The organism is Paenibacillus sp. FSL H8-0332 (assembly GCF_037963835.1).
GTDB lineage: Bacteria > Bacillota > Bacilli > Paenibacillales > Paenibacillaceae > Paenibacillus_AQ > Paenibacillus_AQ rhizoplanae.
Genome location: NZ_CP150145.1, coordinates 2190205 through 2247170 on the forward strand (window position 1 = coordinate 2190205; position 56966 = coordinate 2247170).

General features: G+C 53.5%; 59 protein-coding genes, 1 tRNA gene and 1 other RNA gene (2 of these 61 only partly in view). 40 read left to right on the plus strand and 21 right to left on the minus strand.

The annotated features are described in order from the left end of the window. Positions 1-411, plus strand: the 3' portion of a protein-coding gene (locus tag NST43_RS09410) for an ABC-F family ATP-binding cassette domain-containing protein (protein ID WP_339224006.1). The gene continues 1542 nt to the left of window position 1, outside the view; the window shows 411 of its 1953 coding nt (coding positions 1543-1953); the start codon falls outside the window, past its left edge; it ends in the stop codon at positions 409-411. A 22-nt stretch (positions 412-433) separates the two neighbouring features. After that, entirely contained in the window at positions 434-928 is a 495-nt protein-coding gene (locus NST43_RS09415; protein WP_339224007.1) for a tetratricopeptide repeat protein, read from the plus strand. Between the two features lie 405 nt (positions 929-1333). On the opposite strand, the gene NST43_RS09420 is transcribed toward NST43_RS09415, so the two are convergent. The 5 genes from NST43_RS09420 to NST43_RS09440 all read right to left on the minus strand — a co-directional run bounded on the left by NST43_RS09420 (position 1334) and on the right by NST43_RS09440 (position 5227). Further along, on the minus strand, positions 1334-2377 hold the full coding sequence (locus tag NST43_RS09420) for a M42 family metallopeptidase (RefSeq protein ID WP_339224009.1): 1044 nt from the start codon (positions 2375-2377) through the stop codon (positions 1334-1336). A 27-nt stretch (positions 2378-2404) separates the two neighbouring features. Next, the gene (locus NST43_RS09425; RefSeq protein ID WP_209990986.1) at positions 2405-2728 is read right to left on the minus strand and encodes a lipopolysaccharide assembly protein LapA domain-containing protein; all 324 of its coding nucleotides are present in this window, start codon (positions 2726-2728) and stop codon (positions 2405-2407) included. Between the two features lie 85 nt (positions 2729-2813). Next, a complete protein-coding gene (pepF, locus tag NST43_RS09430) occupies positions 2814-4604 on the minus strand; it encodes an oligoendopeptidase F (RefSeq protein ID WP_209991218.1) in 1791 nt (596 codons plus the stop codon). A 212-nt stretch (positions 4605-4816) separates the two neighbouring features. Continuing rightward, positions 4817-4987 carry a hypothetical protein gene (locus NST43_RS09435; protein ID WP_209990984.1) on the minus strand — a complete coding sequence of 57 codons (171 nt, stop codon included), beginning with the start codon at positions 4985-4987 and terminating at the stop codon, positions 4817-4819. A 6-nt stretch (positions 4988-4993) separates the two neighbouring features. Then, positions 4994-5227 (minus strand): hypothetical protein, encoded by a 234-nt coding sequence (locus tag NST43_RS09440; protein WP_036702226.1) that lies wholly within the window; start codon positions 5225-5227, stop codon positions 4994-4996. A 172-nt stretch (positions 5228-5399) separates the two neighbouring features. On the opposite strand from NST43_RS09440, the gene NST43_RS09445 reads away from it, so the two are divergent. After that, on the plus strand, positions 5400-5597 hold the full coding sequence (locus NST43_RS09445; RefSeq protein WP_036725228.1) for a cold shock domain-containing protein: 198 nt from the start codon (positions 5400-5402) through the stop codon (positions 5595-5597). Positions 5598-5765: 168 nt separating this feature from the next. Here the strand turns inward: NST43_RS09445 and NST43_RS09450 are convergent, their stop codons facing one another. After that, positions 5766-7004: an MFS transporter gene (locus NST43_RS09450; RefSeq protein WP_339224015.1), complete on the minus strand. Its 1239-nt coding sequence runs from the start codon at positions 7002-7004 to the stop codon at positions 5766-5768. 193 nt (positions 7005-7197) lie between these two features. Between NST43_RS09450 and NST43_RS09455 the strand changes: the two genes are divergently transcribed. The 4 genes from NST43_RS09455 (at position 7198) to NST43_RS09470 (ending at position 12235) form a co-directional block, all read left to right on the plus strand. Next, entirely contained in the window at positions 7198-8280 is a 1083-nt protein-coding gene (locus tag NST43_RS09455) for a tetraprenyl-beta-curcumene synthase family protein (RefSeq protein WP_339224017.1), read from the plus strand. 69 nt (positions 8281-8349) lie between these two features. Next, complete coding sequence (gene pfkA, locus NST43_RS09460) at positions 8350-9321, plus strand: 6-phosphofructokinase (RefSeq protein WP_209990978.1); 972 nt, start codon at positions 8350-8352, stop codon at positions 9319-9321. 150 nt (positions 9322-9471) lie between these two features. Continuing rightward, positions 9472-11958 carry a CoA-disulfide reductase gene (locus NST43_RS09465; protein WP_339224019.1) on the plus strand — a complete coding sequence of 829 codons (2487 nt, stop codon included), beginning with the start codon at positions 9472-9474 and terminating at the stop codon, positions 11956-11958. A 16-nt stretch (positions 11959-11974) separates the two neighbouring features. Further along, complete coding sequence (locus NST43_RS09470; RefSeq protein ID WP_209990974.1) at positions 11975-12235, plus strand: metal-sensitive transcriptional regulator; 261 nt, start codon at positions 11975-11977, stop codon at positions 12233-12235. A gap of 87 nt (positions 12236-12322) precedes the next feature. On the opposite strand, the gene NST43_RS09475 is transcribed toward NST43_RS09470, so the two are convergent. From NST43_RS09475 to NST43_RS09490, 4 genes are all read right to left on the minus strand, one after another. Then, complete coding sequence (locus tag NST43_RS09475) at positions 12323-13678, minus strand: MATE family efflux transporter (protein ID WP_339224020.1); 1356 nt, start codon at positions 13676-13678, stop codon at positions 12323-12325. 103 nt (positions 13679-13781) lie between these two features. Continuing rightward, positions 13782-15008 carry a putative glycoside hydrolase gene (locus NST43_RS09480; protein WP_339224022.1) on the minus strand — a complete coding sequence of 409 codons (1227 nt, stop codon included), beginning with the start codon at positions 15006-15008 and terminating at the stop codon, positions 13782-13784. A 241-nt stretch (positions 15009-15249) separates the two neighbouring features. Beyond that, complete coding sequence (locus NST43_RS09485; RefSeq protein WP_171718441.1) at positions 15250-15438, minus strand: hypothetical protein; 189 nt, start codon at positions 15436-15438, stop codon at positions 15250-15252. Between the two features lie 174 nt (positions 15439-15612). Then, on the minus strand, positions 15613-16440 hold the full coding sequence (locus NST43_RS09490; protein ID WP_339224025.1) for a YitT family protein: 828 nt from the start codon (positions 16438-16440) through the stop codon (positions 15613-15615). Positions 16441-16756: 316 nt separating this feature from the next. Here NST43_RS09490 and NST43_RS09495 point away from each other — a divergent pair, with 316 nt between their 5' ends. Then, a complete protein-coding gene (locus tag NST43_RS09495) occupies positions 16757-18436 on the plus strand; it encodes a DEAD/DEAH box helicase (RefSeq protein WP_339224026.1) in 1680 nt (559 codons plus the stop codon). A 69-nt stretch (positions 18437-18505) separates the two neighbouring features. Here the strand turns inward: NST43_RS09495 and NST43_RS09500 are convergent, their stop codons facing one another. Beyond that, a complete protein-coding gene (locus tag NST43_RS09500; RefSeq protein WP_036702210.1) occupies positions 18506-18601 on the minus strand; it encodes a hypothetical protein in 96 nt (31 codons plus the stop codon). Positions 18602-18780: 179 nt separating this feature from the next. Here NST43_RS09500 and NST43_RS09505 point away from each other — a divergent pair, with 179 nt between their 5' ends. The 3 genes from NST43_RS09505 (at position 18781) to NST43_RS09515 (ending at position 20459) form a co-directional block, all read left to right on the plus strand. Beyond that, a complete protein-coding gene (locus tag NST43_RS09505; RefSeq protein WP_339224028.1) occupies positions 18781-19623 on the plus strand; it encodes a DUF624 domain-containing protein in 843 nt (280 codons plus the stop codon). Positions 19624-19727: 104 nt separating this feature from the next. Beyond that, positions 19728-19919, plus strand: a non-coding RNA gene (gene ssrS / locus NST43_RS09510) — 6S RNA. A gap of 150 nt (positions 19920-20069) precedes the next feature. Next, positions 20070-20459 (plus strand): DUF1499 domain-containing protein, encoded by a 390-nt coding sequence (locus NST43_RS09515; RefSeq protein ID WP_209990964.1) that lies wholly within the window; start codon positions 20070-20072, stop codon positions 20457-20459. A 198-nt stretch (positions 20460-20657) separates the two neighbouring features. Here the strand turns inward: NST43_RS09515 and tpx are convergent, their stop codons facing one another. Then, a complete protein-coding gene (gene tpx, locus NST43_RS09520) occupies positions 20658-21176 on the minus strand; it encodes a thiol peroxidase (protein WP_036725207.1) in 519 nt (172 codons plus the stop codon). A 112-nt stretch (positions 21177-21288) separates the two neighbouring features. Between tpx and NST43_RS09525 the strand changes: the two genes are divergently transcribed. Both NST43_RS09525 and NST43_RS09530 read left to right on the plus strand, forming a co-directional pair. Then, positions 21289-21915, plus strand: coding sequence for a rhomboid family intramembrane serine protease (locus NST43_RS09525; protein ID WP_339224029.1), 627 nt, complete (start codon positions 21289-21291; stop codon positions 21913-21915). A 12-nt stretch (positions 21916-21927) separates the two neighbouring features. After that, positions 21928-22845: a LysR family transcriptional regulator gene (locus tag NST43_RS09530; RefSeq protein ID WP_209990959.1), complete on the plus strand. Its 918-nt coding sequence runs from the start codon at positions 21928-21930 to the stop codon at positions 22843-22845. A 35-nt stretch (positions 22846-22880) separates the two neighbouring features. On the opposite strand, the gene NST43_RS09535 is transcribed toward NST43_RS09530, so the two are convergent. Together NST43_RS09535 and NST43_RS09540 are read right to left on the minus strand one after the other, a co-directional pair. Next, positions 22881-23555 carry a zinc metallopeptidase gene (locus NST43_RS09535; protein WP_209991214.1) on the minus strand — a complete coding sequence of 225 codons (675 nt, stop codon included), beginning with the start codon at positions 23553-23555 and terminating at the stop codon, positions 22881-22883. 37 nt (positions 23556-23592) lie between these two features. Next, positions 23593-24024: a MerR family transcriptional regulator gene (locus tag NST43_RS09540; protein ID WP_339224030.1), complete on the minus strand. Its 432-nt coding sequence runs from the start codon at positions 24022-24024 to the stop codon at positions 23593-23595. Between the two features lie 560 nt (positions 24025-24584). Between NST43_RS09540 and NST43_RS09545 the strand changes: the two genes are divergently transcribed. The 4 genes from NST43_RS09545 to NST43_RS09560 all read left to right on the plus strand — a co-directional run bounded on the left by NST43_RS09545 (position 24585) and on the right by NST43_RS09560 (position 28772). Then, the gene (locus tag NST43_RS09545; RefSeq protein ID WP_209990956.1) at positions 24585-25979 is read left to right on the plus strand and encodes an ammonium transporter; all 1395 of its coding nucleotides are present in this window, start codon (positions 24585-24587) and stop codon (positions 25977-25979) included. Between the two features lie 39 nt (positions 25980-26018). After that, positions 26019-27092 (plus strand): DUF294 nucleotidyltransferase-like domain-containing protein, encoded by a 1074-nt coding sequence (locus tag NST43_RS09550; protein ID WP_339225381.1) that lies wholly within the window; start codon positions 26019-26021, stop codon positions 27090-27092. Further along, a complete protein-coding gene (locus NST43_RS09555) occupies positions 27089-27838 on the plus strand; it encodes an exonuclease domain-containing protein (protein ID WP_209990954.1) in 750 nt (249 codons plus the stop codon). The genes NST43_RS09550 and NST43_RS09555 overlap by 4 nt, the downstream gene beginning before the upstream one ends. 373 nt (positions 27839-28211) lie before the next feature. After that, a complete protein-coding gene (locus tag NST43_RS09560; protein ID WP_209990952.1) occupies positions 28212-28772 on the plus strand; it encodes a TlpA disulfide reductase family protein in 561 nt (186 codons plus the stop codon). A gap of 96 nt (positions 28773-28868) precedes the next feature. Here the strand turns inward: NST43_RS09560 and cimA are convergent, their stop codons facing one another. Continuing rightward, positions 28869-30488, minus strand: coding sequence for a citramalate synthase (cimA, locus tag NST43_RS09565; RefSeq protein ID WP_339224033.1), 1620 nt, complete (start codon positions 30486-30488; stop codon positions 28869-28871). A 194-nt stretch (positions 30489-30682) separates the two neighbouring features. On the opposite strand from cimA, the gene NST43_RS09570 reads away from it, so the two are divergent. The 3 genes from NST43_RS09570 to NST43_RS09580 all read left to right on the plus strand — a co-directional run bounded on the left by NST43_RS09570 (position 30683) and on the right by NST43_RS09580 (position 34032). Then, a complete protein-coding gene (locus NST43_RS09570) occupies positions 30683-31975 on the plus strand; it encodes a DNA polymerase IV (RefSeq protein WP_339224035.1) in 1293 nt (430 codons plus the stop codon). Positions 31976-32134: 159 nt separating this feature from the next. Next, positions 32135-32377: a ferredoxin gene (locus NST43_RS09575; RefSeq protein ID WP_036702186.1), complete on the plus strand. Its 243-nt coding sequence runs from the start codon at positions 32135-32137 to the stop codon at positions 32375-32377. A gap of 197 nt (positions 32378-32574) precedes the next feature. Then, positions 32575-34032 carry a L,D-transpeptidase family protein gene (locus tag NST43_RS09580; protein ID WP_339224036.1) on the plus strand — a complete coding sequence of 486 codons (1458 nt, stop codon included), beginning with the start codon at positions 32575-32577 and terminating at the stop codon, positions 34030-34032. Here the strand turns inward: NST43_RS09580 and NST43_RS09585 are convergent. Beyond that, on the minus strand, positions 34029-34166 hold the full coding sequence (locus NST43_RS09585) for a hypothetical protein (protein ID WP_209990946.1): 138 nt from the start codon (positions 34164-34166) through the stop codon (positions 34029-34031). The two genes, NST43_RS09580 and NST43_RS09585, sit on opposite strands and share 4 nt — an antisense overlap. Before the next feature lie 213 nt (positions 34167-34379). Here NST43_RS09585 and NST43_RS09590 point away from each other — a divergent pair, with 213 nt between their 5' ends. From NST43_RS09590 to NST43_RS09620, 7 genes are all read left to right on the plus strand, one after another. Then, a complete protein-coding gene (locus tag NST43_RS09590) occupies positions 34380-34517 on the plus strand; it encodes a hypothetical protein (RefSeq protein ID WP_339224039.1) in 138 nt (45 codons plus the stop codon). Between the two features lie 69 nt (positions 34518-34586). Next, positions 34587-35681 (plus strand): quinone-dependent dihydroorotate dehydrogenase, encoded by a 1095-nt coding sequence (locus tag NST43_RS09595; RefSeq protein ID WP_209990942.1) that lies wholly within the window; start codon positions 34587-34589, stop codon positions 35679-35681. 27 nt (positions 35682-35708) lie between these two features. Next, entirely contained in the window at positions 35709-36521 is an 813-nt protein-coding gene (locus NST43_RS09600) for a GTP pyrophosphokinase family protein (protein ID WP_209991205.1), read from the plus strand. Then, positions 36487-36975: a DUF309 domain-containing protein gene (locus NST43_RS09605; RefSeq protein WP_339224041.1), complete on the plus strand. Its 489-nt coding sequence runs from the start codon at positions 36487-36489 to the stop codon at positions 36973-36975. Before NST43_RS09600 ends, NST43_RS09605 begins: the two co-directional genes overlap by 35 nt. 68 nt (positions 36976-37043) lie before the next feature. Beyond that, positions 37044-38615 (plus strand): RsmB/NOP family class I SAM-dependent RNA methyltransferase, encoded by a 1572-nt coding sequence (locus NST43_RS09610; protein ID WP_339224042.1) that lies wholly within the window; start codon positions 37044-37046, stop codon positions 38613-38615. 3 nt (positions 38616-38618) lie between these two features. Further along, complete coding sequence (locus NST43_RS09615) at positions 38619-39368, plus strand: pseudouridine synthase (protein ID WP_339224044.1); 750 nt, start codon at positions 38619-38621, stop codon at positions 39366-39368. 513 nt (positions 39369-39881) lie between these two features. After that, the gene (locus tag NST43_RS09620) at positions 39882-40682 is read left to right on the plus strand and encodes a Cof-type HAD-IIB family hydrolase (RefSeq protein ID WP_339224046.1); all 801 of its coding nucleotides are present in this window, start codon (positions 39882-39884) and stop codon (positions 40680-40682) included. A gap of 86 nt (positions 40683-40768) precedes the next feature. On the opposite strand, the gene NST43_RS09625 is transcribed toward NST43_RS09620, so the two are convergent. Both NST43_RS09625 and NST43_RS09630 read right to left on the minus strand, forming a co-directional pair. Then, complete coding sequence (locus NST43_RS09625) at positions 40769-40858, minus strand: sporulation protein YjcZ (protein WP_173137744.1); 90 nt, start codon at positions 40856-40858, stop codon at positions 40769-40771. 114 nt (positions 40859-40972) lie between these two features. Further along, positions 40973-42379 (minus strand): RsmB/NOP family class I SAM-dependent RNA methyltransferase, encoded by a 1407-nt coding sequence (locus tag NST43_RS09630; RefSeq protein ID WP_339224049.1) that lies wholly within the window; start codon positions 42377-42379, stop codon positions 40973-40975. Positions 42380-42576: 197 nt separating this feature from the next. Between NST43_RS09630 and NST43_RS09635 the strand changes: the two genes are divergently transcribed. The 3 genes from NST43_RS09635 to NST43_RS09645 are packed head-to-tail and all read left to right on the plus strand — an operon-like array spanning position 42577 to position 48444. Continuing rightward, entirely contained in the window at positions 42577-43713 is a 1137-nt protein-coding gene (locus tag NST43_RS09635; RefSeq protein ID WP_209990933.1) for a glycosyltransferase family 4 protein, read from the plus strand. Positions 43714-43717: 4 nt separating this feature from the next. Continuing rightward, positions 43718-45109, plus strand: coding sequence for a DNA repair exonuclease (locus NST43_RS09640; protein ID WP_339224051.1), 1392 nt, complete (start codon positions 43718-43720; stop codon positions 45107-45109). Continuing rightward, positions 45106-48444 (plus strand): AAA family ATPase, encoded by a 3339-nt coding sequence (locus NST43_RS09645; RefSeq protein WP_339224053.1) that lies wholly within the window; start codon positions 45106-45108, stop codon positions 48442-48444. The genes NST43_RS09640 and NST43_RS09645 overlap by 4 nt, the downstream gene beginning before the upstream one ends. Here NST43_RS09645 and NST43_RS09650 read toward each other — a convergent pair. Then, a complete protein-coding gene (locus NST43_RS09650) occupies positions 48431-49564 on the minus strand; it encodes a hypothetical protein (RefSeq protein ID WP_339224055.1) in 1134 nt (377 codons plus the stop codon). The two genes, NST43_RS09645 and NST43_RS09650, sit on opposite strands and share 14 nt — an antisense overlap. 176 nt (positions 49565-49740) lie before the next feature. Here NST43_RS09650 and NST43_RS09655 point away from each other — a divergent pair, with 176 nt between their 5' ends. The 5 genes from NST43_RS09655 to NST43_RS09675 all read left to right on the plus strand — a co-directional run bounded on the left by NST43_RS09655 (position 49741) and on the right by NST43_RS09675 (position 52572). Next, positions 49741-50310 (plus strand): xanthine phosphoribosyltransferase, encoded by a 570-nt coding sequence (locus tag NST43_RS09655; protein ID WP_036695682.1) that lies wholly within the window; start codon positions 49741-49743, stop codon positions 50308-50310. 107 nt (positions 50311-50417) lie between these two features. Then, positions 50418-50735, plus strand: coding sequence for a hypothetical protein (locus NST43_RS09660; RefSeq protein ID WP_209990925.1), 318 nt, complete (start codon positions 50418-50420; stop codon positions 50733-50735). 131 nt (positions 50736-50866) lie between these two features. After that, on the plus strand, positions 50867-51088 hold the full coding sequence (locus NST43_RS09665; RefSeq protein ID WP_209990923.1) for a hypothetical protein: 222 nt from the start codon (positions 50867-50869) through the stop codon (positions 51086-51088). An 18-nt stretch (positions 51089-51106) separates the two neighbouring features. Next, positions 51107-51898: an SDR family oxidoreductase gene (locus NST43_RS09670; protein ID WP_339224057.1), complete on the plus strand. Its 792-nt coding sequence runs from the start codon at positions 51107-51109 to the stop codon at positions 51896-51898. Then, positions 51895-52572 carry a hypothetical protein gene (locus tag NST43_RS09675; RefSeq protein WP_339224059.1) on the plus strand — a complete coding sequence of 226 codons (678 nt, stop codon included), beginning with the start codon at positions 51895-51897 and terminating at the stop codon, positions 52570-52572. The genes NST43_RS09670 and NST43_RS09675 overlap by 4 nt, the downstream gene beginning before the upstream one ends. 205 nt (positions 52573-52777) lie before the next feature. On the opposite strand, the gene NST43_RS09680 is transcribed toward NST43_RS09675, so the two are convergent. Further along, positions 52778-53236 carry a hypothetical protein gene (locus NST43_RS09680; RefSeq protein ID WP_209990913.1) on the minus strand — a complete coding sequence of 153 codons (459 nt, stop codon included), beginning with the start codon at positions 53234-53236 and terminating at the stop codon, positions 52778-52780. 180 nt (positions 53237-53416) lie between these two features. Between NST43_RS09680 and NST43_RS09685 the strand changes: the two genes are divergently transcribed. Further along, positions 53417-53500 (plus strand) — tRNA-Leu (locus tag NST43_RS09685). 94 nt (positions 53501-53594) lie between these two features. Here NST43_RS09685 and NST43_RS09690 read toward each other — a convergent pair. Further along, a complete protein-coding gene (locus tag NST43_RS09690) occupies positions 53595-54143 on the minus strand; it encodes a TetR/AcrR family transcriptional regulator (RefSeq protein ID WP_339224060.1) in 549 nt (182 codons plus the stop codon). A gap of 147 nt (positions 54144-54290) precedes the next feature. Here NST43_RS09690 and NST43_RS09695 point away from each other — a divergent pair, with 147 nt between their 5' ends. From NST43_RS09695 to NST43_RS09710, 4 genes are all read left to right on the plus strand, one after another. Next, positions 54291-55193 carry a 2-dehydropantoate 2-reductase N-terminal domain-containing protein gene (locus tag NST43_RS09695; RefSeq protein WP_339224062.1) on the plus strand — a complete coding sequence of 301 codons (903 nt, stop codon included), beginning with the start codon at positions 54291-54293 and terminating at the stop codon, positions 55191-55193. A 94-nt stretch (positions 55194-55287) separates the two neighbouring features. Next, positions 55288-55491 (plus strand): hypothetical protein, encoded by a 204-nt coding sequence (locus NST43_RS09700; protein ID WP_209990906.1) that lies wholly within the window; start codon positions 55288-55290, stop codon positions 55489-55491. Positions 55492-55665: 174 nt separating this feature from the next. After that, entirely contained in the window at positions 55666-56073 is a 408-nt protein-coding gene (locus NST43_RS09705) for a hypothetical protein (protein WP_339224065.1), read from the plus strand. Between the two features lie 209 nt (positions 56074-56282). Continuing rightward, positions 56283-56966, plus strand: partial view of a citrate transporter gene (locus NST43_RS09710; protein ID WP_339224067.1) — the 5' portion only. Its footprint extends 663 nt past the window's final position; the window shows 684 of its 1347 coding nt (coding positions 1-684); it begins with the start codon at positions 56283-56285; the stop codon falls past the right edge of the window.

Below are 56966 nucleotides of genomic sequence, written 5' to 3' on the forward strand. Positions count from 1 at the left end.
ATCCGCCTGCATGTCGGGGACTATAGCGAATATGAAGAGTGGCTGGCGAAGAACGTCCCATCCGGCAACGGGAACTCCGGTAAGGCAGAAGGCGGCTCCGGCCGCAGCGCCAGCGGGGCTAATTCTGCGGCTGCTGAGCAGAGCGGGAATACACAGGCTGGGTCAGCGCCGCGTGAGAAGCTGAAATTCACCTTCAAGGAGCAGCGTGAGTACGAGGGCATAGACGAGGCGATTGAACAGGCGGAGCAGCAACTGACAGACCTCTCGGCCCAGATGGAAGCAGCCTTCGCCGACTCCGGCAGACTCCAGGAGCTGGTGGAGAAGCAGCGGCAGGCCGAGGCAGAGCTGGAGCGTCTGATGGAGCGTTGGACGTATCTCAATGAGCTGGCGGAGAAGATCGCTGGGAAGTAACACCGCGTAGGAGGAGGGGACAGTGGCTGTGACTCATACGATAGAAGAAGCCGTCCAGCTGCGCTCCTCTGGCCAAGCTGAAGAAGCGAGGGACATGCTGCTACAGCTACTCTCAGAGGGCGACAGTAACGCTGAGCTGCATTATCAGCTGGCATGGACGCATGATGTGCTGGGCTTGGAGAGTGAGGCGGTAGCTTATTACGAGCAGAGTCTTGCCCTGGGGCTTCCAGATGCGGACCAGAAGGCAGGCGCGATGCTGGGCCTGGGCAGCACGTACCGGACGCTGGGGCAGTATGCGGAATCCCGTGTGGTGCTGGAGCAGGGTGCGCTTGAATTCCCGCAGCGTGCGGAATTTAAGGCTTTTCTGGCCATGACGCTGCATAATCTCGGCGCGCATACCGAAGCCATGGAGCTGCTGCTCACCCTGCTTGCGGACACATCCTCTGATCCCGGTATCCAGGATTACCGCAAGGCGATTAAGTACTATGCGGACAAGCTGGAGCAGGTATGGCCTTAACCGGGGGATGCAACATCTCACGCGTGAACACAGCCCTAATCCTCAAAGTCAGAGGGTTATGCGGAAATCCTGCCCAAAATGCAGCATCTCACTCGTTATCCCAGCTCTAATCCGCAAATGTTGCACAAAATGCAGGATAACTCCTCACCGGAGCCGGTGGGTAGGGGAATTGTTGCAATTTATACAGGAATCCATGCAAATGTCCAATTATGGGCGGGCCAGGTTGCAATAGTTGCAACATTTTGGCCGTGTAAAGTAATATTTGTCTAATTACTATATCACCATGGTCAACTAAAAAGGCAGCACCAGCTATTGAAATGAGCTGGTGCTGCCTTTTTGTACTTGTTTACTAAATATCCAGGTCGTGTTGTTATAGAAAGTGACCCGCCGTGGCGAGCAGCCTGATCAGTTCGCCCCAACATAAGCCGCCAGCAGCTTAGCCGTATTCAGCACAGCCTGCTTGTGGGTACGCTCCATGGAGTGCGAGGCGTGTACGCCAGGTCCAATCAGTGCGGCCCGGATATTATTGCCGCCGCGCAGCGCAGCAGAGGCGTCGGAGCCGTATTGCGGATAGATATCGACCGCGAATGGAATAGCGAGACCGTTCGCCAGCTCGATCATGCGGCTGGTCATGGCATAGTCGTACGGGCCGGAGGAGTCCTTGGCACAGATGGAGACATCCGTCTCCTTGCAGCTGAGGTCATCGCCCATCGCGCCCATGTCCACAGCGATCATCTCATTGATCTCCCCTGGAATCCAGGCAGCGCCGTGACCTACCTCTTCATAGTTGGAGATGAGCATGCACAGGTTATGCAGCGGCTTCCAGCCTTCGCGATGGATACTCTCCAGCAGCCCGAATAAGGCGGCTACGCTGGCTTTGTCGTCCAGATGGCGGGATTTGATATATCCGCTGGGGGTAAGCACGGCCCTTGCATCAAACGAAATAAAGTCCCCGACTGAAATCCCCAGCTTCAGCACATCATCCTTGGTGGAGACCAGCTCATCAATCCGGATCTCCATATTCTCTTCCGCACGCTTGAAATCACGGGCATCGGCATACACATGCACAGAAGGATGACTGGTCAGGATCGTACCGGTATAGGTTAAGCCGCTGCGGGTATGGATGATGCAATATTCATTCTCAATACTGTTCATGCTGAATCCGCCCACAGAGGTTAAGCGGAGGGTACCATTAGACTTAATGGAGCGGACCATGGCACCGAGCGTATCCACATGGGCGCTGATGCCGATCGTGCGCGAAGGGTCAAGTCCGGGTACGGTGAGCATCGCACCGCCTTTTTCATTCCAGGTAAGCGGAATATTGAGCGCTGCCGCTTCTTCGGCCACCAGAGACATCACCTGGGCGGTGAAGCCGCTGGGGCTTGGGGTATCGAGCAGTTTTTTGAGCAGATTCAGAATATATTCTTCATTGGGCTGTATGTTAAGCAAGGATAATTCCTCCTATTCGTCTATGGGTTACAGCTGGGATGATCCTTCTGGAGTAAAAAGGTCACTCTCACCAGGGATAGGTTCCATGTTGACACTACCCGCGTCACGGAGCTTGGCAAGCTCAGCGTTCAGGTTCTTGATCTGCTTCTGCAGCTTATACTGGCGGAAAATTCCGTACGAACCGACTACAACCCCGCCGATCAGCGCACAGCCAAGAATAACGAGGATAAGCGGAATGCTGACAAAGTCGAACCCGAAATTAACGGGCACCGTATCCACATTCATTACTGCGAAAACTGCAGTCAGCAGAGCGAAAAATAAGCCTAATATAAGTGACCATTGAAATTTCATATAGCTTCCTCCTCAGGATGATCTGACAATACAAATCCCCTGCCCGCAAAGGGCAAGGGATTACTGTAATACTAAGCCTTCTGTGTTACTTGGTCAACTGCTCCATCTGTTCGATCACGCTCTCGAATACGCTCATAGCTTCGCGGATCGGCTCAGGCGAGGACATATCCACTCCGGCTTTGGATAGAATGTTGATGGAATAATCACTGCCGCCGCTCTTCAGGAAGCCGAGGTAACGGTCTACCGCCGGTGTGCCTTCCTCCAGAATCTGTTTGGCGAAGCTCGTCGCCGCCGAGAAGCCGGTAGCATATTTATAGACGTAGAAGCTGTTATAGAAATGCGGAATCCGCGCCCACTCCATCTCAATATCCTGATCAATTACCATATCCTTGCCGTAATACTTGACATTCAGATCGTAGTAGATCGCAGAGAGATCCTGCGGTGTAAGCGATTCGCCTTCTTCAGCACGCTGGTGAATGATCTTCTCGAATTCAGCGAACATCGTTTGCCGGAATACCGTCGTGCGGAACTGGTCGGCATAATAGGTGAGCAGGTACATTTTTTCCTTCGGGTCCGTGGACTTGTTCAGCAGGTAATCCATCAGCAGCGCCTCATTGGTAGTAGAAGCAACCTCCGCCAGGAAAATAGTGTACTGTGCGTCCCGGTATTTCAGCGCCGTGTCCGAATAGTAGGAATGCAGGGCGTGACCCATCTCATGTGCCAGTGTGAACATGCTGTTCAGATTGTCATTATGGTTCAGCAGCACGTAAGGATGGGTGCCGTAAGCCCCCCAGCTGTATGCGCCGGAGCGTTTATTCTCGTTCTCGTATACATCGATCCAGCTCTTGTCATAGCCTTCCTGCAGAACACTCAGGTAGTCCTCGCCAAGCGGCTTCAGGCCTTCCTTGGTAATCTTCTTGGCCTCGTCAAACGTAATATCCAGCTTATATTCGTCCACGAGCGGAGCGAACAAGTCATACATATGTAGCTCATCTACTCCAAGCAGCTTCTGGCGCAGCTTCATATAACGGTGCATCAGCGGCAGGCTCTCATGAATAGTGTCGATCAGATTCGTGTAGACTTCCTTCGGAATATTGTCACCGTACAGGGACATTTCCAGTACAGAAGGATATTTGCGCACACGGGAGTAAAATACATTCTTATTCACATTCGCGCTCAGCGTGGCGGCAATCGTGTTCTTTTGCTTGCCGTAAGTTTCATAGACCGCTTTGAAGGCGTTCTTGCGTACCTCGCGGTCCGGGCTTTCGAGGAATTGAATATAGCTTCCGTGCGTCAGTTCGACTTCCTTGCCTTCTTCGTTCTTAATCTTCGGGAACTTCAGATCTGCATTATTCAGCATGCTGAATACGGTTTGGGGGGCCTGGGCAATAGTGCTGACCTGAGCCAGCAGGGCCTCTTCCGCCTTGGAGAGGACATGAGCCTTCTCGCGCTTCATTTCAGTCAAGGTGAAGGTGTAGTCGGAGAGCGAAGGGTCGGCGATGAACTGGTCCAGCGTCGTGTCAGGCAGGGCCAGAATCTCAGGTGTCACAAAAGAAAGGGCTTCACCCGCTTCAACACCCAGCTTCTTGGCCTTGGAGGAGAGAGCCTGATATTTCGGAGCCGCCGTATCCTCGTCCTGGCGCATATGCGCATAGACATAGAGGCGTTCAGTCAGCAGCGACAGCTTGTCGTCCAGCTCAAAGCACTCCTTGAGGGCATCCGGTGAATCCAGCTTCCCTTGGAAGGAGGCAGCGCTTGTGATCAGTTCCTTGACTTCCTTATATTCGGCATCCCATTGCTCCTCTGAAGCAAACATATCTTCAAGCTTCCAGCGGTTCTCGGCGGGCACTTCACTTCTCTTAGGTAATTGTTCCATAGAAATCCTCCTCGGTAGATGGGATGCGGCTGAGCTGCTCTCCGCCTGCGGGAGCGCTGAGGACAGATTTCCTTGCAGCAGGCTGAGCGCAAGCAAGAGCGGGAGTGACTTGGCGGTAACGGACATGACGGCAGCCTCCTGATTCTCAAAGTCTGCTTAGTATGCCCTGCCAATTCATGTTTATTAATTCATAAGTGTGCTTACAGATGAAGTTATGTGAGCAGGCTATAAATAATGAAGACAAAAGCCAACGCAATCATAATGACTGCGGTTAATGCCATCCCGCGCTTCATGCGCGGGGGCATTTTGTCCTTGCTCATAATCAGTACGGCACCCAGACACAGGACGACAATTACATAAATGACAAGACTCTCATTTTCCATGCCGGGCTACACCTGTTTGAAGGCGGCGATGATATTCTTGTACTCTTCTTCATTATCCTTGTAAGACTCTTTGTTGAAGCGGTTGTTCACCCACTGCATCATAGCCGGACGGCTCATGAAGGTATGCGTTTCTTCTCCCCATTGGTCGGAGATTTCACGAAGGATAATATAACGTCCCTGAACTTCCACCGTCATCATGTTCCACTTGTCTGTTTTGTATATTTCATGTTTTTTGATCATTATCATTACCACCCTGGCGATTTTTGGCTTTTGGGTCAATGATAACGCACCGGAGAAGGGAAAAGCAAATTAAATCACGAAATCAGGGAAAAGATGGATTGCTTTACAAGTTTAGAAAGCGTATAATGTAAGCATACGCCATATATGGCGGTATTTTTAGGAGGTTGTTCATTTGAAAGGTACAGTAAAATGGTTTAACGCAGAAAAGGGTTATGGTTTCCTTCAAGTTGAAGGCGGCGAAGATGTATTCGTTCACTTCTCAGCGATTCAAGGCGACGGATTTAAGACTTTGGACGAAGGCCAAGCGGTAGAATTCGATGTTACTGACGGTAACCGTGGTCCACAGGCAGCGAACGTAGTTAAACTATAAAATACGGCCAAGGCAGAGCTTCTGTCAGCCGCAATATATATATTTGATCTAGCACGCACTGGCATAAGTAGCATTAGGCAGCTTGAGCAGCACAGTTCCTTCGGGGGCTGTGTTTTTTTATGCTGCAGCGTGCCGGGTGGCGCTATAAACTTCCCCGCCCTTAATTACTCAGAGCGGGGTCTTGCTCTTTAGCCGACGGTCTGCGCCGCCCCCGAGGTCCATCAGATGCTTGGACAGGAAGCCGATGAAGGCCAGGATCGAGAAGCCGGTAGCGACCAGATAGAAGACAATCCGGCCCGCATCCTGGTAGATCAGCCCACCGAAGGTGCCGCTTAGCAGACCTGCGCCGCTGGACCATACGACAGTGAACAGCGCCATTCCGGTGGCCCGCAAGTGATCAGGGATGATCCGAGTGATGTAGCGGACCGCAGTTACATAATAAATACCGAATGAAATGCTGTGCATGGCCTGAATGGCAACTACGGTACCCGGTTCCTGCGCAAGCGACATGAACAGAAAGCGCAGCGTGAACATCAGGCTGGCAAAAGCGAGCAGCGGCAGCTCCTTGAACTTGTCGCCATATCTGCTGAGCAGGAAGAAGATGGGGATCTCACTGAGGGCAGAAGCCAGCAGCGCCCAGCCGACGACTTCATCTCCTGCATTCATGCCCTTGAGGCTGATGGTCAGGAAGGCTTCGTTCATCCGGTAGCCGATGGCGAGCAGGAAGACAGAGCCGAAGAACCACAGCACTTCCTTTTGCAGCAGAATCTCCCGTAGTCCGGAGGCCTTCAGCAGTTTGTCCGTAGACTCCATGTCTACAGAGAGCGGAGCCGCTTCGGTTCGCTTCACATCCTTCAGCCCAATCGTAATCAGCAGCGCGGTTACGACAATCACAATACAAATCGCTACACTGTACTGGGGTCCCAGCGCCCTAAGCAGATAGCCAATTGTAAGAGCGAAGAAGGAGTATCCCAGAGAGCCGAATACACGGATGGCAATGAAGTTCCGCCCGTGACGCTGGGCAATTTTGATGGCCATGGTATCTGCCAGTGGAAAAACTGGGTAATAGAAGAAATAGAAAAAGGACAAAATAAGCATGACACTTGAGAAATCAGTGGCTCTCGCCAGAATAATGGCGGTAATCAGCTGGCCTCCAAGCAGGAGGGCCATAATCTTACGGACGGTACCCAGCCGGTCGCTCATCATGCTCCAGAACAGATTGGAGAGAATCGAGATCAGCGGGCCTACGGAGTAGAGCAGACCCATTTGCGGACTGCTGAAGCCTAAGTGGGCATAAAATAACGGGAAATAAGAAACAACCAGCACACTGGTGCCGTATAGCGTAAACATAAAGGATCGCAGCCAGTTTTGGTCACTGTATTGGCCGCCGCTCCGCCTCGCATTCATGATTGTGCACTCCTTCTGGATATAGAAAAGTATAGTATAGCATAAAGCGGAGAGGCCGGGGGTTTCGTAAAATATCGATTTTCTGAATCTTTCAAGAGTTTGCGAAAGTGATTTTGTTGTTTGTACAAATCCGCTCTGCATATTATAATAATCATGATTTGGATAAGGAGACAACAATGTGGAGGCACTGTCATTGAATGAATTTGAGCAAGGCCGTTACCTAAGTCCGCGCGGTCCTATTGGAATGATGAACAGGGTCTATAAGTACGTGCTGCCGGAAGTACGATCATGTCTCGATTTCTGGCGCCAGGATGCAGAAGGAATTCCCGATCCCGAGCTCCGTAAGCAAGCGCTTGCCAGCATTGAAACGAAGCAGTTTCATTGCCAAGGCGGCGGTATCTATGCCGCCGGTAATTTGTCGATGAGACATATACTGATTCCGCTAATTGTTGCTTATCAGACAATCAGTGATTATTTGGACAACCTATGTGATCGCAGTACTTCGCTTGACCCTGACGATTTTCGGCTGCTGCACCAGTCGATGCTTGATGCGGTTACCCCCGGCGCAGAGCCAGTGAACTATTATGCGCTGCGTACCGAACAGAATGATGGCGGATATTTGAACAGGCTGGTCCGCAAATGCCAGGAGATGACCTCCCAGCTTCAGGGATACGGTGCTGCCGCTGAAGAGATTTATCAGTTGGCGGTATTATACACCGATCTTCAGGTCTACAAGCACATTCATCCTGATCTCAGGGAAGCTGCCCTGAAGGAGTGGTGGGAGAAGGAGGGGCATCGTGCACCTCATCTCCAGTGGAATGAGTTTGCAGCCGCAACCGGTTCAACTCTGGGTGTGTTTATGCTTTTTCTGGCTTCCTGTGATCCCAAGCTGAGCACCGCTGCATCGGCTTCCATTCGTGCTGCGTACTTTCCGCATGTGTGCGGGCTGCACATTATGCTGGATTATCTGATTGACCAGGACGAAGACCGGGCCGGCGGTGATCTCAATTTCTGCAATTATTATGAGAATACGGATATGATGCTGGATCGGATCGCTTCGATCGTAGAGTGGGCCCGCAGGGATGTCCAGAATCTTCCCGAGACCTCCATGCATCGTATGGTCATCGAAGGACTTCTGGCACTTTATTTGTCCGATCCCAAAGTCAGCGAACAGCGGGAGGTTCGCCTGGTATCCAAACGGCTGATGAGAAAAAGTCCGCTGACCCGGCTTTTCTTCTTCGTCAACAGCCGCTGGATACGCAAACGTATGTATTAATGCATTAGATGCTGCTGGGCCTTCGTCCGATTAGGAGATCCGGCGCAATTTTAAGGAGGAACTAACAGGATGTCAAACGTAAAAAAAATCGCAGTATTAACCAGTGGTGGAGACTCTCAGGGCATGAATGCCGCTGTGCGTGCGGTCGTCCGCAGCGCAATCTACTTCGGAATTGAGGTATTTGGCATTCAGCGCGGATATCAGGGTCTGCTGAACCGTGACATTTTCCCGATGGATCTGCGGAGTGTAGGGGATATCATCCAGCGCGGAGGTACTGTTCTGCAATCTGCACGCTGCCTGGATTTCATGAAGCCGGAAGGACAGCAGAAGGGTGCGGACATTCTCAATGAGTTCGGTATCGACGGTCTGGTTGTCATCGGCGGAGACGGCTCCTACCACGGTGCCAACAAACTCAGTAAGCTGGGCATTAACACCATGGCGTTGCCGGGAACGATTGATAATGATATCTCATTCACGGACTACACCATCGGATTCGATACAGCCGTTGGCGTTGTAGTAGATGCGATCAATAAATTGCGCGACACTATGTCTTCCCATGAACGTTCCTCTATCGTAGAAGTTATGGGACGCCACTGCGGAGACATCGCTCTGCATGCCGGCCTTGCTTCGGGAGCGGAGACTATTCTGGTGCCGGAAATGCCTTATGATCTTAATGAAGTAGCTGACCGGATGAAGGATAACTTCGCCCGCGGTAAACGTCATAGTATTGTCATTGTAGCCGAAGGCGTAGGCAAGGGTGAAGATGTTGCCCAGGCGCTCAAAGACCGCCATGCTTCTCTGGATGCCCGTGTAACCGTTCTGGGACATATTCAGCGCGGCGGTACGCCAACCCCGGCAGACCGTAACCTGGCCAGCCGTTTGGCCGATTTCGCAGTCCGCAAGCTGATTGAAGGCGAATCGGACAAGGCCTGCGGACTTATTAAAGGAGAATTGACGCTTACGGATATTGATAAGGTAGTGAACACGAAGAAGGATTTCGATATCGAGCTGTATGAACTGGCTTCCCGGTTATCTCAGTAAGAGCAGCAGGATTTATAGTATCTTCAACCCTCAGCGGAGCAGCGATCCTTCCTTAAGCGGAAGGGAGCTGCTCCGTTATTTGGCTTGACAGTATACCCTCACCCGTATATTATAATACCCATAGGGGTATGCAAATAGGAGGGAATTAGAATGAGCAGAACTATAGTGATTATCGGCGGAGTTGCCGGAGGGGCATCCGCTGCTGCACGCTTAAGAAGATTGAATGAAGAAGACAACATTATGATTATAGAGCGGGGAGAGCATGTTTCTTTTGCCAACTGCGGGCTGCCTTATTATATTGGGGAGACGATTGATTCCCGGGACAAGCTGTTTCTGCAGACACCGGCTGGTATCCGGGCACGCTTCAATATCGATGTGAGAATCTTTACCGAGGCGACAGAGATTGACCGTGAACGTAAGCAGATTCACTGCCGCAGTGTAACAACAGGAGAGACCTGGCAGATTCCATACGATATTGTGATACTCTCACCGGGAGCGAAGCCGATAGTTCCCCCGATTCCGGGCATTTCAGAGGCTGATAACCTGTTTACCTTAAGAAATATTCCCGATACGGACCGTATCAAGGATTATGTGGATACCAATTCGCTCAGACATGCCACAGTGATCGGTGCGGGCTTCATCGGACTTGAAATGGCGGAGAACCTGCGGGAGCGCGGTCTTGCAGTCACTGTAATCGACAGGGGACAACAGATCCTGAACCCGCTCGATCTTGAAATGGTCCGCCCGCTGGAAGCGCATATGCGCCTTCATGGTGTAGAGCTGCGGCTGAACGAGGGAGTGGAGGCTATTGAAGAGCAGGGCCGGCTGCTTCGCCTCTCTTCCGGTGATCAGCTGAAGACAGATATAGTAATTATGGCCATCGGAGTCAGTCCTGAGAATGACCTGGCACGGAGCTGCGGACTTGAGCTGGGCATCCGGGGAGCGGTTAAGGTCAATGCCTCATTGCAGACCAGTGATCCGGCCATCTATGCCGTAGGGGATGTCATTGAAGTGAAGGACCGCGTTCAAGGGTTCGATACCATGGTCTCCCTGGCCTGGGGAGCGAACCGGCAGGGGCGTCTGGCCGCCGATCATATCAACGGGCGGGAAGCCTCTTACACTGGGGCATTAGGTACTGCGATTATCAAGATCTTCGATATGACTGCTGCGCTCACTGGGAACAACGAGAAGACGCTGAAATCACTGGGGGTATCTTATGAAGCGGTGCATATCCACCCCAATTCCCACGCCGGTTACTACCCTGGTGCTGCACCGATAGCGCTCAAGCTGCTCTTTAATCCGCAGACGGGAGATATTTATGGAGCACAAGCGGTCGGAAGTGCCGGTGTCGACAAAAGAATAGATGTCATTGCCACCGCTATCCGCAGCAAGCTTAAGGCTGATGAGCTGGCGGATCTGGAGCTGGCGTATGCGCCGCCGTATTCCTCGGCCAAAGATCCGGTCAATATGGCGGGCTATGTGGCCTCCAATCTGATGGAGGGACTCGTCCGTAATCTGCAATGGCATGAAGTCGATGAATTCACTCGCGGCGGCGGTCTTATCATTGATGTGAGAGACGAAGCAGAGCGTTTAGCTGGCTTCATCCCCGGTTCCATCAATATTCCGTTGTCTGAGCTGAGAGACCGGCTTGCAGAGATTCCGCGGGATCAGGAGATCGCCGTATCCTGCCAGGTAGGGCTGCGAGGCTACATTGCAGCCAGAATGTTAAGCCAATACGGTTATCCGGTGCGGAATGTTGACGGGGGCTACAAGACGTACGCAGCAATCGCCGCGGGGAATAATACTGGAGATTGCGGGAAGACAGGGGCACCGGCTTTGAAAGTGGAGAACCCGGCTCCCGCCCGTATAGTCCATATCCAGGAACAGCTTAGCAGCAAGCCGCCGCTCTTGCTGGATGCTTGCGGTTTACAGTGCCCCGGCCCTATACTCAAAGTATATGAGACTATCAGTTCTATGGAGGAAGGCCAGCGGGTAGAGATCGCTGCAACGGATTTCGGTTTTGCCGCTGACATCAGACAGTGGTGCAGCAAGACGGGGAACACGCTGGAATCGGTGGATGTCTCGGGCGGCAAAGTGAAGGCACTGGTGCGCAAAGGACAGGACCCGGCTGACAGTACTGGGGTTCAGGCAGCACAAGCAGCGGTCCAGGAAGGGACTACGATGGTTGTATTCAGCGGCGATCTGGACAAATCCATTGCCTCGTTCATTATTGCTATAGGCGCAGCATCGATGGGCAAGCAGGTCACTATGTTCTTTACCTTCTGGGGGCTGAATGTTCTACGGCGCGCAGAGTCCCCACAGGTGAAGAAATCGGGTCTTGAGACTATGTTTGGCCTAATGATGCCCAAGGGGACACGCAGGCTTCCTTTATCCAGAATGAATATGGGCGGGCTCGGTGCCAAGATGATCCGGTATACGATGCGCCGCAAGAATGTAGATTCCTTGGAACAGCTTATACAGGCGGCGATGAATGCCGGTGTGAAGCTGATGGCCTGCACGATGAGTATGGACATCATGGGCATTAAGCAGGAGGAATTAATTGAAGGTGTAGACTTCGGCGGTGTTGCCAGCTATCTTGGAGCTGCCGAGGATTCGGGCGTGAACTTATTCATCTAGAGGGGGCCAAGAGACAGTGGAGTATGATAAAGCTATTACCAACCGGTTGAAGCGTATTGAAGGTCAGGTAAGGGGAGTGCTGGGGATGCTGGAGGAAGGCAAGGATTGCCGTGAAATCGTAACTCAGCTGACCGCGATCCGAACAGCCGTAGACCGTTCTATTGGTGCAGTGATCGGAGACAATCTGGAGCACTGTATCCAGGAAGAGCTTGCGAAAGGGAATTCTCCCGAACAAGTGATTAAGGAAGCGGTGGATCTGCTTGTAAAAAGCCGGTAATGAAGAACAGCCACAGACGAGGGAGGAAATCTCCAGAGTGTCTGTGGCTGTTTTTGTTAACTACAAGCGGCACTGTGTGGCGTTGCTTCAGGCCTTCCCTGGGGCGAATCTTCTCTGCACCCTGACAAGCCGGGCCAGTAGCAGAATTGCACCTATTCCAAGGCCGGTAATGAGTCCAATCCAGTAGCCGTAGGCCCCAAGCTCCGTATAGGTGGCGAGCAGGTAACCAACCGGCAGGCCGATCACCCAATAGGCGATGAAGCAAATAATGAATGCAGGGTTGACATCCTTATAGCCCCGCAGCACGCCTTGGGTCGGAGTTGCAATGGCATCGGAGATCTGGAAGAAGATCGCATAGATCAGGAAATGCTGGATCAGCGAGATCACCTCATGGTCATCCGAGTACAACCCGGCGACATGATTCCCGGCGAATAGCAGCACTAATGCTGTGAGCAGGGAGAGCGCAGCAGCCGTGCATATGCCCATAATGCCATACTGGCGCGCATCCCTCAGCCGGCCGGAGCCGCTCTCGAAGCCGACGAGAATTGTCAGGCTCATACAGATGCTCAGCGGAATCATATAAAGGGTGGAGGCGAAGTTAATGGCAGCTTGATGGGCTGCGATTGTGATGGTATCAAAGCGGCTCATCAGCAGGGTTACTGCAGAGAATACGGCCGTCTCGAAAAAGATAGAAAAGCCAATGGGCACACCGATTTTCAGCAATTCCTTGAAGCTTGCCAGGGACATCGCGTGAAATTTGCGGAAAATCTGAAGATCGCGGAAAGGCTCGGCCCGGTAGACGAAGATTAGGGCAATCAGGAAGATGACCCAGTATGTAATGGCAGAGGCTACACCTGCTCCTACTCCGCCAAGGCGGGGGAATCCAAAGTTACCGAAGATCAGCAGATAGTTAAGCCCGACATTGACCGGCAGGGCCATCAGGGTAATGAACATGGAGATACGGGTCTGACCCAGGGCATCAATACAGCTGCGGACAACCGTGTAGCCGAACAGCGGGATAATGCCGAAGGAGATGGCACTAAGGAAGCGGAAGGCGATGTCGTGTACCGCAGGCTCCAGATTCATGAAATTCAGAATCGGTGAGAGGGCGAAGCCGCCAAGAACCAGCACGAGTACCGAGACAATCAGGGAGAGCCACATGCCTTGCATCACCTGGTGAGCCACATCCTTACCCCGTTTGCTGCCGATGAGATGCGACACAATGGGCGTGATCCCCATAAGAATACCGCTGAGGCCTGTCTGGATGGGAATCCATAGACTTGTGCCGATGGCAACCCCGGCGAGATCATTCGTGCCGAATTTGCCGGACATATTAGTATCAAAGAAGGTGATGGCCGACAATGCAATCTGAGTAATCAGGATCGGAAGCAATATATGCAGGAATTGCCCGGCCTTTTGCTTAATGGTGGAAGTCTGTTTCATGATATCAATGCCCCGTAATTTGTATTTTGAATACTTATAATCCCAGTAAAAAGCCCGGCAGCTGCCGGGCTCTGAATATCGTGCAGTTATAATTGCAGAAAACTTATTGTTCGTACTTCACATCGGCGGTATAGCGGTTATTGGCATTCCAAAGCAGGAATTCTTCGATATTCTCGTCCTTCAAGGCACGGATCTGATCTTCAACCTGCTTCTTGCCGTATTTGACATAATGTCCGCTGCCCAGCCAGCTGGCGGTGAAATCCTGAATCCATGGGCGGATGACCGGCTTGTAGCTGCCTAGCGGATTCAGCTTCTTGTGTGTATCGACCATTGAGCCCTTAATGGTAGCATAAGGGTCTTTGTCCGGGTCCTTCACATCGAACCAGCCGGTGGAATAATGGCTCGGATAGACCATAGGGCTGATAACATCGACATTCTTGGAGATCTTCACGAAATCCTGGCCAATGCCCTCTGCGGCAGGTACCGAGGCGGCATAGCCGAAGATATCCACAGAGATCCGAACTCCCAGAGGTGCCAGCTCAGCTTTGGCATACTTAACAAAGTCGGCGATAATTTCCACGCGCGGTCTGTCGCTCTTCGTGTATTTCAGGCTGTCCGCACGCTTCTCGAAGCCTTCAGGGAAGCGTACATAGTCAAACTGGATTTCCTTGAACCCGAGCTTAACGGCCTCCTTGGCAATATCTACGTTATACTTCCACACAGTTTCATTATAAGGATTGACGAAGCTGTCTCCGCCTTTGTTGGCCCAGACCGAGCCGTCTTTGTTCACGAAGGATAATTCCTTGTTCTTTTTGGCGAGCACAGAATCCTTGAATACTACTATCCGCGCAATCGGGTAGACATCATGCTCCTTCAGGCGGGTCATCAGCTTGTTAATATCACCTATGAACGGCTGTGGATGTCCCATTTGCTGAAGCTCAGCATTATCCGTCTTGTACGTGATGTATCCGGCATCATCCTTAATATCGATAACCATGGAGTTGAGCTCAGTCTTGTCCAGCAGGGCAAGCAGGGTCTCCATCCGTGCACCCCCGGCGCTGTAGGCAGTCACGTATATCCCTTTAACCTTGGGTGCATCCGGCTGCGGATCGGCAAGAAGTGCTGTCTCCGGCGACGCGCTTGGTGAAGGAGAGGGACTTGTGCCGCCTCCATTCGGTGAAGCTGCTGCGTCCGGATTGGTTGTGTGTTCTGCGACGATGGGGGGATTCATGGCGCTCTGCAGTACTGCTGCCACATCAGCTTCATGTCCTTGATTCGGGACACCAACGCCTCCCAGGGCCATCATCAGTAAAGCCCAGGTGATATTCATTTCTTATTCGCTCCCTTTATGTACATTCCTTATAAAGTATAAGGTAACGGATGCACCCAAAAAGAACAGACTTGTAACAATACCCGTAATTTTTTGATGTCATAAATCCGCTCTTGTTGTTTATAAACGGGATGTACAGATTTTAAACCGCTGATTATAAAAGTAAATGCCGCCCCGGACTGGCACGAAGGCCAACGACCAGGGCGGCAACTATCACAACTTGCTCTTTAGGGCAGCTTGCTCAATGAAGATACGCAGAATTCTGATGCTCGCAAATGCTGTAATGGATGATATCCATGGCATCTGCCGGTTCCAGAATACTCAGACCGTCACGCAGTACGATTACTGAATTGAGTTCGTCCTGCTTCAGGAACGGTATCATATCCGGATACCACCTCATGACGATTGCTGACAGTTTTACCGTTTCCATTTCCACAACAATCACCCTTTCCTTTTTCGAATCGAACTGAACTAGAATTCAGGGTCCAACCGGAAAAACGAAGTGCCTGGAAAAAAGAGGGTAAATCACAATCTTCATGAAATTGTTAAGGTCCTGCGTAGTAATAATATAACATAATTTGAACGGATAATCATTTCTTATGATTTACCGTTTGCGGAAAGAGCCCATGACTCCGACTGTCTCAACAATATTTACAAAAGCCTGCGGGTCGCTTGTTTTGATGATCCGCTTCAGCTCTGCCAGCTCATACCTTGTGGTCACTGTCATTAGCATGTCCCGTTCTACATGAGAATAAGCGCCTTCTGTCTTAAATTTTGTAACTCCGCGCTGAAGACCCAGCAATTGCTGCAACAGCTCGTCTGTACGGTTGGTGATAATATACACAGTGACTTTGATGTGGCTGATATGAATCAGGTCGACTACCTTGCCGGTGACGTAAATGGAGACCATGGAAGCAAGCGCCAGGTTCCAGTTGTCGTCAAAATAAGCCGCTGCAAGAATTACTAGCCCGTTGAGGCCGACCAGCACACTGCCAACCGGGAAATCCCGGTACCGTGTTATAATGGAGCCCACAATATCGAAGCCGCCCGAGGAGCCGCCTACCCGGAAGGACACACCGGCACCGGCACCCACCAGCACCCCTCCGAAAACAGAGGCGAGCAGCATATCCGAGGATACCTGAAAGACCGGCACCACTGTCATCATCCAGGTTGTTGCCCCTACAGAGACAATGCTCAGGAGGATAAATCTGCGGCCCAGCTGGAACCAACCGGCGGCGAGCAACGGGATATTGAAGAGCAGGTACAGCAGGCTGATATTGAACGGAGTGAAATAACCGGCCAGCATGGCGAGGCCGGATACACCTCCGCTGAGCAGTCTGTGGGGGATCAGGAACAGATTAAAGCCGCTTGCGATCATCGCTGAACCGAAGAGAACGGCAAGAAAGCTCCCGAATAACCTTAGTTTAACCAAGCAAATTCACCTCTGTGTGTAATGTAAGTAATGAAAGTAAGGAATACACTGGTATTCCTTATTGGGTTTGTGATATAATGTATAGGATATTCTTGAGTAGGACGTTACAATGGTATTTTTGCATTGCTTTAGAATGCGAAGCTACAATTGTCAGGTGTATGTAGTGGCCTGATCATAGGACATTTTTTTGTCCCAATACGCGCTAAACCATGCAGAAAATACGGCATGATTGGACAGCCTATAAATGTGTTTACCGCTACTTAAGAATACAGACAAGCATGTGGAATGTCCACTGTATAGAAGGAGCATGAATAATTTGAAAACATTCGCAGAATTTGGCTTGGAGCCAAAAGTACTTCAAGCAATCACAGAGCTGGGATTTGAAGAGGCAACACCTATCCAGGAGCAGGCCATCCCGCTTGCTATGGCCGGAACGGATCTAATCGGCCAGGCACAGACGGGTACAGGTAAGACTGCAGCCTTCGGAATTCCCCTCATTTCCAAGATCGCACGGGAAGACGAAAGAATCCTTGCACTGATTATGACACCGACACGTGAGCTTGCCATTCAGGTTGCTGAAGAAATCGGCAAATTGACCCGCTTCAAGGGACTTCGTTCACTGGCTATCTACGGCGGGCAGGATATCGGCCGCCAGATCCGCGGACTGAAGAGAAAACCACAGATTATCATTGGTACACCAGGACGTCTCCTGGACCACATTAACCGCAAAACCATCCGCCTGGATGATGTTCAGACGATCGTATTGGATGAAGCCGATGAAATGCTCGATATGGGCTTCATGGAGGATATCCAGTCAATCCTCAAGCTCGTTCCTGAAGAACGTCAGACCATGCTCTTCTCGGCTACTATGCCTCCTAACATTCAACGTCTTGCCCAGCAGTTCCTGAAGAACCCACAGCATGTATCCGTAATACCTAAGCAGATTAGCGCACCACTTATCGATCAGGCTTATGTTGAAGTTCCTGAACGCCAGAAATTTGAAGCGCTGAGCCGTTTAATTGACATGGAATCCCCTGATCTGGCTATCGTATTCGGCCGTACCAAACGCCGTGTAGACGAGCTTGCTGAAGGATTGCAGAAGCGCGGATACTCCGCTGACGGCCTGCATGGTGACTTGTCCCAGAACCAGCGCGATGCAGTAATGCGTAAATTCCGCGACGGCAGCATCGATGTATTGGTAGCTACAGACGTAGCAGCACGTGGTCTGGACGTTTCCGGCGTAACGCATGTAATCAACTTCGACCTGCCTCAGGACCCTGAGAGCTATGTACACCGTATCGGCCGTACAGGCCGCGCCGGCAAAGAAGGTACCGCTTGGTCCTTCGTAACTCCGCGCGAAATGGATCACCTGCACCTGATCGAACGCGTAACCCGTCACCGTATTACCCGTAAACCGCTTCCTACAATGGCTGAGGCTATTGAAGGCAAACAACGCATTACAGCAGAACGTCTGCTTGCAATGGTTGAGGATGCTGAACTGAACGAATACAAAGGAATTGCCATTCAATTGCTGGAGCAATATGATTCTGTACAGCTGCTGTCCGCAGCTATGAAGCTTCTTACCGGCGATAACAAGGATGCGCAAATTGAGTTGACTCCGGAAGATCCGATCCGTGCCAAACGTCGCGGCGGCAAGAACGATATCCGCAGCGGACGCAAGCCTAACGGCGGCGGCTATGGCGGTAACCGTACAGGTTCCGGATCTGGCAGTGGTGGCGGCTATCGCGGCAATCGTGACAATGCAAGCAGCGGCGGCGGCTATCGCGGTAACCGTGACAATGCAAGTGGCGGCGGAAGCACCCGTGGCGGCTACAGCAGTGGCTACGGCGGCAACAGCGGAAGCACAAGCGGCAGCAGCTATGGTGGCGGCTACAAAGGCAACCGTGATGGGGCAAGCCGCACAGACGGAAGACCATCCTCGCGTCCGAGCAGCAGCACTAGTACACGCCCGGCCAAGCAGGATTTTGACGCTTAAGCAATAGCTGAGCACCCTGAAGAAGACGAGCAACCGTTACCGGTTCTCGTCTTCTTTTTTTGAATTCGCTTAGATGAAGGTGCGGCTGATAATGACCAGCAGGATGAATAACACGAGAATCGTTCCAGTGGAAGTCCAAGGATTGCAGCAGCCTGGTGCGGACATGAGGTCAACCTCCTTTGAACATGGGGAATTTGTTGTGGTTACAATGTAATATATGGACGGATTAGGGAGCTTGCTTAGACGCTTACCTAGAACTTGTAAACTTGGGCGCTGGAAAAGTCCTGTGCAAACAGGTATAGTTAAGATACGCAGTATGCACAAGATAGACAGGAGGAAGGGAATTGGAGTTTAAAGGAGCAATGGGCGGTATATACCGCATCACGGAATGGATCTCACGTATCGCCTTCAGCAATATTTTATGGGCGTTGTGTTCGATTCCGTTTCTGTTCGCAGGAATTTTGAAGATCCTCATGATGGGTTCAGGGGCAGGCGGACCGAATGAGCAGATTATGCTCAACTGGGTACTTGGTGTATTCGCACCATTCACTGTATTTCCGGCTACGGCGGCATTATTTACAGTGGTGCGCAAATGGGTAATGGGCAATACGGATGTTAGTACATTCCGCACTTTTTTTCAGGGGTACAAAGAGAATTATCTGAAAAGCATGCTAGGAGGGCTTATCTACACCCTGCTGTTTGTCGTTATGTACGTTGATGTGACCGTATACATGACACAAATGGCCAATTTTAAAATTGTCGGTATCCTGATGCTGGTGCTGATGATTATTTTGTTCGTATCCATGTTTAACTTCTTCTCCATCGTGGTTCACTACCAGATGACGTTCAAGGAAGTGGTAACCAATTCTATTCTGCTCACGATCGCCCGGCCGATCCGTGTGTTCTCGACGTTGATTGGTGCAGGGGTTCTTCTCTATATAGGTCTGCGTTATCCGGTACTCTATGTGCTGTGTATTCCTACGCTGATTGCTATGCTTGCCTTCTTTAATTTCTTCGCTACATACAATAAGCTGCAACTACAGGTGGAGAAGAAAAAGCTGGCTGAAGAACAGGCGGCGCTGGAAGCAGCTGAGAATGAAGGTCTCTCCTCCGAAGATGATGATGACGAAGACGAGGATGAAGACGACAGAGACAAGGATACCGGTAAGGATTTCAAGCGGACTTAACCTTCCCTTGATTATCCGGGCAGTAATGTCAACGGTAAATGATCCCGGTGTTAAATAAAGCGCATACAGGTTTACTTTTGGGTCAAGAAGCAATATAATGATTATAAATCCTGCGATGTACGTTATGGCTGCTCGTTGTTTTGAACCAATGATAATGTCTTGGGAGATCTACACGAAGCGCGGCTGAACAGCCCTGTCTATATGACCTGGGGAATTCAAAAACGACTTCTGCGGTCACCCACCTGCTCTAGCAGGTTCAGAAGACACTGCAGCTGGACGGCATAGGCGGGTTTTCTAATGGAATTGACAAGGCATCCTGTTACCTGCTCAACTGCGGGTTAGAGGGTGCCTTTTTCAAGGTTAAAGTGAGCAATACCCTTTTGTTCCGCGGACAAGAGTGTTACACTTAGGGTAGTGAACTTGGGATGTGAAGAGGGGGAAGAATTTTGTCGTTGAAAAGAACCTTGGTCGGTTTATTTCGCAGTCATGACGGAACAAGCGACCGTGCCAAAGATCCGGCATTGAAAACGCGTTATTACAATCTTTCAAGAGACAAGGCGTGGGACGAAGTATCCGCAACGCTGAAGAAAATTCCTGGATTTAAAGTCTTACATGAAGTGCAGTCTGTAGGGGAGATTACCCTGGAGAAAAGAACGGCGTTAGGCCGCTCACTGGATATTACCGTATCTGTGTTAAGCACCACACCCGTACGCTGTGCCGTAGATATATATTCAGCATCCAGAGGGTCGCTTGGTGATCTGGGTGCCAATTACCGTGTCATTCAGCGTTTGTACCAGTCTTTGGATAAGAAGCTGGGCAAATTTAAGGTGGATTAAGGACACCCCGCCGGACATGTATTACAGGGATTGTATGCGGTTTCCGGGAGTGGGACAGCCCGTTCCGCGCACAGATATCCTTATTGATCATCATACGCAAAAAGCGGGAGAAGGATGACCTTCTGCCGCTTTTTTTCAAAAATGTAGACGTCTATAGACTTGGATGTTGTATAACATATCAGCGCTGTCCGTTCAAGCTTACAGTAGTGCCTTAACCGCAGAGATCGCCGCTTCGTAGTCCGGGTGCTCAGCCATTTCACCGAGATACTCGACATAAGCCAAAGTGTCGTTCTTGTCCACAACGAAGATGGACCGCATATCGAGGCGGAACTCCTTGATCAGGACGCCGTAGGCTTGTCCGAAGGAAGTCTCTTTGTGGTCAGACAGGGTAATAACACTGTCAATGCCTGCGGCACCGCACCAGCGGGCTTGGGCGAAGGGGAGGTCTGTACTGATGGTGAGGATGACCACATCATCGCCAAGACCGGCAGCCTCACTGTTGAAGCGGCGGGTCTGCGCATCGCACACACCGGTATCCAGGGAAGGTACAACGCTGATCAGCTTGATTTTGCCAGCGTAATCTGTAAGTGTAACATCTTCCAGGAGATTCTTGCTTACCGTGAATTGCGGTGCGGAATCTCCGGCTTTCAGCTGCGGGCCTACCAGAGTAATGGGGTTGCCCTTAAAAGTGGCTACGCCTGTTCTTTCTTGCGTCATGTCCTTGTTTCCTCCTTGAATTGCATTATTGGCATGTACCTGCCAGAATAAATTATAATCTTTTTAGAAGCTGGATGTCGAGCTGGACAACATACATAAAAGGATGGGTGTTATGATTTTTATAAGGTATGAGAAATGGAGAAGTTATCTCCGGTATTATCCTGTTACTTGTGCGCTGATTCTGGCCAATGTGATTATGTTCATCGTGCTGTCGCTGAATGGCGGCTCCACCAATCTGTATACGCTTGTGAAGTATGGGGCAACGGTTAATGTGGGTCCTGAGAAGGATGAGCTGTGGCGCTACGCGGCGGCGATGTTCCTGCATAACGGCTTCGCCCATTTGTTCTTCAACAGCTTCTCGCTGCTTGTGTTTGCCCCGCCGCTGGAGCGGCTGATGGGCTGGTGGCGGTATGCGCTGCTGTATCTGGGCGGAGGCTTCATTGCGAATCTACTGGGGGTTGTGATAAGCAGCCGCGGGACCGTGGAGATTGGAATTGTCTCTGTAGGGGCCTCCGGAGCGATCTACGCCGTCTATGGCGCGTTCCTCTATATCGCAGTGTTCCAGAGGGCAATGATGGATGAGGGCTCACGCAAGACGCTCTACGGACTTCTGGTGATGGGGATTATCATGTCCTTTGCTGCTCCGAATATTAATTATATGGCTCATATTGGCGGCCTGATCGCCGGATTCTTCATCTATGGGCTAATCATCCGTGTATTCAAAAGAAAACGACGATAAGGAAGTGTAGTTTTGGAGCTTAGACAGCTGCAGTATTTTCTGAAGGTTGCGCAGAAGGAACATGTCACCAGAGCAGCGGAGGAGCTGCATGTAGCACAATCTGCGGTAAGCCGCCAGATTCATCAGCTGGAGCAGGAGCTGGGGGTCGATCTGTTCATGCAGAAGGGGAGAAATCTGCAGCTTACGCCTGTCGGGCAGCTCTTTTGCAAAAGAGTGGAGTCGTTGCTGAATGAGCTGGACCGGTCGGTGGCGGAGGTGCATGAATTCCTCGATCCGGAGCGGGGAGAGATCCGCATTGGCTTCCCGCACAGCCTCGGAACCCATCTCATTCCTTCGATTGTGGCGGAATTCCGCCGTCACTATCCGCATGTGAAATTCCGCTTCAAGCAGGGAGCTTACCCCTCCTTGATTAAGGATGTCATCTCTGGAGAGGTGGATCTGGCATTCATCTCCCCGTTCCCTGAGAATGCACCGCATGTGGCCGGAGATATCGTCATGACCGAGGAGCTGTTCGCCATTCTGCCGCAGAATCATCCGCTGGCCAGTCAGGAAGTAATCCGGCTGGAGCAGCTGAGGGAAGAGAAGTTCGTGTTATTCAGTCAAGGCTACTCGCTGCGGCCGATTGTGTGGCAGGCCTGCCTTGCGGCAGGGTTCAAGCCGCAGATTGCTTTTGAAGGCGGGGAGACCGATACGATCCGCGGCCTGGTTGCGGCCGGGATGGGGGTAAGTCTGCTGCCGGAGATGGCGCTCTACCAGACCAATCCGATGCAGCCTGCGCAGGTCCGGGTGGTGGAGCCTACGATTACCAGAACCGTCGGGCTGATTCACCGGGCCGAAGGCAAGCTGCCGCTGGTCGCCCAGTCCTTCCGTAACTTCCTGCTTACCTATTTCAAAGACAGACACACAGACAATACCCCGGTCGGCTCATAGCCTACCGGGGTATTGTCTGTGTAGTGATATAGATCTTAATCGCGGTTACCGAGGAACATCAGGATCAAGCGGATCAGTTCGATCAGGGATACCAGCGCTGCTGCCACATAGGTGAGTGCTGCGGCATTCAGGACCTTGGCTACCCCGCGCTCTTCATCATTGCGGATGAAGCCCTGCTGGACCATAATCTGGCGCGCACGGCTGCTGGCGTTGAATTCAACGGGCAGCGTCACCAGCTGGAAGGCTACTGCGGCAGAGAAGAAGATAATACCGAGTCCAATAAGGTTTAGTGAGCTGAAGATGAAGCCTGCAAGCAGCATGAAGGGGGCGACCCCGGATGCAAAGTTCACGACCGGGAACATCCGGTGGCGGAGCGCCAGCATCGGATAATGCTCCTTATGCTGAATCGCATGGCCGATCTCGTGACAAGCGACGGAGACCGCTGCGATGGAGCTTTCGTAATATACAGGCTCCGACAGCCGCACAACGCGGTTAATCGGGTCGTAGTGGTCGGTGAGGGTTCCTTGAACCGGTTCAATAGGAACATCGTAGAGTCCGTTGGCATCCAGCATACGCCGGGCAGCTTCATAACCCGTTAAGCCGTTCATGTTCGGCACCTTAGCCCATTTCTTGAAATTGCCTTTGACCCTGAACTGGGCCCATACAGAAAAGATAAAAGCGACGGCTAACAATACATACATTAGTGGCATCATATGTGCTCATTCCTCCATTATAAATTACAAGCTGTTACATTGGCGGCCCCTGCGTCAGTAGAAGCCGGATCGCTTCCATACAGGCGACGCCCTGAGGAATCAGTGCTGCCAGTGCCCGGTTGGCCTGGCCAGGCTTCAAACCGCTTATCACGGGCTCCAGGGCCTTCACTTCCCGTTCAAGCTGCTGCATCTGAAGCTCAAGCTGGACCAGCTTGCCGGAGACCTCAGCCTCAGGTGTGGCTGCATTCCACTTGCCCATCAGGGTTTTGATTTCTTCCAATGTATATTTCTCTTGCTTAAGCTGATTAATACGTTGCAGAACGACTAAGGTTTCATGACTGTAGAGCCGGTAATTTTTCATGCTCCTGGATTCCGGTATAATCAGTCCAAGCTTCGTATAATAATCAATGGTACGTTCGCTGATGCCAGCCGCCTTGGCCAGCTCTCCGATCCGGTAAAGGGTCATATCTCCAAGTTATCTCACCTCGCTATTTCCTGCGTAAAATAATCATATCAAATTGGAAACCGTACAGTCAAACGTGACGCTTACTTTAATGTATATGCTGATTTTTCATAAAGATGCTTGGGGGAAATTGAACCGAGAGTGTTCCTTAGAGGAGACGAAATCATGTTAAACATAACATGATGTGTTATGTATTTAATTCTATAGCTCTGCGGGAAACCATCAGGATTGCGGTAGGCGGAGAGTGCTGTATGGTGTGATCAAACGATAATAAAAGGCATGTTTACTAATAGATATTAATAAAAATACAGTATGAACCTAGGGGGAAAGCTCTAATGGCTGTATGCGTTTGCATAAGCGGTACATAAGGATACTTACTAATTAAGGAGGGGAATTCGCAGCGGCGCCGGGAATGAGCCTTGCGTGAAGAAAGGCGCAGCTTCCAAAATTAAATTAAAACATTCAAAAAAATAGTCTTGTCAATTTACCTGACTTCTGATTATAATGACATTAAGAGTTTCACGCTTTGTTAGAAAATATAACATTGGGGAGTGGGGTACAATATGAAAAAAAAGATGTTGATGATGTTCCTGGGTATGATTACACTGATGATCTATCCGGTCAGCGCATTCGCGGCTGAGGGTCCGGCAGCACCGGATCTGCAAATCGGATTGGACACTGCATTTACGTTCCTGGCCTTTATCCTTGTGTTCTTCATGCAATCAGGGTTCGCATTACTCGAGGCCGGTTCGGTCCGGATGAAGAATGCCGGTCACGTAGCCGGTAAGACGGTACTGACTCTGGCGATTGCAAGCTTATGCTTCTGGGCACTGGGCTTTGGCCTTGGCTTCGGTAACGGCAACAGCTTCTTCGGAACTACAGGCTTCTTGTATGGTGGCGATTCGGCCGCCTCTGCATTCGAATCCCTGGCCTTCTCCGATGTTACACTAAATACGAAATTCCTGTTCCAAATGGCATTTGCGGCAGTCTCCCTGGCGATTGTATCCGGTGGTATGGCTGAACGTGCTAAGCTTAGCGTCTATATTATCTTCGGAATTCTCTTCTCGGTTGTGATTTATCCGGTTGTAGCTCACTGGGTATGGGGCGGTGGCTGGCTGGCAGAGCTGAGCATGCAGGATTATGCAGGTTCTACGGTAGTCCATCTTACAGGGGCAACGGCGGCTGTAGTGGCGACCATTCTCCTCAAGCCTCGTCTTGGCAAATTCAACAAAGAAGGCAAGCCGGTCATTATTCCGGGTCATAACCAGGTATTCACTGTCCTTGGGGTTATCATTCTCTGGTTCGGCTGGTTCGGCTTCAACCCCGGCAGCGCGATGTCCCCTATGGGCGGATTCTTCGGACACGTAGCATTGACTACTAACATTGCAGCGGCGGCAGGCGGTCTGGCAGCACTGGCAGCTTCCTGGTTGTACTTCGGCAAATCCGATATTCCGGCAATGCTTAACGGCGTACTGGCAGCACTCGTTGCCATCACCGGTGCCTGTGCCTTCGTAGAGCCTTGGGCAGCTATTATTATCGGTCTCATTGCCGGTGCCTTCACCTTCATGACTTCGCAGTGGCTGGAGCGTGCAGGACTGGATGATCCAATCTATGCTTTCTCTGTACATGGTATTGCCGGTATGTGGGGGGCGTTGTCTACAGGCCTCTTCGCAGCACCTGATCTGATTGAACAGGGCGGACTTGTAGGTAAAGCAGGTCTGTTCTACGGCGGAGGCTTCCATCAGCTCGGCGTACAGGCGCTGGGTGTAGTCGGAACCTTCGTGTTCGTAGCTGTGATGTCCTTCATCATCCTGTATGTAATGAAGATGGTTATGGGTATCCGTGTAACGGAAGAAGAAGAATTGATGGGTCTGGATATCAGTGAGCATGGTACGTACGGTTATCCTGAGCAAATGAAGCTGATCAGTGAATCAGAATCCAAAACCCTCAAACACTAATATTTATACTCAGGCAGGGAGGCGGACCGCGTGGCTTCGATGGAGACAGCAGATTGGAACGAAGAAGAAAGTTACTTGTCCATCGTAACAGCCGGTTCGCCGGAGGAGCTTAAGGTGAGGCGTACCGTTTGTCAACAAGTGCTTCTGGAGCAGTTGAACGTGATTCCGGTACAGGAATGGATGTACCGTGTCAATGTCATGCATGACCAGCTTGCCAGAACGGCGGTACGCATATGTGAGGCGCAGATGAAGGAGGCGGGCTACGGCCTGCCTCCCTGCGCCTATTCCTTTATTGTATTCGGCAGTGCAGGCCGGCAGGAGGCTACGCTGTGGAGCGATCAGGATAACGGCTTGATTGTTGAGGAAGCGCTGGAGGGTGAGCGGAAAAGGTATTTCGAAGCTTTTGGCAGCATGCTGTCGGATGTGCTTGAGGCGATTGGCTATGAGAAATGCGAGGGAAGGGTCATGTGCTCTGAGCCGCTCTGGCGGAAGTCACTGGCTGACTGGAAGCGGCAGCTGGCAGACTGGATGGAGCAGCTCGAATGGGAGCCTGTCCGGTACCTGATTATCGCTTCGGATATGCGCCATGTTGCCGGAAGTGAGGCGCTGTCTGCGCAGTGGCGGGAAGCCCTGCATACCGGATTCACGGATAACAGCAAATTGACGATGGCGGTACTGCGCAATACGGTGCGCCATAAGGCAACGCTGAATCTGCTGGGGCAGGTGCTTACGGAACGGTTCGGTGATAATGCCGGCGGCTTCGATGTTAAATATGGCCTCTACATTCCGCTGGTCAATATCGTCAGGCACTTATCGCTGCTGCATGGAATAGAGACATCTTCGACACTAAAGAGGCTGGATGAGCTGGCGAAGCTGGAGCAGTATCAGCATCTGGAAGAGATCAGGCGGGCTTGTCTGACAGCGCTCAGGATGCGGGTGAATACGCCATTTACGGTGACGGACGGCCTGATCGTGAGCAGTGATTATTATGCCGAGAATGATCTGAAAAATAAGCAGCTCCGGGCGGAGCTGCGGGAAAGTCTGCTGCTGATCAGACGCCTGCATAAGGCGCTGCAGCGGCAGCTCCGGTCAGCGGAAAGGAGACAGCTATGAAGGAGCCGAGCAAAGGCGGAGGATTCTGGAATAATCTGCGGCAAGGCGGAATGCCCTCCGCCATCGCTTCCATGAGAGGCGGAGAGTCCGCGCAGCAGACAGCCCAGCAAATGGCCTTTATCCGTTCTTTGATGCGTGAGAAACGGCGTCCCGAGGTGCTGCACACTCCGCTGTCTGAACTGGAGACGGTGATATTCGATCTGGAGACTACGGGCTTCTCCCACCAGGGCGGGGACGAGATTATGTCCATTGGGGCGATCCGGGTGGTCGGGGAAGAGATCAAGGCAGAGGAATGCTTTTATACACTGGTGAACTGCGGGGCAACGATTCCTGACAATATTACGAGACTGACCGGAATCTCAGCAGATATGACCTCCTCTGCTCCGCCGCTGATGGACGGCCTGCATAACTTCATGTCCTTCGTCGGGCAGCGGGTGCTGGTAGCGCACGGAAGTGCTCATGACAAGGCGTTCCTGAATGCTGCCCTATGGAAGACGTCCAAGGTCCAGTTAACCCACCGGGTGCTGGATACGATGATGCTGGCCCGCTGGCTGGAGCCGCACCGCAGTAATTACACGCTCGATGAGTTGCTGGCGATCCATGAGATTCCCATTGAGGGCCGCCATCATGCGCTTGAGGATGCCAAGATGACGGCGAAGTTGTGGGTGGCGTACATCCGCCAGATTTTGCAAAAGAACCAGGTAGATACGCTAGGCGACTTGTACGCCTATCTGAGCAGGACTTGAGGGCTATTGTGTAAGACTAGCCGGGTGCAGTGCAAAGCGGGGGCTATTAAGGTATATCAGGAAGGCGGCGGGTCAGGCGCTACGTTGCGTATCGGCCTTAGGCCAATACACATGCCACCCGCTGCGGCAGCACCAGCAGCTGTCCGCAGGTCTCCTGCGGCAGCCGGGCAGCAGAAGCTTCCCCAGCCTCTGCTGTACGGATGAGTCCGGTCTGAACAGCCGGAGGCTTCCCTGGCCGCTGTCTGCTTTACCCCTCTCTCTTCATGGGATTTCGTCTTTGACGGAATCCTCTTTTTTATGTAAATAACGTTTGAAACTGGAGCAAGTGGGGGTACAATAGAGAAAAACCCTCCATGCAAAGGAACTGAACCCTATGAAAGCAGTCCATAAACGGAATGTAACGATTCTGGCCTTGATTGTTTTTCTGGCTGTTCTTGCCATAGAACATAAAGTGAAATCGGAGCCCAAGGCGGTTGCGGTCCTCCAGCAGACAGCGGAACCGGAGACTGGGGCATCCGCCGGACTCAAAGCGCCTCCTTTTACAGTGCAGGAAGGGGATAAGCAATACGGGGTCGATGGGGCAAGGGAGAAACCGGTTATTCTTAACTTCTGGGCTTCCTGGTGCGATCCATGCCAGCAGGAGGCTCCTGAGCTGAATAAGTTGGCTATGAAATACAGCAAGGTGCTGGATGTTTACGGAATTAACGTGACCAGCCAGGATTATAAGCCTAATGCGGAACGATTCGTCAAGAAGTACATGCTGACCTTCCCGGTGTTGTATGATCTGAAAGGCCAAATCTTCGATAAGTATAATGGGGCAGTGTTCCCGACCAACGTATTGATTGATAAGAACGGGATCATCAGCGAGATTATTCTGGGGGTTCTGAGTGCAGAGGAATTGGAGAAAAAGATTATCGCGCTGACCGGCTCCTAGCCACAGGCGATCAGCCGCATAGTGAAAAGCCCTCCTGCGCGGAGAAAGTTCCGCATCGGAGGGCTTTTTGGGTTGCATAGAGCGAAGTCAAGGCGGTCAGTGATTGACCAGACCTCGCGGTTCCTTGCTGGTCTGGATGCCCTGCTCCAGTGAGATCTGCCCCAGAAGGGCATGGCGCATGGAATCGACCAGGGCCTCCCAGCTCGCTTCGATCACGTTGCTGGATACGCCTACGGTGCTCCAGGTGTCGCTATAGTCCTTGGATTCAATCAGCACGCGTACCTTCGCGGCAGTCTGATCCTGTTCATCCAGCACGCGGACCTTATAGTCAGAGAGATGCATATCCTTGAGCTGTGGGAAGTAGGTCTGCAGCGCCTTACGCAGCGCATTATCCAGCGCGTTGACGGGTCCGTTGCCTTCGGCGGCTGTGTACAGGCTCTCGCCGCCGACCTTCAGCTTGACGAAGGCTTCGGAGACGACAGGGCGGCCGGCGGTTTTCTCGACCAGCATCTTGAATGATTCGAAGGTGAATAGCTCGTTCATCTCGCCGGTCGCTTCCCGGAGCAGCAATTCAAGCGAAGCATCCGCGCCTTCGAACTGATACCCCTGATGTTCAAGATCCTTGATCTTGTCGATAACCTTGCGGGCCTGCTCGCTGCTTGGATCAAGGCTAAGCCCCATCTCCTGTGCCTTGGACAGCACATTGCTCTGTCCGGCCAGCTCGGAGACCAGTACACGCTGCTTATTGCCGACCAGCTCGGGGGCGATATGCTCATAGGTCCGTGAATCACGCAGGATCGCCGAGACATGAATCCCGCCCTTATGGGCAAAGGCTGCTGCCCCCACATAAGGCTGGTTCACCGGCATGTTCACGTTGGCGACCTCACTGATATACCGGGCCGTGTTGGTGAGCTGCGGCAGGGAATCTCCGGGGATGCAGTGGTAGCCCATTTTGAGCTGCAGCGTTGGGATAATGGAGCATAGATTGGCATTCCCGCAGCGCTCGCCGTAGCCGTTAATGGTCCCCTGGACCTGCCGGGCACCGGCGCCGATTGCGCTCAGGGTGTTGGCAACCGCGAGCTCACAATCGTTGTGTGTATGAATACCGAGCGATGCTTCAGGGAGCAGCACACCGATGCTTGTCACAATATCATGGATCTCATGCGGCAGGGTTCCGCCGTTCGTATCGCACATCACCAGCCAGTCTGCTCCGGCCTCGCGGGCACGGGTAAGAACAGCTGCGGCGTATTCCGGGTTGTTCTTGAAGCCATCGAAGAAATGCTCTGCATCGAAGATGACCTCAAGCCCCTTGCGCTTCAAATAAGAGATGGAGTCGAAGGTCATGGCCAGGTTCTCTTCCAGGGTCGTCTGCAGGGCGGTATGAACATGGAAATCCCACGATTTGCCCACCAGGGTAGCCGCCGGAACGCCTGCGTTAATCATCCGCTGCAGTCCCTCGTCCTGCTCGGTGAGCGTGTTCTTGCGCCGGGTGCTGCCGAATGCGGTAATCTTGGCATTTAGATGGAGCTCCTGGACTCTTTTGAAAAATTCGATGTCCTTGTTGTTGCTTCCCGGATTGCCGCCTTCGATATAATGGACACCCAGATCGTCGAGTTTCCTGGCAATCTTCAGCTTGTCATCCGCCGACAGACTGATCCCCTCGCCTTGTGTTCCATCGCGCAGGGTAGTATCGAAGATAGAGATAGACTTAGACATGAGTGTCCTCCTAAAAGTGTTGTTAGCCTTCGTATAGGAAATTAATTTTTATATTATAGCATTTTTACGCGGGAAAGTAACAAAGAACTTTTCACCTCGCTGTCACAAGCGGCTCTCTGGCAAGTTGACCTCCCGCCGGGGTAGAGGTATGCTGACAATAACAATGGAACCCCGAAGATAAGAAGGTGGATACCATGCAGAGTGTGGATCAATATTATCCGGCAAGCGGCAGGGTTATTCTGCATGTGGACATGAATGCCTTCTACTGCTCTGTGCATGAGGCGGAAGATCCGGAGCAATATAAAGGCAAGGCGACAGCGGTGGCGGGCAGCGTGGAGGCTAGAAGGGGAATTATCGTCACCTGCTCCTACGCTGCGCGCAGGCTGGGCATCTCCACCGGGATGCAGGTGCAGAAGGCGCTGCGAATTTGTCCTTCCTTAATGCTTATTAAGCCGGATTTTCATCTATACCGCAAGTACTCCAATGCATTCATGCAGATTGCCTACAGCTATACTCCGCTGCTCGAAGCGGTCTCGATAGACGAATGCTATCTCGATATCACCGGCTCCCGCCAATTCGGAACGCCGCCGGAGATTGCCGAGGCGATACAGCGGCGGATTTTGGAGGAGCTGGGTCTGCCCTGCTCCATCGGGATTGCCCCCAACAAGCTGCTGGCGAAGATCGCTTCCGATCTGAAGAAGCCCAGCGGGATCTCAGTGCTGCGCCTGCGCGATGTGCCGACCGTGCTGTGGGACAAGCCGTGCAATGAGATGTTTGGTATTGGCGGCAAGACGGCTGAGAAGCTGCGGAAGCTGGGGATCTATAGCATCGGCCAGCTGGCGGCAGCGGATGAGACGATGCTGGTCGGGCATTTTGGCGTCATGGGCTCCTGGCTGAAACGGGCCGGGAATGGGATTGATCATGGAATCGTCAATCCTGAGCGGGAGCAGAGCAAATCCATCGGACATACGACTACGCTGCCGCATGATGTGGTGGGGCTGGCTGAGGCGCGCCCGATTCTGCTGAATCTAAGCGATCAGGTGGCGCGCAGGCTGAGGAAGCAAGGGCTGGTTGCAGCGGGGGTACAGCTGACGATCCGCACGCCGGATATGAAGACGATCACCCGCTCCCGCCAGCTTGAGGCTCCCACGGAGAGTGCCGAGGACATCTATAAGGTGGCCTGCGACCAGTTCGCGCGCCACTGGAAGGGCGATAAGCCGGTGCGGCTGCTGGGGGTAACGCTCCAGGGGCTGATGCCCAAAGAGGAGTCGGCCATTCAGCTGGACCTGTTCGACTACGAACGGCAGCCGAAGAAGGAATCGCTCAATAAGGCGATGGATATGCTGCGCAACAAATTCGGCGAGAATGCAGTGCTGACCGCAGGGATGCTGAGCGACAGCCACTCGGCGCGGCTGCGTAACCATAAGGAGCGGGGCACCTCGCTGCAGAAGGACAATCTGGGCGGTGCAGATAAGGATATAGACTGAACTAAGGCCCGGAATCAGCCGCCTGGAGCATCGCAGAGAATGAGGCAATAATGTCAACACATTGAAAATTCATTGAAATTGTATCCTATTTATATTAATATGAGAAAAATAACAGGCTGCGACTGCAGGCTGTATAGTTAAGCGGGAGGCAGAGAAAAAATGGCTAAGTACACTTGGGTCGAGAAAGACACATGCATCGCTTGTGGTGCTTGTGGCGCGACCGCCCCTGATATTTTTGATTACGATGATGAAGGTTTGGCAGAAGTGATCTATGAGAACGACGGCAACCACGGTAATGTAGTGATTCCGGACGACTTGTTCGATGACCTGCAGGATTCAGCTGACGGATGCCCTACAGATTCCATTAAGATTGCAGATGCACCTTTCAACAAAGAAGGCTAAGCTCCTGCCATCACATAAAGACATCTCCGGACCGCGATAAATGCGGCTTGAGGTGTCTTTTTTTGCATCCTCTGCCGATATAAAATAGAAGATAGATACGCATACATAACTATATAACCAAAAGCGGGAAGGATCGGAGGGGGACTTAAGGGTCGGCTGGAGCGAAAGCGGCCGGAGGTCAGAGGGGGTTCCCCGCAGTGACGACTGAGCTTAAAGTGGAGGCCAACATGAAGAATGCTCAGCATCTAAAAGCCTATGTACAGATGCATCCGGATAATAAGATGGCATGGTACTTGCTTGGTAAGGAATACTATAAGAACGGGCAGTATGGAAAAGCGAATTACTGTTATAATCAGGCCGGGGAAGTGTATGAGGCTTTTGAACGCAGCAAGGTACCGGCGGATATGCTGCAGCAGTATGAGGAAGGGCTGCTTGAATCGGCCAGGGAACGGCAGACTGCGAGGCTCAGGAAGCGCCGGGTGCTGCTGGCTCTAATGCTGCTGCTCTTGCTGCTTATTCCGGCTGCCGTAGCGCCGGGACTTCAGCCGGACAGTGCGGGCATAGCTGCACCGGTCGCGGCGGTATCAGCCGTGCTGCCGGAGACAGCCGAAGAGAGGCCGGTAAGTCCCCAAGAACCGGCAAGTCTGGATTTCACGGCGGTAGCGGCGGATGCTGCTGCGGGGGGCGGGGGCCTTGCAGCTATCCTGAAGTCGGCGAAGACGCCTTCCGCCACCGCACTGCTCGGTATGAAGCGCTCGGGCAAATGGCTGCTGTGGAAGAAAGGGCTGCCGTTGGAGGCCACCCTTGTTAAGAGCGGAGAAGGACGTATAGTCTATCAGTCCTATAATCCGGCAGCGTGCGCATGCCAGCCGCCGGATTCGGCGGAGCTTAAGCAGCAGGGGCTGAACTGGCAGAAGCAGCAGGAGGAGCTGGCTGTGCTCTGGAGTGCGCTGCGTGCGTACAAGAACAGCAAGGGAGCTTATCCCGAAGCGGTACAGGAATTAGTGAAGCCGTTCCCGGCGAACGTGCTGGGCGGCATCACCCCGCTGATGAAGGAAGCCTTCGCACCTCTGAGAGCAGCCGCACGAGGAGAGGCGCCGCTGCTCTCAGCATCACCGCAGCCGTCTGGCGGCCAAGATGAAGGTACTCCGGGGCAAGAGCAGACGGGCGGCGGACGTCCGGCGGCGGGGCCGGGGGAGAAGCTTTTTTTCAAAGAACCGCTTGCTATTATTGTTGATAAGCAAAACCACCGTCTGGCGGTCACCAGCGGCAATGTGATTGTGCGGAATTATGCTGTGGGACTCGGTGGGGATAAGACTCCTGAAGGGGAGTTCGCCATTAAGGATAAGGTTGTGAACCCGAACGGGCGCGATAACGGGGAGTTCGGCAGCCGCGGCATGCAGCTCTCGGACAGTAATTATGCGATTCACGGGACGAATGAGCCGGATAGTATCGGCAAGGATGAGTCGCTGGGGTGTATCCGGATGAGCCGGAAGGATGTGGAGGAGCTGTTCGCGATGGTGCCGATGGGCACGAAGGTTCAGATCAGTCAAGGGGTTCTGCCTGAGGAGCTGGTCGTACCGGAGGAACGTTTCCCTTCAGATTCGCCCCGTAATCAGACCAACCCCCATAAAGTATACCATTGGCTGAACTAATTCCCGACAAAGACAAATAAAACGGCGATAAGCGCAATCAGAAGTACCAGACTGGCGCCGATCCACAGAATGGCTTTGCGGTTCACTTCTTCTTTTTTCTGCTGGAGTGTGGGAGGCTTACGTTTTGTTGACATTAGGTCACCCTTCTTTCTCTCTTAGTCTGTGATAACCCTTACATGTGAGGATTGGCGGCGGTGCATGGAACTTGTACCCGCTCCTCTATTCTAGTCTGGATGAAAAGACAAGTCTAGCTGCAATCTCTTACGGCAGGGACTTGACGGCCGAGGCCTTAGTCTATACAGAGGAATACCGGCTGGAGTATTATAAGGAAGGTTTTATGCTGGAGCGTGAAGGACACAGAAGCAGGAGTGATGCTGTTGTGGCAAGTATTTGAATACGGAATTGGCGGCGGCGTCAAGGAAGTGCGGCAGGGCGGGGACAATCGCTACGGCAAAAAACTTTTCTTTTCCACCGGAAACGGATAAAATTAAGAAGAAACCTATAGATACGGGAGTCGTTATGTCAATTGTGGTTCCCTTGAAGGAGCGAGAACGGTGCTGTATCGACATTTTGGTAAACCAATTTTCTTTAAAATGGACCCGGAGACTGCGCATCATCTCGTCATCGGCGGACTGAATAAAGCAGATCTAGTTCCCGGCGGGAGCGCGGCCATGCGCCTGATGTACGGGGTTCCTGAGACGGCTGACCTTGCGGTGGACCTGTTCGGGGTACATTTTCCGACGCCTGTGGGCTTAGCGGCAGGACTGGATAAGAATGCGGAAGCGGTAGGAGGCTTCTCTTCGATCGGCTTCGGATTTATGGAGGTAGGCACGGTAACTCCGGTAGGCCAGCCCGGCAATGACAGTCCCCGGCTGTTCCGGCTGTTGCCTGACAAGGCGCTAATTAACCGGATGGGCTTCAATAATGAAGGCGCGGAGGCCATGGCTGAACGCCTCAAGAAGCTGAAGAAACGCAGAATTCCGGTGGCGGTCAATATCGGACGCAACAAGGCCACCCCGAACGAGTTGGCGCATGAGGATTACCGCAAGTGTATCCGTACGCTGTATCCGTACGGTGATTTTTTTGTGGTCAACATCAGCTCGCCGAATACCCCGGATCTCCGGAGTCTTCAGCATGGCAGCGAGCTCTCAAACCTGCTTAGCGAGGTTAAGGAAGAGATGGAGCTGCAGCGGGAGAAGACGGGCATCAAGAAGGGGCTGCTGGTCAAGATCGCTCCTGATGTCAGTGACGCTGAGCTGGAATATATGGTACATACCCTCACGGAAGCCCGAATGGACGGCGTGATTGCCACCAATACGACCCTCTCCCGTGAAGGGCTGCGGAGCGATAAAGCCGGTGAGACGGGCGGGCTGAGCGGCCAGCCGCTGCGTGACCGTTCCACGGAGATTATCCGCAGAATTTATAGCCAGACCGGCGGCAAGCTGCCGATTATCGGGTCGGGCGGGATTTTTACAGCCCAGGATGCTTACGATAAAATACGGGCGGGCGCCAGTCTGGTCGAAATTTATACAGCACTCATCTATGAAGGGCCGGAGGTTAACCGTAGAGTGCATGCCGGACTACGGCAGCTGCTGCGGCGGGATGGCTTCCAGAGGCTCCTTGATGCGGTAGGCGCTGATCATCACTGAAGGATGAATGGACAGGAGGACAAGGCGATGGACGTCAGGGACTGGGGAACTTTTCTGCTTCCTTATGAACAAACGGTGGAGGAATTGAAGGTTAAATTCAAGACGATGCGCTCCGAACTCAAGAAAAGGGAAGAATATACGCCGATTGAATTCGTTACCGGCCGTGTGAAGCGGCTGTCTAGCATCCTTGAGAAGGCCAAACGGTTGAACGTAAAAATGGAGGATCTGGAAACGGGCATTGAGGATATCGCCGGCATACGCATTATGTGCCAGTTCGTCGAGGATATCCGCAGAGTGGCGGAATACATCCGGGCCCGCAAGGACCTTGAAGTGCTATATGAGAAGGACTACATTACCAATTATAAGGAGAGCGGCTACCGCAGCTTCCATATGATCATCCGCTATCCGGTACAGACTGCGCTGGGTCAAAAGATTGTATTGGCAGAAATTCAAATTCGTACGCTGGCGATGAACTTCTGGGCAACCATTGAGCATTCGCTGAATTATAAATATCGGGAGAGTCTGCCCGATGAAATGCGGGTGCGCCTGAAGACGGCAGCAGAAGCGGCTTCCATTCTGGACAGCGAGATGTCGAGCATCCGGGAAGAGATTCTGGAGGCCCAGAAGACCTTCGAGGAGAACTCGAACATGACGACCCAACTGCTGAAGGCCATCCACCAGCTGTATTTCTATCATCTTGTAAATGAAGCGATTGAGAGCCAGGAACGGTTCAATGCAATCTGGCAGGCTCAGGATATGGATGAGATGAAGGAACTGCTGGACCATGTGCGCGAGCTGCTCTCGAATGCCAAGAAGGGCAGCGAGCCGGATGGCTTATGAGCCGCTGTATCTGGCCTACCTCATCTACTTCAACCGGGACAGGGATTATTTCGAATGTCATGAGGTGCTTGAGGAATTATGGCTGGAAAAGCAGCGTGATCCGCTATACAAAGCTCTGCTGCAGGTGGCAGTCGGGCTGTACCATTTCCGTAATGCCAATGTGCGCGGCGGCCTGATTCTGCTGAAGCAGTCCCATGAAGTACTGGGCAGATATCCGGCGGTGACGCTGGGTATTGATCTGGCGAAGCTGGTCCGGGAAGCGGGAGCGTATGTTGCCCGTCTGGAAGCTTACAGCGATCAGCCCTTTGATTATTATGATCTGACGATAAGCATTGTAGACCCCGTGCTGGAGGAAGAGGTCAGGCTGGCGGCTGAGTCTACTCCGCCTGTGCTGCCCCAGCGGCGCGGGCCGCAGCAGCCGGACAGACCCAGGCATAGGCCGGATGGCGCTTGACCATAGTAAGGTTACCACAGGAGCACCCGCAGGGGTGTTCCTGATTATTTGAGCGGGAGGACGGCATCATGACGGCACAACTGCCCGGAGCTTTCGCGCAGCGTATGAACGAGCTGCTGGGACCGGAATATGAGCAATTTGTAGATACTTATCAGCAGTCACCTTACGGGGGAATCCGTGCCAATACACTGAAAATAACGGTGGACGGGCTGCGGGAGCGTTCCCCCTTCCCTCTGGAACCGATTCCCTGGTGCCCTTCGGGCTTCTATACCGGAGAGGGAGCCAGACCGGGCAAACACCCCTATTATCATGCCGGGCTGTACTATATTCAGGAGCCGAGTGCCATGGCCCCGGTTGAACTGCTGGACGTTCAGCCGGGGGACCGTGTGCTCGATCTGTGCGCAGCCCCGGGCGGCAAGTCTACCCAGATTGCCGCCAAGCTGCAAGGAGAAGGACTGCTGGTCTCGAATGACCTGCATCCTGAACGGACGAAGGCGCTCGCCAAGAATCTGGAGCTGTACGGCGTACGGAACGGCATTGTACTGAACGAAAGCCCTGAGCGGATTGCGGCGGCTTTTCCGGGATTCTTCGACCGGATTCTAATCGATGCCCCCTGCTCGGGAGAGGGCATGTTCCGCAAGGACGAGGATATGGTCAAGCAATGGGTGCCGGGCACACCGGACAAATACGCGGAGATGCAGCGGGAGATTCTGCGGGCCGCAGCTTCAGCGCTGAAGCCCGGCGGTACTATGGTGTATTCTACTTGCACGTTCGCTCTGGAGGAGAACGAGGAGATGATTGCCGGATTCCTGTCCGGGCATCCGCAGTTCTCGCTGGTTCCCGTAGGCGGAACCGGCCCGTTCGCTGCCGGACTCGGTCCATTGCCGGGTGCGGCGCGGCTGTGGCCGCATAAGGTCAAGGGGGAAGGGCATTTCATGGCGGTACTGCGCCATGACGGAAGTGGCGGAGTGGAGAGAGAGGCATTTGAGACCGGGGCAGCAGAGAATGATCTGAGAGAGAGAAGATTGTCCGCCGCGCCCCGGAGCAAGGCTACGAAAACAGACTTTCATAGTAAGGCAGTTCCCGGTAAGACAGATCACGGCCGGGGCGGCAAGGGAGGACGCGGATCTGGACACGGCTCCGGCTCTGGTAGAGCCGGAACGGGTCCAGGTCCGCAGTCACAGCGAACAGGCGGGGAAGCGATAGCGTTCGCGGTCTATGCGGACTTTATTCAAGAACTGCTGGGGACACAGCCGCCCGGACATGCCATATGGTTCGGCGACCATCTATATATCTCCCCGTTGCCGCGTGAAGCGCTGGACGGTCTGAAGACAGTTCGGCCGGGCTGGTATGTAGGGCAGATCAAGAGCGGCAGATTCGTGCCCGGTCATCCGCTCGCTACAGCACTGCGTCCTGAGGAATGCAGCCGCTCGGTATCGCTATCCAGCGCTAGCGGGGAAGCGGTGTCCTACCTGAAGGGGGAGACCTTGTCGATCCCCGCAGAGCGCCTGTCGATTAAGGAAGGACATGCTTACAAAGGCTATACGCTCGTCTGCATCGACGGCTTCAGCGCAGGCTGGGGCAAATGGCAGGACGGGTTGCTGAAGAACGAATATCCCGCAGGCTGGAGGTGGACTTAGAGTATGGCTACAGGAGGAAATGCGAATAAGAAGCAGCGGATTGATAAAGTGCTGTCCCACATGGGGATCGGCTCGCGCAGCGATATCCGCAAGCAGGCCAAGCAGGGCATGATCACAGTAAATGGAGCTGTCGTCAAAGATAGCGGGTTCCATGTAGACACTGAGCAGGACCGCATAGAGGTTGGCGGGGAGCCGGTCCTCTACCGGGAATTCATCTATCTGATGATGAATAAACCGCCGGGCGTATTATCCGCCACCGAGGATAAACGGGACCGCACGGTTCTGGATCTGCTGAAGCAGGAGCATGCGCTGTTCGAGCCGTTCCCGGTCGGGCGGCTGGATAAGGATACCGTGGGTCTTCTGCTGCTCACGAATGACGGCAAGCTGGCGCATGAGCTGCTGTCCCCGCGCAAGCATGTCCCCAAAACCTACGAGGCCACCGTCGAGGGTGAGGTCGATGCAGCGGATGTGGCTGCTTTTGCCGAGGGTGTGGAGTTGGAGGATGGTTATGTGACGCTGCCCGCGCAGCTTAGCATTCTGAGTAGAGAACGTGGCAGCCGCGTGCTGTCGTATATCTCGCTCACCATTACGGAAGGCAAATTCCATCAGGTGAAGCGGATGTTCGTGGCTGTCGGGAAGAAGGTAGTGTTCCTGAAACGGGTGTCGATGGGCGAACTGAAGCTGGACGAGACGCTGCCCGAGGGAGCCTGCCGGGAGCTCACGGCCCGTGAGCTGGAGCTGCTGAAGCATTAGTTGATAGTAAAGGCAGGACCCCGGCACGCCAGCATCTAAGACATTGACACACCAAGATAACAACGGCACCAACACACTAGATCCGCCTGACTGCCGGTAACGGACTCAGATGCGCTTATTGCGGAAAAAAGGCTGATTTTCACCTGCTAACGGACAGCATGGCCTTTATTGGCGGGGATTTGGCTTAATTTCAACCACTGGTGAGGAGATAAGTACACTGGGGTCCGTTAGCGCGGGGAAAGTACCCAACTTGGTGAAATAACGTCTTTGGAGTCCGTAAGCAGCAATAAGGGTGGGAGCATGAGCTTGCAAAGCGCAGGAGTAGTTTGTTGTGCGGTCACTTTTGGCAGGAGCTGAGCGGTTGAAGGATTTACATTACTTGTTGATCTAAATCGAAGCTTAGTTTATGGGAATTAGGTAAGCCTGGAGTAGCTTGACCTTAATGAGCTGCCAAAGAATGGTGAAGCAGGCAAACGCATAGCGATATACTATACAGAGATAGGGTGATGGGGTATGAAATACAAACTGATTGCACTGGATGTAGACGGAACGCTGTTGAATGATGATCATCAGCTCAGTGAAGAGAACAAAGCGGCGATTGCCGAGGTTACGCGTCAGGGCGGGCAGATTGTACTCTGCACAGGGCGCAGTCCGCAGAATTCGATTCCTTTTATGGAGGAGATGGGCTTGTCGGGCTATGTGCTGGGCCATAACGGAGCGGCTACGGTGAGTGTTAAGGACCGTAAGGTGCTGCACCAGTATGGACTGGACGCCAGAGGGCTGGACCCGTATATCGCTTATTGCCGCGAGCGTGATATCCATTTTGATGTGAACACTGCGTTCGAGATGTATGTGGACAATGTGGAGAACCTGACGAAGGAAGCCCACTTTATGTATGAGCATTTCCGTATTATGCCTGCATCCCTTCCCGCCTGGGAGGAGTTCCGCGAACCGATTGTGAAATTCACTGTGTTCACGCAGTCCGATATTCTGGATGAAGCGCAGCGGGAGTGGGCCACGTGGGGAGAGCAGTACAATATTCTGCGCAGCGGAGAGTTCTTCGTTGATTTGATGCACCCGGAATCCTCCAAAGGCAATGCCCTAAAGCACCTGGCAGCCGAGCTTGGCATCCCGCAAGAGCAGGTGCTGTCGATCGGCAACTATTATAATGATATCTCCATGCTGACATATGCCGGTCTGGGTGTGGCGATGGATAACTCTCCGGTGGAAGTCAAAGCAGCCGCAGATGTGATCACCGGCACCAATAATGCGAACGGCGTGCGCGATGCGCTGGTGAAGTATTGTTTGTCTTGATGATGCGAAAAGACGAAAAAGCAGCCTGCCCCCATAAAAGGGAGCGGGCTGCTTGAGGTCCGTGTGCTGTGCTGCTTATAGCAGAATTAGACGAACAACGAACGGGAAATGATTACGAGTAATATGAAGAGTACCAAAATCGCACCGGTTGATGTGAAGCCTGCACCTACACCCATGTCTGATTCCTCCCTTGATTCATGTCAGTTCCCATTTCCGCAGGTTGGTCCGGCGGACTGCCATGGGATAATGACATCATATGCGTAGGGAGGCTTCATGAACTGGTCAACTGCCTAAACCTCTTCAAGATGGGCTTTTAGAATCCGCAGACCCTTGGGCAAATGATTCTTGAGCTGGCCGGAGCTGGCTTTGCCCCAGCCTAGGGGCAAGCCGTCTACGGTTACCAGCGTCCAGCCATGCAGGCTTGGCGGAACCGGCAGACTCTCGCCGCGCAGCCAGGCCTGGATCTCCGGGCCGTCCGCAGGCATATCATAGCTGCGCGCCGCCTGATCCGGCCGGAGTGCCATGGCCAGGGCGTGGGCAGGCTCGATCCGGTTCTTTTTGAGATGGGCAATATGCAGTCCGGCACGCGGCACCTTGAGTCCGTCCAGTATCCCGGTGTGCAGCCGCTCACTGAACGCCTCAGGCAGCAGATACAGGGATTCACCGAAGAGAAGCGGCACGCCGTGTCCGGCGAATCCGGGCAGCTCTGCCGCCGACCAGCTAATGAACTGTTGATAGGCTTCCCTAAGCGTAGCACTTGTCTTCGGACCGTTACTGCCGCGTTCACCGCGCTTGCCTTTGCTTTTGCGTGAAGTAGATTCTGTCTGGTCGGTGGAAGCAGCCTTGTGCAGCAGGGCGACGAAATGCCCTTCGCCCCGCTCCAGATGCGGCCACAGCCGCTTCGTAACGATCAGCTCCATATCGGGGTAGGTCTGCACAAAGCGCTCCATCGTCTCCTCATTCTCCCGGCGGTTGAAGGTGCAGGTCGAATAGACCATATGGCCGCCAGGCTTCAGCAGCAGATAGGCATCCTGCAGAATATCCCACTGTCTGGCTACACAGATCTCCACATGCTTCGGTGACCATTCGTCAATCGCCGCAGGGTCTTTGCGGAACATCCCTTCACCGGAGCAAGGCGCGTCCAGCATAATGCGGTCGAACACCTCAGGGAATCTTTTGGAGAGATCACCGGGAGCTGCGGAGGTAACCAGCGTGTTGCTTATGCCGAGCCGCTCGACGTTTTCTGCCAGGATTTTGGCCCGCTCCGGGTGGATTTCATTGGAGATGAGCAGCCCTTGCCCCTGCATCAGTGCGGCGATATGGGTGGTTTTGCCGCCGGGAGCGGCCGCCAGGTCGAGAACGATCTCTCCGGGAAGCGGCTTCAGCAGCTCGGCTGCGGACATTGCGGAGGGCTCCTGAATATAATATAGTCCGGCGGTATGATAAGGATGTCTTCCCGGCCGGGCAGGGTCTTCATAATAGAATCCGGCCGGGCACCAGGGGATTTGTGACAGGTTAAATTGGGAGAGGGCATGTTCTGCTGCGGCGCGGCCCGGCTCTGAACTGCTTTTTAGCGTATTGAACCGCAGACCCTGGGTCCGCCGTGCCAGATAGCTCTCCAGAAAAGCATCCGCCGTATCCCCCAGCATCTCTCTAATGTTAGCGGTGTAAGCGGCAGGCAATCGTTCTTCATTCATAAATCACTCTCCTTGGTCCAAGTTCAAGATAAGTAAAGCTGTCATCTTAGTTGCTGTTTCGGGTGGATACCGATAAAATTAAGGCAGGGAACCTTAGCGTACCTGTAACAGTACCCGTAATTGTACATATACACAACTATATCACAATTGCCGGTCTTCACCGTAAATAGGTCAATTGTAAAGGGAGATGTACCTATATGAACTTGCTGCAAGCGCTATTCTTCCCGCCGGAGCAGCCCGGTGGTGTATCTTCTATGATTCCTTATCTGCAGGAACGCTTCCGGTCCAGCCGCTGGGAGATGGATTTGTTCTGGCTGCCCAAGCGCATCCGGGGCAAGGGACGCGAAGACATCGTCTTCGAGACCTTCGACTGGACAGTGTACGGCGAAAGTCCGGTTGTGCAAAAATACATTCAGACCTACCGGGATTACATTTGGTGGACCAAGCTGCGCATGAGCAAAAATTATGATCTGATCCATGCCCATCATCCGATTGCGGGGCTGGCGATGAAGCGGATTTATCCTGACATTCCCTTGATTCAGACGCTGCACTCCAGCTATGAGCGTGAATTGATTCTGAACGGGTTGATCCGCGAGGGGGGGCTTGAGCATCAGTTCCTGGTCGCCATTTATCGGGAGCTGGAGCATGTGAGTGACCGGCTGATGACGGTTTCGCGTGCTTTTGCCGATTATATGAGTCCTTATATTGAGCGGCCTGACAGCATCGGAGTGATCCCGAACGGATTCGACGAGAAGCGGTTCAAGCCTGTCCCGCATGAGAATGACATTCCGCAGCTGGTCACGGTTACCCGTCTGGTGCCGGCCAAAGGCATCGATATTCTGTTCAAGGCCTGTGCCGAGCTGAAGAAGCGGGGGCATGAATATGTGCTGCATATCATCGGGGACGGACCGAGCCGGTCGGAGCTGGAGCAGCTTGCGCAGGAGCTGGGGATATATAATGAGACTATTTTTTACGGCTATACGCTGCATCCTGAGGAATTCATGCCGTTCTTCGATATCTTCGTATTGCCTTCGCGGGCGGAGGCGTTCGGTTCGGTATTTGCTGAGGCTGCGCTGAGCTGTCTGGCGCTGGTCGGGACGAATGTGGGCGGCATTCCTGAGCAGATTGAGAACGGGGTGAACGGGCTGCTGGTGAATCCGGAGGATGCGCTGGGACTGGCAGATGCCCTGGAAAAAGTAATCACTGACCCCGGCTACCGCTATGAGCTGTCTCGCTCGGCTTGGGATAAAGCAAAGAGCCTCTACTCCCTGACCCGTGTAGCCAATGAGCTGAAGAAAACCTATCTGCAGTTCCAGCCGGGGATGAAGGGGTGAGGCTATGATTCCTTTTCGTTTCCTGCATGCTGCGGATCTGCATCTGGACAGCCGGTTTGCCGGTCTGTCCCATCTCCCGCAGGATATTCGCTCCTATCTCCGGGAGTCCACCTTCGCCGCCCTCGGGCGGCTTGTTGGCGTAGCCACCCTGCAAAAGGTAGATTTCGTGGTTATTAGCGGCGACGTCTACGATGTCTCGGATGCTTCGCTTCAGGGGCAGCTCCGGTTCCGGGAGGCCCTGGAGGAACTCGGACGCCACGGGATTCAGGTATTCCTGATCCATGGTAATCATGATCCGCTGGACGGCCCGCGTCTTAGTTCGGCACCGCCTGCGCATGTTACGGTATTCGGCGGCAGTGAGCCGGAGCGCGTTACCGCCCGCCGCCGGGAAGACGGGCGGGAGGTAGCTGTGGTCAGCGGCATCTCCTACCCGACCTCCAAAGTGACAGAGAATACAGCTCTGCGCTTCAGCCGCCAGCCGGGCAGCAGCCTATTCCATATCGCCCTGCTGCATGGCAATGTGGACGGGGATCTCCAGCATGAGACGTACTCCCCGTGTACCCGGAAGGATCTGATCGGCAGGGGCTATGACTATTGGGCGCTCGGGCATATTCATAAGCGGAGTATTCTGCATGAGCATCCGCCTATCGTCTATCCGGGTAATATTCAGGGAAGAAGTATTAAGGAGACCGGGCCAAAGGGCTGTTATACGGTTGATGTCAGTGCAGAGGGTGCAGTCCGGCTGGATTTTCAGGAACTGGATAGTGTGCGCTGGCAGGTCCGCGAGCTCTCTATTGATGGGCTTTCTGACGAGGCCGAGTGGACCCTCGCGGTAGAGAATGCAGTGGAGGATATCCGCAGAGAGACCCCGCAGATGATGTCTGTGGTCAGATTCCGCCTGACCGGGCGGGGCGATATACATAAGGTACTGGCTGAGAAGGGGGCGGCGGACGACCTCCTCACTGAGCTGCAGCGGCGGGAAACTGTACGTGCAGTGCGCAAGGAATATGCGGGCTTGGTCTGGACGGAAGGCTTCTCCATCGAAACGGGACTTGCTGTTGACCGTGAGCACTTGCTTCTGGAGGACAGCTTCCTGGGTGAAATGCTGCGGCTTGCCGGACACAGTAGCGGGAATGCCGCAGAGTTGGACGAGCTGGTCGCTGCTGCGCTGAGGCCGCTGATGGAGAATCAGGAGCTGCGCAGACTGCTTGTATCCGTAGGAGCCGAAGAGAAGCAGGAATGGCTGAGAGGTGCAGTAGAGCTGGGAATCACCCTGCTGAGCGGACTGGAAGAGTCCGGCGGGACGCCGCTGAATGCTGCGGAAGAAGGCAAGGCGTATTCTGCTGCGGCTACAGAAGATGGCGATGGACAGCATGGCCGGGAGGTAGAGGAATGAAGATCGATTCATTGCGGATAGGCGGCTACGGAAGGCTGGCTCAGCGGGAGATCGGACTGAGTGAAGGGGTCACGGTTCTGTTCGGACGCAACGAGGCTGGTAAAAGCACGACCCTGCAGTTCATCCGTGCCATGCTGTACGGCATCCCCGGCCGGGGGAATCCGGCAGAACGGTACGAGCCGCTGCAAGGGGGGACGCACGGCGGGGTGCTGGAGGCAAGGGACGAGACCGGCGCAGTATGGACCATCCGCCGGTATGCATCCGGCGGCGCGGGGCCGGGCAGAGCAGAGAAGCTGCATATTGCGCTCAGCCATCCGGATGGCCGTTCGGAGGAGCTGAATCAGGCGGAGCTGGAGCGGCGTCTGCTTGGCGGCATCTCCCGGAGCATGTTCCGCCAGCTGTTCGCTGTCTCGCTTGACGAGCTGCAGGAGCTGGGTTCCTTGCAGTCCGGAGAAATGAGCAGCTACCTGTTCCATGCAGGGATGGGCGGGGGCGGGGAGATTTTGCGGGCTGAGAAGCGCCTGGTCCAGGAGGCCGAGAAGCTCTACAAGCCGCGCGGCAAGGTCCAGGAGGCGGCCAGGATTCTACAGTCTATCGGGAAGCTGGAGCAGGAGGTAGCGGAGAGCCGCTCTTATCTGCCGAGATATAACGGGAACATCCTGGGGCTGGAAGCTGCGGAGCAGCAGCTGGAGCAGATGAAGCTGGACCGCGAGCTCGCCGGAGCAAAGCTGATGAAGCTGCGCAAGACTCAGGACATTCGGGAGCTGTGGCTGAAATGGAGCGAAGGCCGGCTGGAGCTGGAGGAGCTTCCCGTAATTGCAGCGTTCCCTGATGATGGAGCAGAGCGCTGGAGGTCACTGGAAGCTGATCTGCGCAGCTTGCATGGCGCTGCGTTCCGGCTGGAGCGGCTTACGGCGGAGCTTACCGCAGAGCTTGCGGCGAATCCGCCCGATCCTCTGCTTGCGGAGCAGGGGCCTGCGCTCGAAGCGCTTGACCGCAGCCGCAGCAGCTATGAGGACAAGCGGGCGGAGCAGCAGCGGCTTGCCGCGGAGCTGACGGCTCTGCGGGAGCAGCTGGAACGCCTGCTGCGCAGCATTGGCGCCGGCTGGGATACCGCAGAGCTTGCGGGCTTCACCCCGGCCGCCGCGGACCGGGAGGCCGCGCGGCGTTACGCCGGCTCCTTTGCCGGGTACGACCGGCAAATGGAGACCCGGGGCGCGGAGCTGCTGAGCCTCCGCGCCCGCAAGGCCGCCGCCGCTGCTGCGCTGCAGGCGGCCGAGCGCCTGCTGGCGCAGGAGCACGCCAGCGGCGCAGCGGACTTCGCGGGCCTTGCTGCGCGCAGCCCGCGTGAACTGGTGCAGCTCTGGGACGAGCTGCAGCAGGCCGCCGAGCGCTGGCGCGAAGCGCAGCTCGGCCCGGAAGGCGGCGCGTCAGCCCCGCGCCGCCAGGGCACCGCCGGGGGCAGCCGCCCCGGCGCGAACGGGCGCCGGGCGGCACGCTACCGGCGCTTCCTGCAGGCGGGCGCAGCGCTTACGCTGCTGCTGCCGCCTGCGCTGTGGCTGACCGGCGCACCGCCGGTCAGCGCGTTGTCCGCGCTAGGCCTGCTGGCCGCCGCGGACCTGTGGCTCTGGGCCGCCCTGCGCGCAGCGGGGGCGGCGGTTTCCCCGCCGGAGCCGGGCGGCGGGGAGGCGGGCAAGGCCGCAGCGGAAATGCTGCGGCTGCGCGGGCAGTTGCTCTCCGGCGCGGAGCGGGAGAGCGGCAAGGCGTCCAGCCCTGACGCAGGCGGACTGGAGGCCGGGATGCGCGAGCTGCGCCGGCTGATGGAGGCCTGGGGCACCTGGCGCCAGCGCGTAGACCGGCAGGCGGCTGAGGTTGAGGCCTGCCGGACGGAGCTGGAGCAGCTGAGCGGACAGGAGCAGGTGCTGACCGGCGAGCTGGAGGAAGCGGAGGCCCGCTTCACAGAGCTGGCGGCGCGCTACGAAGAATGGCTGCGTCAGCGGAGACTCCCCGAAGGCCTGTCCCCGGACGGTCTGCCGGATATCTTCGCCCTGGCAGAGCAGGGCCATGAGCTGCTGCGCCAGGAGGCCAAATGGTCTGCTCGGCTGAGCGGACTGGCGGCAGAATGTGCGCTCTATGAGCAGGAAGGGCTGAAGCTGCTTGCAGCTACGGGGACCGGACAGCCAGGTTCGATTCCCTTTGTAGCTGTCCAACAGACACCACCCGCTCAGTCTACTGATCAGCACCGACTACCCGCTACCGAGTCTACTGTCCAGCAATCACTACCCGCTACGGAGCCTGCTGCCCACCCCACACCCCCTACTCCACCCGCTCCCCATCACCCCACCCCAGCCGCCCTATTAACCTGGCTGGAGCTGCGGAAGCGGGAGTGGGATCAGCTGAAGGCTGAGCTGCTGCGCAGAGAGAGTGTGGAGGCGCGGCTGGCTGAAGTCCGCGAGGAGCTGGCAGCGAATCACAGGGAGCAGGCAGAACTGAACCTGCGGTGCTCGAAGCTGCTGGAGGAAGGCGGTGCTGAGGACGGTGAGCAGTTCCTGCGCCGTTCCTCTGCGTGGCTGAGACGGATAGAGGTTACGCGGTCCGTGCGTCAAGCTGAGCTGGCGATGTTCAGCGGATGGGATGACGAAGGCCGGGCGGAGCTGCTGAGTCTGCTGGAGCATCTGGATGCCGGGCGGCTTGCACAGGAGCGTCAGGCTGCGGAAGAAGCGGCGGCCGAGCTTGAAGAGGAGCGGAGCGCACTGCTTGAGCAGCGCGGCAAGCTGCTGCAGGAACGGGAAGCATTAACGAAGCGCGGCAAGGAAGATTCTGCGCTCCAGCAGCTGGAGGAGCAGCGGGCGGCACTGCGTAATCTGGCCGGGCAATATGCGGTAACAGCGCTGGCCGCCGAGCTGATGGGGCGGACACGCCGGATCTATGAGCAGGAGAAGCAGCCCCAGGTGCTGCAGCTGGCCTCCGTGTATTTCTCGAAGCTCACGCATGGGGAATACCGCCGGATCGTGATGACGCTGGGGCATAAAGAGTTGAAGGCTGAACATAAGGATGCCGGACTGCTGGATAGCGGGCTGCTCAGCCGGGGAACTGCGGAGCAGCTGTATCTGGCGATCCGGCTGGCACTGGCAGAAACGATGAGCAGCAAGGTGAATCTGCCGCTGTTCTTCGATGATCTGTTCGTTAACTTTGATGAACACCGGCTTCACGCGGCTCTGGCTCTGCTTGGCGAGCTGTCGGCTTCCCGGCAGATCGTCATGATGACCTGCCACCGTCATGTCGCCGAAGCCGTGGCGGGCATCATCCCTGCGGCAGCAGTTATTTCCGTGTAGTCCGGATCGCAGGCTTGATGCTGACAATCGTGATCCCCTGCTTTTTGCCGCCCGCTCCTCCTGCTGGGGGCTTGCCCTGTTCTGGCGGGGGAGACATGGGGGAGCGCACCAGCATGACCACCCATATCAGACACAGCGCGCCGAAGATCGGGTAGAAGATGCCCAGCAGCGAGCTGAAGCCGAATTGGCTGAACACATAGCAGATCAGCATCAGCAGCGGAGCGACCAGCGCAGGGGCGACCGGGAGCCGCTGCTGGAGCTGTACGCTTACCCCGTAGATACCCGCGACGAAGGTGCTGAAGATTTCCATGAAGATCAGCAGCAGAAAAATCATCTGCACCACCGGACCCAGCCGGATGGCGATGCTTCCCATCGGAATCTCGAACTGCAGGATGCCCGGCATCTGCGAGCTCATGGCAAAATGGGCTGCCAGCAGCATGAACCCGATGCCCGCTCCGCCCAAAATACCGCCGCGCACTAGAGCGCGTTCGTCATCCGTATGACGGGCCAGCGGAACCAGCACAGCCTGGGCCATGCCAAGATTGAACGAGGTGTAGAGCAGCGGAGAAATCCAGGCGTTGATGCCGCTGTGATCAGTTGGCAGGAAGAGGAAACGGTCGGCTCCCGGAACGCCCAGCGTATTACAGACAAGGATCAGCGACAAAGTAAGCATCAGGGGCACCACCAGGCTGTTGATCTGCAGAATGCCGGAAATGCCGCGCTTCAGCAGCAAGTAAGATCCGATGATAGTCAGAAGCAGCCCCGCCTGATAGGGGAGGCCGAGATGCTCCTTGAAGATCGCCCCGGCGCCAGCCAGCATGATGCTGTTCACCCCGATCAGAATAATCATTGTGAACAGGCTGATGATGGTTCCGGCCTTTGCTCCGAACAGGTGGCGGTTGAAATCCTCATACGAATCCGCAGAGATTTTCCGGGCGATGATCATCATTTTGGTGCCCAGCCAGATAAAGAGAGCGGCAGAGAATAGAATCGTCAGCAGCGCCCAGTGGCCGTATCTGGTGAAAAAACGGAGGATTTCCTGGCCGGTGGCGAATCCGGCGCCGACAATAGTGCCGATATAAGTGAAAGCGATCTGTAATGTGCGGACATGTGACTTCATGCTTAGCCTCCTTATGAATGCTGCGAAGTTTACAATCGCGGGGCCTGCAAGGATATAGCCTTGTGTAGTCCGCATAGTACAGGTTATGATGAGGAACAGAGGGACATGACTTCCGCCTGGACGAACAGGTGCGATTTCGGTGGAACGTCTATAAAGGGTAATGGAGGTTTACAATTATGGAATTATTGAAACAGCGGATTTTGGAGGAAGGCGTAGTTGTCTCGGATCAGGTGCTGAAGCTGGACGGGCTGCTCAACCACCAGGTCGATCCGATGCTGACGATGGAAATGGGACGGGAATTTGCCCGCAGATTTGCTGAGGCTGGAGTTACTCGCGTAGTGACTGTGGAATCCTCGGGGATTGCCGTGGCATTTGCCACCGCTTATGAGATGAAGGTGCCGCTGGTGTTTGCCCGCCGCAAAAAAACGCTGTTGGCTGATCCAGACGCACTCTGCGAACGGGTTCCATCTTTTACCAAAGGGATTGTTACGGACATTATGCTGTCCCGACAGTTCATCTCGGAGGATGACAAAATCCTCTTCATCGACGATATTATCGCCAACGGCGACGCGGCCCGCGGCCTGATTAAGATTATCCAGCGTTCAGGAGCCGAGCTGGTGGGCCTTGGCATAGTGGTCGAAAAAAGCTTCCAGGCCGGCGCGCGCACGATCCGGGAACAGGGAATCCGTCTGGAATCCCTTGTTGATATTACCTCCCTTAATGACGGGACCATCGTTTTTGGATAAGGTGTAAGTGAAAATAATAGGAACATAGCCTATTTTTGAAACATCTGCTTTCCACCCTATAAGTTTTCCTTTATAATAAAATTAGACATGAGAGGGGAGGCGTCACAATGGGGAAAGAACCGGTGACAGAGCAATTTTTCATTGATAAGCTAACCGAGGCTAAGGATCACTTCGAACGTGCGCTGGATTGCAAACACACGGAGTTCGACGATTTGTATCCCTATATGATCGAACATCCTCAGTTTTTCTGGTACAAACGTTATGTTGCTTGGTCAGAGCTGTTGACAATCACAAGTTTGTGTGAAGAGCTGTCGTTCAATTGGAGACAGACATTCACAGAGCATCAGATCGAATATCTGGAACAACGTGTGATGTCCGCTAAAGTTCTTGACTTCTGGTTTGAGAAGAATGAAGCGCTGATATAGGAACTTCATAAGACATACAGATTGCTTTTGAAAGATAACTAGACCCGGATGATTCTCATTTGGGTCTTTTTCATGACCGGATTCAGAGTTGAATTGGACAAGCTAAGCACAGAGAGGGGAGCAAGACGACTATGATCAGTGATGAACAACTGGATGCCTACCGGATCTCAGGAGAAAAGATACGCGTTGTACGGGATGGACTGGAGAGCAATGATATCAGGGGGATCGTGCTGGCCTGGGATGAGTCCCAGGTGATGATCCGCCGACCCAATAAGCGGGTGGTGAAGCTGGACCGGAATTATCTGTATCAGCCGTTCAGTGAGCCAAGACCAGAGACGGATACTGCGGAGTAAGCGGATTAGGAGGGAACAATGAGCCATCATCATAAAATATCGGTCGTCACCGGAGGCGCGGGCGGAATCGGGCGCTGCCTCACCGAGGCATTACTGAAGGCCGGGGCAGTGGTTGCCTGCATCGATACGGATTCAGCAGCCGGACGCTGGCTGGAGGAGCAGTATGGCACAGAGCGGCTGTTCTTCTATACAGGCGATATTGTGCAGCAGCCCGTGCTGGATGATTTCACCGCACAGGTAATCAGCCGCTACGGACAGGTGGATTACCTGATTAACAATGCCTGTATCAGCCGTAAAGGGCTGCAGTCCGAGTGCAGCTATGAGGATTTCGAATATGTGCAGCGAATCGGGGTGACTGCGCCATATTATTTGACACTGCGGCTTAAGGAATATTTCGCTCCGGGAGCGTCCATCGTTAATATCTCCTCCAGCCGGGAGCGGATGTCGCAGCCGGATACCGAGAGCTATACTGCGGCCAAAGGCGGAATCGGTGCATTGACCCACGCCCTTAGTGTAAGTCTGGCCGGTAAAGTGCGGGTGAATGCGATCAGCCCGGGCTGGATTGATACCACCGCTTATCACGGTACAGGGGAATCGGCGGAACCGGTTCAAACAGAGCCGGACCGGCTGCAGCATCCTGCGGGACGGGTCGGAACTCCAGCGGATATTGCAGCCATGGTGCTGTTCCTGTGCAGCGAAGCTGCGGGATTCATTACGGGCGAGAATATTACCATCGATGGCGGGATGAGCAAGCAGATGATCTACCACGGAGACGAGGGCTGGTCCTACCACCCTGGAGGGCAATCATGAAGCTGCCGGTTATAAAGAATGCCGGGGAACTGGCCGAACTGGTGCGGGAGATCGGGTATCTGCCCTTGTTCCGTTGTGAGATCGCAGGCTTCTCTCTGGAGGAATGTACGCCTGCGGGCTACTGGTTCGTGAAGGATGTAGTGGGGCCGTGGGAATGGCGCGAGGAGATTGCGGCCGGGGGCGAGATAGCTTATGCAAAGCTATTCAACCGGAAGGCCGGGTTCATCAGCAGAGAATGGTATCCGGACTTCGCCAATTACCGCCGGGACGGTTATGACTTCGATGCCAGATATGATGACGGACTGGCCTCCATGGCCAGCAAACGAATCATGGATGTGCTGCTGGAGCATGAGGCAGGGCTGCTTTCCAGTGATCTCAAAGGCCTGTCCGGCTTCGCGGTCAAAGGTGCCAAGGGCTTCGACACAGCCATGACGCTGCTCCAGATGCAGACCTACATTACAGCCAGCAAATTCGAGTATAAGCAGGACAAGCATGGCCGTCCCTACGGCTGGGGAATCGGTCGTTATGCCGTGAGCGAGCATGTATTCGGAGCAGACTATGTGACTTCACGTTACAGCGATCAGCCTGAGGAATCCAAGGAGCGGATTATGGAGCATACGGCCAAGCTGTTCCCGGAGGCAGGATCGAAGCAGCTGGAGAAGGTTCTAAAGTAAGGTCGGGCGTCGAACTGGTGAACGGCAGGAAGGGACCGGGTTGCCGTTTGGGCCAAATGTATGCCGGCTGTACTCCAGACGACAAAGTCTAATCAAACCACTTCCCGTCAACGTATCATATATTGATCTGCACCCGCACCAAGAGCCTCGTCCAGAATAGGACGAGGCTCTTATGTCAGCAGTACAATCCATTACAAGATGCGGCTTAGATGGTCATGGCCAACTGTTCCACTTGTTCTTCCCGGGGAAGGACGGAGGCAAGCTCTGCACCCAGTCCAAGGTAGGCGCGCATACGCTGCATCATCTCATTGCGGAAGCCGGGCCATAGAATATGGATCTCGCCAACATAGCCCCGGCAGTTATACTCGGCAGTAACTCCGCGCTGATCCTGGCGCACAGTACTGATCTTGAGCTGGCTCAGGGTAAGCTCGCGGGTAACCTCCTGCAGCATCAGGGATGTCTTCTTGGTAGCGCTGGATACCAGCTCCATGTAGAGCTGGGGAGTCTTGAACAGACCGCTCTTGCCGATGGCACGGCAGTCCCGTTCAAATACTTTATGAATAAACGTTAGCAGCAGATAGCTTCTGACCAGGGACAATTCATCTTTGGTTATATTCTCAGGGATTGTTGGTGTATTTAGGGGGTGTCTCTTGGTAATCGCCATTATAAATCACCTCATTTATATTATGCGAACCTTTGTTCTCATTATACACCCAATCCGCAAATAAAAGCAATATTTTACTTGCAATTTATGGATAGCAATTTACAATAAAATAAACTTGACTCCATAATTCTGACATGGTAAGATCTATCTTGTGACTGCGAAAGCAAGTCAACCGAATATGCGGTCATGGCGGAATTGGCAGACGCGCTGGCTTCAGGTGCCAGTGATAGCAATATCGTGGAGGTTCGAGTCCTCTTGACCGCATCGCAGATTATAAAGGCCTGTTCATTACCCTAGTGGGAATGAACGGGCCTTTATTGTGTTTATTTTCCTTCCCGTCTTCGCTGGTGCGGCATCTTCATTCTTTAGTATAAGTCATAATCCCTCTTGAATATAAATTCTCCGCTAACTTGATAAATTCTTCTGGGGATACATCCTTATCTCTTTGGAGCCAAAGACGAAATAAAGAAAGGGTTGTCGTCAGATAGAACTCAATGAAGTACGGCGTTAAGGAGTGGTTTTGCGGAAGATTCAGGTATTGCTCCATGGGTATGTCTCTTTTTAAGCGTGCTAAGAAACGGGGGCTTCCATAATCGCCCAGAAGAGCATGGAGCGCCAGGAGATGTTCTTTTTTGTCCAGACAAGAGAGCGCATCCTGAACTGAATGCATCGACAGCTCTTTATCAGCAAGTTCTGTTTTGATGTCATGGAGCAGGTTATTTTCAACAGCGTCCAGCAATTCGTAAATGTCAGTAAAGTATTGATAAAAGGTGCTGCGGTTATATCCTGACCGGTTGGCGATTTCCTGAATGGAAATTTTCTCAATCGGCTTTTGGCTGTATAGCTCACAAAAAACTTCTATAAACCGTTGTCTTGTTTTCTCCGTAACCTGGGGCTGCTTGTTCATGTTTCCCTCCTGCTTGTGTATAAGATATCATCCCACAGATATTAAAAAATTGATGATTGATCAAGGAATCCTAAAGCTTTATGATCACATCATACAACATGTTGTTGGATAATCAAGAGGGAATATTAATAGGCAGGAGTGATTGTAATGTCAGCAAAACAAAACAGAATTTTAATTTTCGGTGCGGGTGTCATCGGGAGCATATACGCAATGAAGTTTATGGAAGCCGGGTTTGATGTGAGCGTGTTTGCACGTTCGGACAGATTCAGACTTTTAAAAGAAAAAGGCCTGCAATATAATGACAAAGGTACAGTCAGATCAATTCCAGTAAAGGTTATTGATACACTCGAAAATGACGATATATACGATTTTATTTTCGTTACCGTCCGTTATGACAGGGCCGAATCCGCGTTGTTAGCGCTAAAGGATAATCAAAGCCCGAATATTGTTACGATGACCAATAGCCCGATTGGATTTTCTTCGTGGCGGGGGATTGTAGGGGATAGACTTTTGCCGGCTTTTCCGGGCTTCGGCGGACAGATTAAAGCTGGAGTCCTGTATGCCCGGTTTGCGCCAAAGTTCCTCATGGCTACCGCATTTGGAGAAATGAATGGTGCAGTGACGCAGCGGATCGAAAGTCTCGCAAGGGTATTCCAAGCAGCAAAGCTTCCTTACGCCATAAAAAAGGATATGAAGGCGTATCTAATCACTCATTCTGTTTCTGACATTGCTCTGCTGGGCGGTTTGTATTCCGGCAATAGGGAGATTGACCCTATAACACCGGGAACCAGAAAGACGGCACGCAAAATAACAGTTACTTTAAAAGCGTATCTAAGGGCAATACAAAAAGCTGGTGTTGCTGTTGATCCGCCCGTTTTTAAAATAGTGTCCAAACTCCCAAGCTTCATGCTGGATGTTCTCTTCATTGCATGGCTGCGTACGAAAATGGTTAAGGATATGCTGCTGCCGGATTATGCGAATGCTGCGAATCAGGAGGTTGTGCAGCTACAGAATGATCTAACGAAATTTCTATCTATGCAGAACGGCTGATGAATCGTTTGTTCCGGTATTGTAACCCGTCTGTTTATTATTCGCTTCCAGCGGATGGTAAGGTTGGAGGACTGAAGCAGGCGGGAGGCATATCATGATAACAACGTTAGGGAAGATACTGAAAATATCGATTTTGGCGGTCTGCCTGGCTGGATGCAGTCAGGGCACACAGCCCATTGAGGTAACTGAAGCTTCGCCGGGGTTGGGTATACCGCTAGGGTTCCTGGATGTGAGTCATAACAAGCTGATCCTGTGGATCGAAGCCGCAGCGTTTGAGTTGACAAGAGTAGGCGAATAGAGTTCTTGTGCATCAGTACCCTTGTTGGCCGACTTGGAGAAGCCCTTGCGACCGGCCGATATCGGATCATTGTAATCTGAGCAATTAAAACCTGCAAAAAAGGGTTAAGTGTATTACATAACTGCAGTCTGTGCAACTAATTCTGCCTCAATCTTAACCAAGGAGTGAGCAACTATGAGCTGGGATGTATTTGTCATGAAAGAGAAGTGCGATTTTGAAGCGCCGGAGAATCAGCAGCCTCCAGTGCCTCCTCTGGGGCAACGTGATGAAATCATTGAGAAGCTGACCCGTCGTATACCGAACCTGGATTACCGGGATAAGGCTTGGGGCATCCTTGAGGGCGAAGGGTTTTCGATCGAGTTCAATACAGGCGATGAGGAGCTCGTAGATTCCATCATGCTGCATGTCCGGGGCGGGGGAGCTGTGATGGAGACGATCCGGTTGATCTGTGAGACACTGGAGGCTTTTGCGCTGGATACATCGGATTCCGGCTATATCGACTTTGAGCAGCCTGAAGCAGCGGAGCAATCATGGAAGGGATTTCAGCGGTATCGTGACCAAGTGATTAACCAGGATAACTGAAGATTATGGAGGTGAACAGAGGCGCAGGATGGATCACATCTGCAGCCTCTGTTTTGCGTTTTGAAGGGTTTGGAAATAACATGCAGAAGGGTATTGACGCCTAATGAAGTAGCATGTTAATATTTTCACGTGGCAAACTAACATGTCAGTTAACCCAAATAGCATGTTAGCATGTTAACTCATTTAATCCTACTTCAGGAGGTTATTTTGTGGATGTCGCTAATGTTGTAATCGGTTTCATTATGGTCTTATCATTTTTTGGATTGGTGTGGTATTGCGTCAAGGGGTATAACCTCATGGTCGGTTTCTTCGTCATGTCGGTGCTGTGGACCTCGATTGCCCTGATCGGGAATAGCATTCATCCTACCTCTGTTATGGAGGGTAAGACGTTCATTGACGTCCTGACGAACGTGTTCCAGACGGGGCCTGAGAATTACGGGAAGGCGATACTGGTTAATATTTTCTTCGGCGCCTTCTTCGGAAGAGTCCTGATCGACACCGGGATTGCCGCTACTCTGATTCGTAAGGTTGTAGAGCTTGGAGGAGACAAACCAAGAATCACCATGTCTCTGCTGTGTATCGTTACCGCTGTAATCTTCACCTCCATGACGGGGATCGGCCCGGTAATCTCCATTGCGGTCATCGTGCTGCCGATCATGCTGTCGCTCGGGATTCCTTCACCGATTGCCCTGTTCTCCTTCATGGGCTCGATCATGGCGGGGATCTTCGGGAACATTGTGAACTTTAAGCAATATCAGGCGATATTTGCAACAGCCAATGAGAGTTATGCCAGCTACGACTACAATACATATTTCAAATTCGGCATGATTGCGATGGCTGTGTCCCTGATCGTGGTTCTGGTGGTATCTAACGTGATGATGAACCGGAAGCTC

Coding starts and splice junctions, on each gene's coding strand:
- NST43_RS09680 (WP_209990913.1), bottom strand. CDS start 53,236: ATGGCGATTACCAAGAGACACCCCCTAAATACACCAACAATCCCTGAG.
- NST43_RS09670 (WP_339224057.1), top strand. CDS start 51,107: ATGAGCCATCATCATAAAATATCGGTCGTCACCGGAGGCGCGGGCGGA.
- NST43_RS09575 (WP_036702186.1), top strand. CDS start 32,135: ATGGCTAAGTACACTTGGGTCGAGAAAGACACATGCATCGCTTGTGGT.
- NST43_RS09625 (WP_173137744.1), bottom strand. CDS start 40,858: ATGGGTGTAGGTGCAGGCTTCACATCAACCGGTGCGATTTTGGTACTC.
- NST43_RS09465 (WP_339224019.1), top strand. CDS start 9,472: ATGAGCAGAACTATAGTGATTATCGGCGGAGTTGCCGGAGGGGCATCC.
- NST43_RS09535 (WP_209991214.1), bottom strand. CDS start 23,555: ATGCCACTAATGTATGTATTGTTAGCCGTCGCTTTTATCTTTTCTGTA.
- NST43_RS09475 (WP_339224020.1), bottom strand. CDS start 13,678: ATGAAACAGACTTCCACCATTAAGCAAAAGGCCGGGCAATTCCTGCAT.
- NST43_RS09700 (WP_209990906.1), top strand. CDS start 55,288: ATGATAACAACGTTAGGGAAGATACTGAAAATATCGATTTTGGCGGTC.
- NST43_RS09695 (WP_339224062.1), top strand. CDS start 54,291: ATGTCAGCAAAACAAAACAGAATTTTAATTTTCGGTGCGGGTGTCATC.
- NST43_RS09665 (WP_209990923.1), top strand. CDS start 50,867: ATGATCAGTGATGAACAACTGGATGCCTACCGGATCTCAGGAGAAAAG.
- cimA (WP_339224033.1), bottom strand. CDS start 30,488: ATGTCTAAGTCTATCTCTATCTTCGATACTACCCTGCGCGATGGAACA.
- NST43_RS09500 (WP_036702210.1), bottom strand. CDS start 18,601: ATGTCCGCACCAGGCTGCTGCAATCCTTGGACTTCCACTGGAACGATT.
- NST43_RS09450 (WP_339224015.1), bottom strand. CDS start 7,004: ATGAATGCGAGGCGGAGCGGCGGCCAATACAGTGACCAAAACTGGCTG.
- NST43_RS09440 (WP_036702226.1), bottom strand. CDS start 5,227: ATGATCAAAAAACATGAAATATACAAAACAGACAAGTGGAACATGATG.
- NST43_RS09640 (WP_339224051.1), top strand. CDS start 43,718: ATGATTCCTTTTCGTTTCCTGCATGCTGCGGATCTGCATCTGGACAGC.
- NST43_RS09705 (WP_339224065.1), top strand. CDS start 55,666: ATGAGCTGGGATGTATTTGTCATGAAAGAGAAGTGCGATTTTGAAGCG.
- NST43_RS09635 (WP_209990933.1), top strand. CDS start 42,577: ATGAACTTGCTGCAAGCGCTATTCTTCCCGCCGGAGCAGCCCGGTGGT.
- NST43_RS09605 (WP_339224041.1), top strand. CDS start 36,487: ATGCCAAGAAGGGCAGCGAGCCGGATGGCTTATGAGCCGCTGTATCTG.
- NST43_RS09690 (WP_339224060.1), bottom strand. CDS start 54,143: ATGAACAAGCAGCCCCAGGTTACGGAGAAAACAAGACAACGGTTTATA.
- NST43_RS09620 (WP_339224046.1), top strand. CDS start 39,882: ATGAAATACAAACTGATTGCACTGGATGTAGACGGAACGCTGTTGAAT.
- NST43_RS09600 (WP_209991205.1), top strand. CDS start 35,709: ATGGACGTCAGGGACTGGGGAACTTTTCTGCTTCCTTATGAACAAACG.
- NST43_RS09655 (WP_036695682.1), top strand. CDS start 49,741: ATGGAATTATTGAAACAGCGGATTTTGGAGGAAGGCGTAGTTGTCTCG.
- NST43_RS09485 (WP_171718441.1), bottom strand. CDS start 15,438: ATGGAAACGGTAAAACTGTCAGCAATCGTCATGAGGTGGTATCCGGAT.
- tpx (WP_036725207.1), bottom strand. CDS start 21,176: ATGACGCAAGAAAGAACAGGCGTAGCCACTTTTAAGGGCAACCCCATT.
- NST43_RS09560 (WP_209990952.1), top strand. CDS start 28,212: ATGAAAGCAGTCCATAAACGGAATGTAACGATTCTGGCCTTGATTGTT.
- NST43_RS09435 (WP_209990984.1), bottom strand. CDS start 4,987: ATGGAAAATGAGAGTCTTGTCATTTATGTAATTGTCGTCCTGTGTCTG.
- NST43_RS09645 (WP_339224053.1), top strand. CDS start 45,106: ATGAAGATCGATTCATTGCGGATAGGCGGCTACGGAAGGCTGGCTCAG.
- NST43_RS09480 (WP_339224022.1), bottom strand. CDS start 15,008: ATGAATATCACCTGGGCTTTACTGATGATGGCCCTGGGAGGCGTTGGT.
- NST43_RS09525 (WP_339224029.1), top strand. CDS start 21,289: ATGATTTTTATAAGGTATGAGAAATGGAGAAGTTATCTCCGGTATTAT.
- NST43_RS09615 (WP_339224044.1), top strand. CDS start 38,619: ATGGCTACAGGAGGAAATGCGAATAAGAAGCAGCGGATTGATAAAGTG.
- NST43_RS09675 (WP_339224059.1), top strand. CDS start 51,895: ATGAAGCTGCCGGTTATAAAGAATGCCGGGGAACTGGCCGAACTGGTG.
- pepF (WP_209991218.1), bottom strand. CDS start 4,604: ATGGAACAATTACCTAAGAGAAGTGAAGTGCCCGCCGAGAACCGCTGG.
- NST43_RS09660 (WP_209990925.1), top strand. CDS start 50,418: ATGGGGAAAGAACCGGTGACAGAGCAATTTTTCATTGATAAGCTAACC.
- NST43_RS09550 (WP_339225381.1), top strand. CDS start 26,019: ATGGAGACAGCAGATTGGAACGAAGAAGAAAGTTACTTGTCCATCGTA.
- NST43_RS09610 (WP_339224042.1), top strand. CDS start 37,044: ATGACGGCACAACTGCCCGGAGCTTTCGCGCAGCGTATGAACGAGCTG.
- NST43_RS09425 (WP_209990986.1), bottom strand. CDS start 2,728: ATGAAATTTCAATGGTCACTTATATTAGGCTTATTTTTCGCTCTGCTG.
- NST43_RS09630 (WP_339224049.1), bottom strand. CDS start 42,379: ATGAATGAAGAACGATTGCCTGCCGCTTACACCGCTAACATTAGAGAG.
- NST43_RS09650 (WP_339224055.1), bottom strand. CDS start 49,564: ATGAAGTCACATGTCCGCACATTACAGATCGCTTTCACTTATATCGGC.
- NST43_RS09545 (WP_209990956.1), top strand. CDS start 24,585: ATGAAAAAAAAGATGTTGATGATGTTCCTGGGTATGATTACACTGATG.
- pfkA (WP_209990978.1), top strand. CDS start 8,350: ATGTCAAACGTAAAAAAAATCGCAGTATTAACCAGTGGTGGAGACTCT.
- NST43_RS09585 (WP_209990946.1), bottom strand. CDS start 34,166: ATGTCAACAAAACGTAAGCCTCCCACACTCCAGCAGAAAAAAGAAGAA.
- NST43_RS09570 (WP_339224035.1), top strand. CDS start 30,683: ATGCAGAGTGTGGATCAATATTATCCGGCAAGCGGCAGGGTTATTCTG.
- NST43_RS09540 (WP_339224030.1), bottom strand. CDS start 24,024: ATGACCCTTTACCGGATCGGAGAGCTGGCCAAGGCGGCTGGCATCAGC.
- NST43_RS09555 (WP_209990954.1), top strand. CDS start 27,089: ATGAAGGAGCCGAGCAAAGGCGGAGGATTCTGGAATAATCTGCGGCAA.